General features: G+C 41.4%; 66 protein-coding genes and 5 tRNA genes (1 of these 71 cut by a window edge). 11 read left to right on the forward strand and 60 right to left on the reverse strand.

Translation table 11 applies throughout. The annotated features are described in order from the left end of the window. From D464_RS0110370 to D464_RS0110405, 8 genes are all read left to right on the forward strand, one after another. Positions 1-276, forward strand: a 276-nt coding sequence (locus D464_RS0110370; protein WP_018911342.1) for a transposase, incomplete at its 5' end; no start/stop codon positions are given. A gap of 107 nt (positions 277-383) precedes the next feature. Beyond that, positions 384-581: a hypothetical protein gene (locus D464_RS13675; protein WP_024985871.1), complete on the forward strand. Its 198-nt coding sequence runs from the start codon at positions 384-386 to the stop codon at positions 579-581. A 577-nt stretch (positions 582-1,158) separates the two neighbouring features. Beyond that, positions 1,159-2,481: a radical SAM/SPASM domain-containing protein gene (locus D464_RS0110380; RefSeq protein WP_018911343.1), complete on the forward strand. Its 1,323-nt coding sequence runs from the start codon at positions 1,159-1,161 to the stop codon at positions 2,479-2,481. Positions 2,482-2,514: 33 nt separating this feature from the next. Then, a complete protein-coding gene (locus D464_RS0110385; RefSeq protein ID WP_018911344.1) occupies positions 2,515-2,715 on the forward strand; it encodes a hypothetical protein in 201 nt (66 codons plus the stop codon). Between the two features lie 14 nt (positions 2,716-2,729). After that, positions 2,730-3,071 (forward strand): hypothetical protein, encoded by a 342-nt coding sequence (locus D464_RS0110390; RefSeq protein WP_018911345.1) that lies wholly within the window; start codon positions 2,730-2,732, stop codon positions 3,069-3,071. A 140-nt stretch (positions 3,072-3,211) separates the two neighbouring features. Then, positions 3,212-3,889 (forward strand): hypothetical protein, encoded by a 678-nt coding sequence (locus D464_RS0110395; protein WP_018911346.1) that lies wholly within the window; start codon positions 3,212-3,214, stop codon positions 3,887-3,889. A gap of 457 nt (positions 3,890-4,346) precedes the next feature. Then, positions 4,347-5,012: a hypothetical protein gene (locus D464_RS0110400; RefSeq protein ID WP_018911347.1), complete on the forward strand. Its 666-nt coding sequence runs from the start codon at positions 4,347-4,349 to the stop codon at positions 5,010-5,012. A 10-nt stretch (positions 5,013-5,022) separates the two neighbouring features. Continuing rightward, positions 5,023-5,541 carry a hypothetical protein gene (locus D464_RS0110405; RefSeq protein WP_018911348.1) on the forward strand — a complete coding sequence of 173 codons (519 nt, stop codon included), beginning with the start codon at positions 5,023-5,025 and terminating at the stop codon, positions 5,539-5,541. Positions 5,542-5,622: 81 nt separating this feature from the next. Here the strand turns inward: D464_RS0110405 and rplQ are convergent, their stop codons facing one another. The 35 genes from rplQ to D464_RS0110580 form a co-directional block, all read right to left on the reverse strand. Beyond that, on the reverse strand, positions 5,623-6,105 hold the full coding sequence (gene rplQ / locus D464_RS0110410) for a 50S ribosomal protein L17 (RefSeq protein ID WP_018911349.1): 483 nt from the start codon (positions 6,103-6,105) through the stop codon (positions 5,623-5,625). A 58-nt stretch (positions 6,106-6,163) separates the two neighbouring features. After that, the gene (locus tag D464_RS0110415) at positions 6,164-7,162 is read right to left on the reverse strand and encodes a DNA-directed RNA polymerase subunit alpha (protein WP_004383889.1); all 999 of its coding nucleotides are present in this window, start codon (positions 7,160-7,162) and stop codon (positions 6,164-6,166) included. A gap of 13 nt (positions 7,163-7,175) precedes the next feature. After that, entirely contained in the window at positions 7,176-7,784 is a 609-nt protein-coding gene (rpsD, locus tag D464_RS0110420; protein WP_004361630.1) for a 30S ribosomal protein S4, read from the reverse strand. 37 nt (positions 7,785-7,821) lie between these two features. After that, positions 7,822-8,211 (reverse strand): 30S ribosomal protein S11, encoded by a 390-nt coding sequence (gene rpsK, locus D464_RS0110425; RefSeq protein ID WP_007368862.1) that lies wholly within the window; start codon positions 8,209-8,211, stop codon positions 7,822-7,824. Positions 8,212-8,231: 20 nt separating this feature from the next. Then, entirely contained in the window at positions 8,232-8,612 is a 381-nt protein-coding gene (rpsM, locus tag D464_RS0110430; RefSeq protein ID WP_004361628.1) for a 30S ribosomal protein S13, read from the reverse strand. A gap of 98 nt (positions 8,613-8,710) precedes the next feature. Further along, a complete protein-coding gene (gene rpmJ / locus D464_RS0110435; protein WP_004352823.1) occupies positions 8,711-8,827 on the reverse strand; it encodes a 50S ribosomal protein L36 in 117 nt (38 codons plus the stop codon). A 13-nt stretch (positions 8,828-8,840) separates the two neighbouring features. Further along, positions 8,841-9,059 (reverse strand): translation initiation factor IF-1, encoded by a 219-nt coding sequence (gene infA / locus D464_RS0110440; RefSeq protein ID WP_004352768.1) that lies wholly within the window; start codon positions 9,057-9,059, stop codon positions 8,841-8,843. 7 nt (positions 9,060-9,066) lie between these two features. Continuing rightward, positions 9,067-9,867 carry a type I methionyl aminopeptidase gene (map, locus tag D464_RS0110445; RefSeq protein ID WP_018911350.1) on the reverse strand — a complete coding sequence of 267 codons (801 nt, stop codon included), beginning with the start codon at positions 9,865-9,867 and terminating at the stop codon, positions 9,067-9,069. A gap of 16 nt (positions 9,868-9,883) precedes the next feature. After that, positions 9,884-11,224, reverse strand: coding sequence for a preprotein translocase subunit SecY (secY, locus tag D464_RS0110450; RefSeq protein ID WP_018911351.1), 1,341 nt, complete (start codon positions 11,222-11,224; stop codon positions 9,884-9,886). A gap of 4 nt (positions 11,225-11,228) precedes the next feature. Beyond that, positions 11,229-11,675, reverse strand: a complete 447-nt coding sequence (gene rplO / locus D464_RS0110455; protein ID WP_018911352.1) for a 50S ribosomal protein L15 — start codon at positions 11,673-11,675, stop codon at positions 11,229-11,231. Positions 11,676-11,701: 26 nt separating this feature from the next. Further along, complete coding sequence (gene rpmD / locus D464_RS0110460) at positions 11,702-11,878, reverse strand: 50S ribosomal protein L30 (protein WP_004383894.1); 177 nt, start codon at positions 11,876-11,878, stop codon at positions 11,702-11,704. 18 nt (positions 11,879-11,896) lie between these two features. Next, on the reverse strand, positions 11,897-12,409 hold the full coding sequence (rpsE, locus tag D464_RS0110465; RefSeq protein ID WP_018911353.1) for a 30S ribosomal protein S5: 513 nt from the start codon (positions 12,407-12,409) through the stop codon (positions 11,897-11,899). Positions 12,410-12,415: 6 nt separating this feature from the next. After that, entirely contained in the window at positions 12,416-12,760 is a 345-nt protein-coding gene (gene rplR / locus D464_RS0110470; RefSeq protein WP_018911354.1) for a 50S ribosomal protein L18, read from the reverse strand. 21 nt (positions 12,761-12,781) lie between these two features. Next, complete coding sequence (rplF, locus tag D464_RS0110475; RefSeq protein ID WP_004383895.1) at positions 12,782-13,348, reverse strand: 50S ribosomal protein L6; 567 nt, start codon at positions 13,346-13,348, stop codon at positions 12,782-12,784. A 14-nt stretch (positions 13,349-13,362) separates the two neighbouring features. Next, complete coding sequence (gene rpsH / locus D464_RS0110480; protein WP_004361620.1) at positions 13,363-13,758, reverse strand: 30S ribosomal protein S8; 396 nt, start codon at positions 13,756-13,758, stop codon at positions 13,363-13,365. A 125-nt stretch (positions 13,759-13,883) separates the two neighbouring features. After that, a complete protein-coding gene (gene rpsN / locus D464_RS0110485; protein WP_004361619.1) occupies positions 13,884-14,186 on the reverse strand; it encodes a 30S ribosomal protein S14 in 303 nt (100 codons plus the stop codon). 5 nt (positions 14,187-14,191) lie between these two features. After that, on the reverse strand, positions 14,192-14,746 hold the full coding sequence (rplE, locus tag D464_RS0110490) for a 50S ribosomal protein L5 (RefSeq protein WP_004383896.1): 555 nt from the start codon (positions 14,744-14,746) through the stop codon (positions 14,192-14,194). Then, positions 14,746-15,063, reverse strand: a complete 318-nt coding sequence (rplX, locus tag D464_RS0110495; RefSeq protein WP_004383897.1) for a 50S ribosomal protein L24 — start codon at positions 15,061-15,063, stop codon at positions 14,746-14,748. Before rplX ends, rplE begins: the two co-directional genes overlap by 1 nt. Before the next feature lie 20 nt (positions 15,064-15,083). Then, positions 15,084-15,449 carry a 50S ribosomal protein L14 gene (gene rplN / locus D464_RS0110500; RefSeq protein ID WP_004352833.1) on the reverse strand — a complete coding sequence of 122 codons (366 nt, stop codon included), beginning with the start codon at positions 15,447-15,449 and terminating at the stop codon, positions 15,084-15,086. Between the two features lie 2 nt (positions 15,450-15,451). Further along, positions 15,452-15,718, reverse strand: coding sequence for a 30S ribosomal protein S17 (gene rpsQ, locus D464_RS0110505; RefSeq protein WP_004361615.1), 267 nt, complete (start codon positions 15,716-15,718; stop codon positions 15,452-15,454). A gap of 2 nt (positions 15,719-15,720) precedes the next feature. Then, the gene (gene rpmC, locus D464_RS0110510; protein WP_018911355.1) at positions 15,721-15,915 is read right to left on the reverse strand and encodes a 50S ribosomal protein L29; all 195 of its coding nucleotides are present in this window, start codon (positions 15,913-15,915) and stop codon (positions 15,721-15,723) included. A 5-nt stretch (positions 15,916-15,920) separates the two neighbouring features. Next, positions 15,921-16,349: a 50S ribosomal protein L16 gene (gene rplP, locus D464_RS0110515; protein ID WP_004361613.1), complete on the reverse strand. Its 429-nt coding sequence runs from the start codon at positions 16,347-16,349 to the stop codon at positions 15,921-15,923. Between the two features lie 14 nt (positions 16,350-16,363). Next, positions 16,364-17,092 carry a 30S ribosomal protein S3 gene (gene rpsC / locus D464_RS0110520; protein WP_004352815.1) on the reverse strand — a complete coding sequence of 243 codons (729 nt, stop codon included), beginning with the start codon at positions 17,090-17,092 and terminating at the stop codon, positions 16,364-16,366. An 8-nt stretch (positions 17,093-17,100) separates the two neighbouring features. Continuing rightward, entirely contained in the window at positions 17,101-17,514 is a 414-nt protein-coding gene (gene rplV / locus D464_RS0110525) for a 50S ribosomal protein L22 (protein ID WP_004383898.1), read from the reverse strand. A 36-nt stretch (positions 17,515-17,550) separates the two neighbouring features. Continuing rightward, positions 17,551-17,820, reverse strand: a complete 270-nt coding sequence (rpsS, locus tag D464_RS0110530) for a 30S ribosomal protein S19 (RefSeq protein ID WP_004361611.1) — start codon at positions 17,818-17,820, stop codon at positions 17,551-17,553. Positions 17,821-17,842: 22 nt separating this feature from the next. Then, the gene (gene rplB / locus D464_RS0110535; RefSeq protein WP_018911356.1) at positions 17,843-18,670 is read right to left on the reverse strand and encodes a 50S ribosomal protein L2; all 828 of its coding nucleotides are present in this window, start codon (positions 18,668-18,670) and stop codon (positions 17,843-17,845) included. Positions 18,671-18,677: 7 nt separating this feature from the next. Further along, positions 18,678-19,022: a 50S ribosomal protein L23 gene (rplW, locus tag D464_RS0110540; RefSeq protein WP_009012400.1), complete on the reverse strand. Its 345-nt coding sequence runs from the start codon at positions 19,020-19,022 to the stop codon at positions 18,678-18,680. 22 nt (positions 19,023-19,044) lie between these two features. After that, complete coding sequence (gene rplD, locus D464_RS0110545; protein WP_018911357.1) at positions 19,045-19,674, reverse strand: 50S ribosomal protein L4; 630 nt, start codon at positions 19,672-19,674, stop codon at positions 19,045-19,047. Then, positions 19,674-20,288 carry a 50S ribosomal protein L3 gene (gene rplC, locus D464_RS0110550; protein ID WP_009435213.1) on the reverse strand — a complete coding sequence of 205 codons (615 nt, stop codon included), beginning with the start codon at positions 20,286-20,288 and terminating at the stop codon, positions 19,674-19,676. Before rplC ends, rplD begins: the two co-directional genes overlap by 1 nt. Positions 20,289-20,359: 71 nt before the next feature. Beyond that, entirely contained in the window at positions 20,360-20,665 is a 306-nt protein-coding gene (gene rpsJ / locus D464_RS0110555; protein WP_004352787.1) for a 30S ribosomal protein S10, read from the reverse strand. Between the two features lie 84 nt (positions 20,666-20,749). Then, complete coding sequence (fusA, locus tag D464_RS0110560) at positions 20,750-22,867, reverse strand: elongation factor G (protein ID WP_018911358.1); 2,118 nt, start codon at positions 22,865-22,867, stop codon at positions 20,750-20,752. 28 nt (positions 22,868-22,895) lie between these two features. Next, positions 22,896-23,372: a 30S ribosomal protein S7 gene (gene rpsG / locus D464_RS0110565; protein WP_008821977.1), complete on the reverse strand. Its 477-nt coding sequence runs from the start codon at positions 23,370-23,372 to the stop codon at positions 22,896-22,898. A 219-nt stretch (positions 23,373-23,591) separates the two neighbouring features. Then, a complete protein-coding gene (rpsL, locus tag D464_RS0110570; RefSeq protein ID WP_004335835.1) occupies positions 23,592-23,975 on the reverse strand; it encodes a 30S ribosomal protein S12 in 384 nt (127 codons plus the stop codon). 214 nt (positions 23,976-24,189) lie between these two features. Further along, on the reverse strand, positions 24,190-24,576 hold the full coding sequence (locus D464_RS0110575; protein WP_018911359.1) for a DUF1634 domain-containing protein: 387 nt from the start codon (positions 24,574-24,576) through the stop codon (positions 24,190-24,192). 1 nt (position 24,577) lies between these two features. Continuing rightward, a complete protein-coding gene (locus tag D464_RS0110580) occupies positions 24,578-25,414 on the reverse strand; it encodes a sulfite exporter TauE/SafE family protein (RefSeq protein ID WP_018911360.1) in 837 nt (278 codons plus the stop codon). A 228-nt stretch (positions 25,415-25,642) separates the two neighbouring features. Between D464_RS0110580 and D464_RS0110585 the strand changes: the two genes are divergently transcribed. Continuing rightward, complete coding sequence (locus tag D464_RS0110585; protein ID WP_018911361.1) at positions 25,643-27,715, forward strand: LTA synthase family protein; 2,073 nt, start codon at positions 25,643-25,645, stop codon at positions 27,713-27,715. 110 nt (positions 27,716-27,825) lie between these two features. On the opposite strand, the gene D464_RS0110590 is transcribed toward D464_RS0110585, so the two are convergent. The 20 genes from D464_RS0110590 to D464_RS0110685 form a co-directional block, all read right to left on the reverse strand. After that, the gene (locus tag D464_RS0110590) at positions 27,826-28,158 is read right to left on the reverse strand and encodes a DUF3467 domain-containing protein (RefSeq protein ID WP_018911362.1); all 333 of its coding nucleotides are present in this window, start codon (positions 28,156-28,158) and stop codon (positions 27,826-27,828) included. 116 nt (positions 28,159-28,274) lie between these two features. After that, entirely contained in the window at positions 28,275-29,657 is a 1,383-nt protein-coding gene (locus tag D464_RS0110595; protein ID WP_018911363.1) for an MFS transporter, read from the reverse strand. 567 nt (positions 29,658-30,224) lie between these two features. After that, positions 30,225-34,598 carry a DNA-directed RNA polymerase subunit beta' gene (gene rpoC, locus D464_RS0110600; RefSeq protein ID WP_018911365.1) on the reverse strand — a complete coding sequence of 1,458 codons (4,374 nt, stop codon included), beginning with the start codon at positions 34,596-34,598 and terminating at the stop codon, positions 30,225-30,227. Between the two features lie 28 nt (positions 34,599-34,626). Further along, positions 34,627-38,436, reverse strand: a complete 3,810-nt coding sequence (gene rpoB / locus D464_RS0110605; protein WP_018911366.1) for a DNA-directed RNA polymerase subunit beta — start codon at positions 38,434-38,436, stop codon at positions 34,627-34,629. Between the two features lie 154 nt (positions 38,437-38,590). Then, entirely contained in the window at positions 38,591-38,968 is a 378-nt protein-coding gene (gene rplL, locus D464_RS0110610; protein WP_004383919.1) for a 50S ribosomal protein L7/L12, read from the reverse strand. A 62-nt stretch (positions 38,969-39,030) separates the two neighbouring features. Then, positions 39,031-39,549 carry a 50S ribosomal protein L10 gene (gene rplJ, locus D464_RS0110615; RefSeq protein ID WP_009435193.1) on the reverse strand — a complete coding sequence of 173 codons (519 nt, stop codon included), beginning with the start codon at positions 39,547-39,549 and terminating at the stop codon, positions 39,031-39,033. A gap of 18 nt (positions 39,550-39,567) precedes the next feature. Then, complete coding sequence (gene rplA / locus D464_RS0110620; RefSeq protein ID WP_004383921.1) at positions 39,568-40,260, reverse strand: 50S ribosomal protein L1; 693 nt, start codon at positions 40,258-40,260, stop codon at positions 39,568-39,570. Between the two features lie 20 nt (positions 40,261-40,280). Then, positions 40,281-40,721, reverse strand: coding sequence for a 50S ribosomal protein L11 (gene rplK, locus D464_RS0110625; RefSeq protein ID WP_004383922.1), 441 nt, complete (start codon positions 40,719-40,721; stop codon positions 40,281-40,283). 57 nt (positions 40,722-40,778) lie between these two features. After that, positions 40,779-41,324, reverse strand: a complete 546-nt coding sequence (gene nusG / locus D464_RS0110630) for a transcription termination/antitermination protein NusG (RefSeq protein WP_004383923.1) — start codon at positions 41,322-41,324, stop codon at positions 40,779-40,781. Between the two features lie 11 nt (positions 41,325-41,335). Beyond that, complete coding sequence (secE, locus tag D464_RS0110635; RefSeq protein ID WP_009435163.1) at positions 41,336-41,527, reverse strand: preprotein translocase subunit SecE; 192 nt, start codon at positions 41,525-41,527, stop codon at positions 41,336-41,338. A gap of 17 nt (positions 41,528-41,544) precedes the next feature. After that, a tRNA-Trp gene (locus tag D464_RS0110640) sits at positions 41,545-41,617 on the reverse strand. Between the two features lie 55 nt (positions 41,618-41,672). After that, positions 41,673-42,869 carry an elongation factor Tu gene (gene tuf, locus D464_RS0110645; RefSeq protein ID WP_004383925.1) on the reverse strand — a complete coding sequence of 399 codons (1,197 nt, stop codon included), beginning with the start codon at positions 42,867-42,869 and terminating at the stop codon, positions 41,673-41,675. 69 nt (positions 42,870-42,938) lie between these two features. Next, a tRNA-Thr gene (locus D464_RS0110650) sits at positions 42,939-43,010 on the reverse strand. A 10-nt stretch (positions 43,011-43,020) separates the two neighbouring features. Continuing rightward, positions 43,021-43,093: transfer RNA gene (locus D464_RS0110655), tRNA-Gly, on the reverse strand. A 14-nt stretch (positions 43,094-43,107) separates the two neighbouring features. Next, positions 43,108-43,189: transfer RNA gene (locus D464_RS0110660), tRNA-Tyr, on the reverse strand. A 30-nt stretch (positions 43,190-43,219) separates the two neighbouring features. Next, positions 43,220-43,293, reverse strand: a tRNA-Thr gene (locus tag D464_RS0110665). Positions 43,294-43,380: 87 nt separating this feature from the next. Beyond that, positions 43,381-43,680, reverse strand: a complete 300-nt coding sequence (hpf, locus tag D464_RS0110670; protein ID WP_024985866.1) for a ribosome hibernation-promoting factor, HPF/YfiA family — start codon at positions 43,678-43,680, stop codon at positions 43,381-43,383. Positions 43,681-43,702: 22 nt separating this feature from the next. Next, entirely contained in the window at positions 43,703-44,581 is an 879-nt protein-coding gene (locus D464_RS0110675) for a tyrosine recombinase XerC (protein ID WP_036908924.1), read from the reverse strand. 76 nt (positions 44,582-44,657) lie between these two features. After that, positions 44,658-44,849, reverse strand: coding sequence for a 30S ribosomal protein S21 (rpsU, locus tag D464_RS0110680; RefSeq protein WP_004383928.1), 192 nt, complete (start codon positions 44,847-44,849; stop codon positions 44,658-44,660). A gap of 720 nt (positions 44,850-45,569) precedes the next feature. Further along, the gene (locus tag D464_RS0110685; protein ID WP_018911369.1) at positions 45,570-47,354 is read right to left on the reverse strand and encodes an aminopeptidase P family protein; all 1,785 of its coding nucleotides are present in this window, start codon (positions 47,352-47,354) and stop codon (positions 45,570-45,572) included. Between the two features lie 267 nt (positions 47,355-47,621). On the opposite strand from D464_RS0110685, the gene D464_RS0110690 reads away from it, so the two are divergent. Next, positions 47,622-48,614, forward strand: a complete 993-nt coding sequence (locus D464_RS0110690; protein WP_004383930.1) for a malate dehydrogenase — start codon at positions 47,622-47,624, stop codon at positions 48,612-48,614. Positions 48,615-48,731: 117 nt separating this feature from the next. Here D464_RS0110690 and D464_RS0110695 read toward each other — a convergent pair whose 3' ends face one another. The 5 genes from D464_RS0110695 to gltX all read right to left on the reverse strand — a co-directional run bounded on the left by D464_RS0110695 (position 48,732) and on the right by gltX (position 55,868). After that, positions 48,732-49,976, reverse strand: a complete 1,245-nt coding sequence (locus D464_RS0110695) for a hypothetical protein (RefSeq protein ID WP_026284688.1) — start codon at positions 49,974-49,976, stop codon at positions 48,732-48,734. 137 nt (positions 49,977-50,113) lie between these two features. Continuing rightward, positions 50,114-52,288 (reverse strand): TonB-dependent receptor, encoded by a 2,175-nt coding sequence (locus tag D464_RS0110700; RefSeq protein WP_024985865.1) that lies wholly within the window; start codon positions 52,286-52,288, stop codon positions 50,114-50,116. 417 nt (positions 52,289-52,705) lie between these two features. Next, positions 52,706-53,794 carry a tryptophan--tRNA ligase gene (trpS, locus tag D464_RS0110705; RefSeq protein WP_018911372.1) on the reverse strand — a complete coding sequence of 363 codons (1,089 nt, stop codon included), beginning with the start codon at positions 53,792-53,794 and terminating at the stop codon, positions 52,706-52,708. A 47-nt stretch (positions 53,795-53,841) separates the two neighbouring features. Then, the gene (locus D464_RS0110710; RefSeq protein ID WP_018911373.1) at positions 53,842-54,333 is read right to left on the reverse strand and encodes a hypothetical protein; all 492 of its coding nucleotides are present in this window, start codon (positions 54,331-54,333) and stop codon (positions 53,842-53,844) included. A 17-nt stretch (positions 54,334-54,350) separates the two neighbouring features. Further along, positions 54,351-55,868, reverse strand: a complete 1,518-nt coding sequence (gene gltX, locus D464_RS0110715; RefSeq protein ID WP_018911374.1) for a glutamate--tRNA ligase — start codon at positions 55,866-55,868, stop codon at positions 54,351-54,353. A gap of 108 nt (positions 55,869-55,976) precedes the next feature. Between gltX and D464_RS0110720 the strand changes: the two genes are divergently transcribed. Then, positions 55,977-56,734: the 5' portion of an HD family phosphohydrolase gene (locus D464_RS0110720; RefSeq protein WP_018911375.1), read on the forward strand. The gene runs 1,294 nt beyond the window's last position; only the first 758 of its 2,052 coding nucleotides appear in the window; its start codon is at positions 55,977-55,979; the stop codon falls past the right edge of the window.

A 56,734-nucleotide genomic window follows, 5' to 3' on the forward strand; every position in this document is an offset into this window, starting at 1 on the left:
GTTGACGGAATACAGCTTATAACCAAATTGAAAAGTAACATGAAAGGATGTTTAATGAGTGTTTCAGACAGACTTTTACTCAGAAAAAGAGCCATTATAGAAACGGTGAATGATGAACTTAAGAACATTGCACAAGTAGAGCACTCCAGACATAGATGCTTTGACAATTTCATCGTCAACTTATTAGGAGCCATTGCCGCCTATTGTCTGTTTCCAAAGAAGCCTTGTATTAATAATGTACAAAGGACTATGGACACACAGCTTGCATTGTTCTGAATTCGTCGAACTCACGTTAATTTAAATCATCAAACTTATGATCAGAGGTTATATAAATTTCAGATGCAATGACTGCAACAACACTTTCCATGCAATAAATATTGAGTATGGAACAACTGCTATGTCAGTTTCAATGCCCTGTCCAAACTGTAACAGCCGCCACACTTATCCACCTAACTGGCATATTCTCGGCTTTTATCCTTTGGGCAACAACCGTGAGATTTATAAAAGAATCTGGGAAAGGATGGACAAAGAGGACAGCAAGTGTGATAGCCAATAGCTTAAAATGTGATAGCTTCCATTAGCTAAAACAGTAAACAAACTTTCTACTGAACATATTTTACCAAGCAAATATATCGTAATTATATTCTTTAGAGTAGTATCAATATATACTTTTCATTGTGTTTTATTTACTTTATTTCATTATTATTTTGCTATTTCCAATAAATTCCCTACATTTGTGCCATGTTTGGTGGGCGCTTTACAAACCACTCACCATTCATTGCACAAAACTTGCAAACGAGGTTATTCGACCCGGTTAAATCTGGAAAATTCAACTAAGGAGTCGTCATTAATCGAGTTTAGGCAGGTTCTGTGCCCCTATCGTATATGGGGGCATGGACTGTCTTTACTTTATTTTGACTCCAAGGTGTTTTCCAGAACCGAACCGGATAAATAAAGATAAAGCGGGCCGTGTCCCCTTTCTTCTTTTATCCTCTCTGCATCATTACTAACATTTTAATACTTTTAAATTATGGAAATTAACTATCGAGTTGAGAAAAAAGAAGACAAAAGATTGTTTTTTGGCTGCTTTGCAAGATGTTGTAAAAGAGTAAATGCGGGAGCACAGGGTATTCTGTAAATTTCTTCAAACAACAAACTATGGAGAAAAGAAAAAACATAAGCCCACTAAAGGTTTATAGTTTTCATGAACAATTACACATAGAGCCTATTTTAGGGCTCTATGTGATAGTTTCACCTCTTACTGCTAATTGGATTATACTTGAGAGTGATGAACAATTAAACTTTTTCAAACTCTTACAAACCAACAACCTCGAGACAGCCTTAAAGGCTTTTAAAGGTAAGCAAGAGAATGCACATAGTGTAATAGTCCAAATAGAGGCTAAGCAGTTTGAGAAGAAAGATGTAAAACCTGCAAACTATGGTGGGGTTATGCAATTTCATTTAACCAACGCATGCAACATGAAGTGCCCTCACTGTTATATGTATGCTGGAAAGAAGAAAGAAAAGGAGTTAACTACAGAAGAAATCTATAAAGTAATAGATCAATTTAAAGAAAGTGGAGGTGAGCAAATAACATTTACAGGAGGAGAGGTTTGTATGAGGACAGATCTTCTTGATATCATCAAACACACGCATAGTTCAGGACTAAATATAGAAGTTCTGACCAACGGAACTTTATGGAAAGAAGAAGACATTAAAGCTGTTAGTCCATATCTATCACGTGTTCAGATAAGTATTGATGGAGTTTCCGAGGAAGAAAACTCTAAAATCAGGGGTAAAGGCAACTTCGAAAAGGCACTCAATACTGTTGATACATTTCTATCTTACGGTGTGCCAACAGATATTGGTATCACCCCTTGGTTTGATCAAACTTTAAAAAATAAGATACAAGGGTATGCAACCTTTGGGAAGGAACTTATAGAAAAATATAAAGATAAGCCATTCGGAATCCGTTTCACAACAAGTCTATTAGATGGTAGAGATATAAAATTTTCTTCAGAAGAAAAACAAGAGTATGAGACTATTACAGAATCCATATATAAATCTTGTATGGGTGAGGACGTTTTAGACTTAGCTTTCATTGATTTTCATGCACACTTTTTGTTAGAAGATAATTGTGAATTTGGCAACCTGACTATAGAATCAAACGGAAACATATATTTCTGTCCTTCATTATCTATGCTCCCTACTTCTTTGAATATAAGGAGAAATTCTTTTGAAGAGATACTTTCTCTCTCAAAAGAAGCAAGTAGAATTTCATGCGTAGATAACTTGATACCTTGCAGAAACTGCGAATTACGATACATCTGTGGTGGAGGATGCAGAATACAATATTTTAAAGATTTCCAGCAAGAGGAAGCTTTCAAGATAGTCAATCATCCACGCAGAAAATGTACAGCAGAATATAAACAGAGTATATACAAGCAAATGATAAGAACAAACGAGGCTCTATTTCAATAATAGAGTTATTATTAATAATAAAAATAAACAACTATGGGAAAAATTAAAGGAATGGAATACTCAGACACAAGGTATAATGAGTATGACGAGAAAGAGTACTTTATTGATGATTGGGATGATTGGTTTACTGCAGAAGAGGTGTATGATAGAAAGAAGGAAATTAAATATTGGAATGAGGATTACACCAATGAAGTGAGTGAAAATAATGGTGAAGGTTTGGACTGGAGTGACTAATAAAAAAATATATCATGCCTAATAAAAATACTTTTTTACAATGTGCAATCAAAGATATAGACCATAAAGAACATTTTTGGTTTATTGACACGTACTCAACACCTGAAGTAATAGTAGAACATTTATTCAATAATAGTAATAAAGATGTCAGCACAGATGAACTTACAAAGACTAACTACGATGCAAAAGAAGAAAAAAACTTTACTATCGTCTTTCACTCTATATCACTAAATTGCTTGTGCGCATGGATATCCTGTCCATTAAGCGAAGAGCACCAAACTACACAGGAAATAATTAACCTTTTGAGAAAAAAAGTTAGTGATAAAAAAATAGAAGTGTATATAACACGAACATAATATATTTCCTTTTATATCATAAGTTAGCGTATGGCATAAAGGGAAATAATACTTTTATACGAATAGAAACATTACATTATAATAACCCACATCATTTTATTATACGAATAATATGATATTTATTGCTTTAAACAGCTATTATGGAACAAAATAACAATTATATTACAACAATTGATCAAGCAAAAAATCTAATAGAAAATCTACAAAGTTCGACAGATTATATCGGTCAACAAATTCTCTCTGCCCAATTGCAAGTTCTGACACAGATATCATCACCAGAACTGGTGACAAGTACTTTTGATATAATGCTTACAAATATCAAAGAGGTTCTATCCTCTTCTGAATCAGAATCATTTAAAGAGGTCTTTCGTAAAAATAGTATTTTACTTATACAAAACTATATCTTCTTTATGAAAGCAAAAATAGTCTTCATTCGTTCAGCTTTAGAGAAAGAAAATGAATATCTTACGAGAGAGAAGTTTGCCTTAATGAGAGATGTAACAAAAGGATTAGGCAAGTGTATTGAAGGAACCTTAGCAATGGTAGGGGAAAAACATGTAGGAACTATCAAAATAGATATTTCTGAGATATCCAAGTATATAGAAGAAAAAGGGATTATAGATCGTTTTTTTGACTGGCTCAACAGAAAAGAAATACAAGAACAGAATTGCAAAAAGAGTAGAGCTTTACAACATGAATTTAATAAAACAATGGGTAAACTCCCCATTAAATTATATAATTATCATAAATTCATTGGTAACAGTACAATAATTGCAGGAATAATAACAAGTTATAAAAAAGAAATATTTGACGAGTGAGATCCCTATAAGGCTACAAGAGAGGGCAAAGTAAGAAGTGTTTATTCCAATCTTAAAAAAGGCTTTACAGAAATATTACCTATCAACTTTGGAGCAACAATATTTATATACATACTTATTTTAATTATACCTGGATTACTTTGGTGTATATGGAAAATATTTGGAGGAAATGTAGAAATTTTTGAAAGCTGGTTAAGTTGGGAAATTAGCAAAGCATCTATATATGCAATAATTTATTTAGTTAGTAGCAGCATTCTAATCATATTTAAAATAATTGGAGATTATTTCCTAAAATATAAACCTCTCGCAGCTGAACATAATAAAATTAAGAAAGAAGTACAAGAAAAATATAAAAAGCTCTATAATGCATTCGGAGCAGAACTTGAGACTTTGTAAGATGAATATCAACATTTAGCAAAAGACCTCACCTTTCAATGATACCGATTTAAGGAACAGAATGAAGAAAACAATAAAACGCAAAATCAATAAGATAGAGTCTTTACTTCTGACCTATTACGAGAACCCACAATTAATAACATGTGACGAGAAGATGGAAACTCTCATCTTTAATCGTCGAATGCTCCTTAACCAACTATTCAAGCCAACAGATGAAAACTATCGGCTATTAAAGGAATTCAACGAAACACTTAAAGAAGCAGTAATAAAAAAATATCAACAAAGCAGAGAGTTGTATTACAATACAAAGAAAATGTTGGCAGATAGCGGGAGTAGTTTGCAGTTTGAGGGCGTAGAGTGTAAAATCTTCTTAGGGAAAGACAGACAATACTCGAAAAGTAATCCTTTTCAAGGAGAAAAATCAGAAATGATATGGGAGATTCTCAATGATGAAGGTTATAACGACATCTATTGCAAATATGGTTGCTGTATGAGTTTTGACGGATATCATGGAGAGGAAGACGACAAGAGTGAAATGGAACTCATGGGAATGCAAGATGCTGATGATTGTTGGAATGAAGGGTTAGACCGAGAATGGAGTTACGACTTACACCTTCATCAGCACTTTCACAACCTATACGACCATACAAGTTTCAGTATCTTCGATTTCATTTATGTTAGGGACTTCTACACAGAGTTTGAACTAAAATTTCATCAGAATACTTAAACAAGAATAAATGGAAAGAAAAGAGTTATGCATAATCTCCGACTCAGACATCCCAGCAGGCTCTGGAGGTATCAACGGAGAAGGCTATACATACGGACAATTACGCCATCAACCCATTATCACAGAGATATTACAACGTATCACCCACCCTATTGCACGCCAAATGGCAGAGGGCTGTAATGAACGTAACCGTAAAGATGGATTTACAATGTACAAGGTAGATGGTGAATACTGCTTTGAAGGACTACGAGTAGGACCGAAAGTAAAAATCCCTTCTAAAGAAGAATTGTTGGCTCTATTAGGATATCAACCAATCAACACAGCCAATATCCGGAACATCACATATACCCTCATACGCGAAGAATTAGCTCGGTTATACGGAACATCTGTACAAGAAGCTGCAGACATCATTGGCAACCAACTTGACTGTGCCCCACACGAAGACATCTCTGGCTATATCTTTATGGTACCTAACTGGGCACATAAATGGTTTCGTCACAATGGCTATGTAGCAAGAATGCTAAAGTAGAAAGCTTAATCTACAACAAAAAAAACTCCCGATACATTAAGTACCGGGAGTTTTCTATTATAGAGATAAAATCTATTCGGATTATTCAGCCTTTGCTTCTTCAGCAACGTTCTCAGCAGCCTCTGCAGGTGCATCAGCCTTCTTTGTAGAACGACGACTACGACGAGTCTTCTTAGCATCAGCCTTTGGAGTCTTAGCCATATTCTCGTTGTAGTCAACAAGCTCAATAAATGCAATCTGAGCAGCGTCACCCTGACGGGTACCGAGCTTGATAACGCGTGTATAACCGCCTGGACGATCACCTACCTTTACTGAAATCTCCTTAAAGAGCTCAGTAACTGCCTCCTTGTTCTGAAGATAACGGAAAACAACACGACGTGAATTGGTTGTATCGTTCTTAGAACGTGTGATCAGCGGCTCAACATACTTCTTAAGAGCCTTTGCCTTAGCAAGAGTCGTAGTGATTCTTTTGTGCTGAATCAAAGCAACTGCCAGGTTTGAAAGCAACGCAGCGCGATGGTCAGCAGTACGACCCAAATGGTTAAATTTCTTATTATGTCTCATTTTGTTTTTAACTTGTTGTGGATAAACCCGTCAACTTGTCTTTAGACAAACTCGTCAACTATTCTTTATCCAATTTATACTTTGTAATGTCGGTTCCAAACGACAGATTCAGACTCTCGAGCAAATCATCAAGCTCAGAAAGCGATTTCTTACCAAAGTTACGGAACTTAAGAAGATCCGTCTTGTTGTACTGTACGAGGTCGCCTAATGTCTCTACATCAGCTGCCTTCAAGCAGTTGAGTGCACGAACACTCAAGTTGAGACTTGCGTCTGTCAACTTGGTCTTCAAGAGCTGGCGCATGTGCAGAACCTCCTCATCAAACTCCTGGTTGCCCTCCTGATCTGGATTCTCGAGAGTAATCTTCTCATCAGAGAACAACATGAAGTGATAAATAAGAATCTTCGCAGCCTCTTTCAGTGCATCCTTTGGGTGGATGGAACCATCGGTCGTAACTTCAACAACCAATTTGTCATAGTCGGTCTTTTGCTCAACACGATATGGCTCAACGGCATATTTTACGTTACGGATTGGGGTGTAGATGGAATCGATTGGGAGTACGTTTACATCAGTGCAGAATTCACGATTTTCCTCAGCAGGAACGTAACCACGTCCCTTATTGATGGTCAAATCAATCTGCATAGAAGCCTTGGAGTCTAAATGACAAATCACCAAATCAGGGTTTAACACTTCAAATCCAGTCAGATACTTACCGATATCACCTGCTTTGAATTCGGTGGAATTCTCTACGGTGATACTAACTTTCTCATTCTCGAATTCTTCTACTACTTGCTTGAATCGAACTTGCTTGAGATTCAAGATGATGTTGGTAACATCTTCCTTTACACCAGGAACTGAAGAGAACTCATGCTCAACACCAGCTATACGGATGGTGTTGATTGCAAAGCCTTCCAGCGATGAAAGGAGGATGCGGCGAAGAGCGTTACCAATGGTAACACCAAAGCCAGGCTCAAGAGGACGGAATTCGAACTTGCCGAAATGGTCATTGGCCTCCAGCATCACTACTTTATCAGGTTTTTGAAATGCTAATATCGCCATTAATTTAATGATTTTATTGTTTAGAGTACAACTCAACGATTAACTGCTCCTTAATATTCTCAGGGATGTCAGCACGGTCTGGACGATGAAGGAACTTACCGCACTTAGCGTTATCATCCCACTCAAGCCATGGGTACTTGCTGTGGTTGAAGCCAGCCAAAGCTGCCTCAATAACCTCAAGTGACTTAGCCTTCTCGCGAACGCCAACCACGTCACCAGCCTTTACCTGATATGAAGCAATATTTACGACATTACCGTTAACAACAATGTGCTTGTGGCTAACGAGCTGACGAGCAGCTGCACGAGTAGGAGCGATACCAAGACGGAACACTACATTGTCCAGACGGCTCTCAAGGCTCTGAAGAAGAACCTCACCAGTAATACCCTCTGCCTTAGCAGCCTTATCGAACAGATTACGGAACTGACGCTCCAAAACGCCATAAGTGTATTTAGCTTTCTGCTTCTCTGCAAGCTGAGCACCATACTCAGAAACCTTGCGACGACGGTTATTACCATGCTGCCCTGGAGGGAAGTTTCTCTTAGCTAATACCTTATCTGCGCCGAAAATTGGTTCACCGAAACGGCGTGCGATTCGTGATTTTGGACCTATGTATCTTGCCATAATTAATATGAATTCTTTTAATTGTTATAAGATGTGATTATACACGACGACGCTTTGGAGGACGGCAACCGTTGTGTGGTAATGGAGTAACGTCAACGATTTCAGTTACCTGAATACCTGCTGCGTTCACCGCACGGATAGCGCTCTCACGACCGTTACCTGGACCCTTAACGTATGCCTTAACCTTACGAAGACCGAGATCGAAAGCTACCTTTGAGCAATCTTCTGCTGCCATCTGAGCAGCGTAAGGAGTATTCTTCTTTGATCCACGGAATCCCATCTTACCAGCCGAAGACCAAGAGATAACCTGCCCCTCGTTGTTAGCCAAAGATACAATGATGTTATTAAATGAGCTGTGCACGTGGAGCTGTCCCAACGCATCAACTCTTACATTTCTTTTCTTAGATGTTGCTGATTTCTTTGCCATAATTAATTTCCTCCTTAGAATTACTTAGTAGCCTTCTTCTTATTAGCAACAGTCTTCTTCTTTCCCTTACGGGTACGAGCATTGTTCTTAGTACTCTGACCGCGAACAGGAAGACCATTACGATGTCTAACACCACGATAGCAACCTATATCCATGAGGCGCTTGATGTTCATCTGGATCTCAGAACGGAGATCACCTTCAACTTTGAATTCAGCACCGATAATTTCACGGATCTTGGCTGCCTGATCATCAGACCACTCGCTGACCTTCAGGTCACGGCTAATACCAGCCTTATCCAATATCTTTGCTGAACTACTTCGACCAATACCATAGATATAGGTCAATGCGATTTCGCCACGCTTATTCTGGGGCAAATCTACTCCAACAATTCTTATTGCCATTGTTTGATAATTAAATAAATAAATGTCATTTAGCGCTAAAAAGCATGCAAAGGTAAGCATAAATTACGAGAAGACTTACCTCTTTACGCTTTTTTAACTTAACCCTGACGCATTTTGAACTTAGGGTTTTTCTTGTTGATAACGAACAGACGACCCTTACGACGTACGATCTTACAGTCGGCTGTACGCTTCTTTAATGATGCTCTTGTCTTCATATCTCTATGTTGTTTATTTATATCTGAAAACGATTCGACCTTTAGTCAGATCGTATGGACTCATCTCAACCTTGACCTTATCACCAGGAAGAATCTTGATGTAGTGCATTCTCATCTTACCGGAAATATGAGCGGTGATATCAACACCATTCTCTAATTCCACTCGAAACATCGCATTCGAAAGTGCTTCGAGAATTGTCCCGTCCTGCTCTATTGCAGTTTGCTTTGCCATATACTAATTAAAAATTTTGTCCTTCTAAATGTTCAACTTCCTCAAAAGAAGATAAAATATCAGCCTTACCAGCTCTAATCGCAATTGTGTGCTCAAAATGAGCTGCTGGGCGACGGTCACGTGTAACAATACTCCAACGATCAGGTAATAATCCGATTTCTCGTTTACCCATAGTAACCATCGGCTCTATAGCAATACACATTCCTGCCTTGAGTAACACTCCACTTCCCCGCTTACCATAATTAGGAACTGATGGTTCCTCATGCATCTCACGTCCAATACCATGTCCCGTTAATTCACGAACAATACCATAACCTTGTACCTGGCAATAATCCTGAATAACTTGACCAATATCACCTACGTGATGTCCTGCTTGTGCTACCTCAATACCCTTATAAAGGGATTCCTTCGTTGTCCGAAGCAATTTTTTGACTTCTTCACTAACTTCTCCAACACAAAAAGTATAACAACTATCTCCGTTGAAACCATTTAGTAAAGTCCCACAATCAATAGAAATGATGTCTCCATCCTTCAAAACAACATCCTCACTTGGTACACCATGTACAACAACATCATTGACTGATGCACAGATACTACATGGAAAAGGAGGTCCATAATAACTTGGAAAACCTTTGAATGTAGGTATAGCACCATTATCACGGATAAACTCTTCAGCTATTTTATCTAACTGCAGAGTTGTAACACCAGGCTTAACATGACGACCAACTTCTACTAGTGTTTTACCAACCAGCAAGTTAGCCTCACGCATGAGTTCAATTTCATCTTCAGTCTTTAGAAATATACTCATTTCTTAAGATAAAGATTTAATAGGCTGCAACACCACCATTGCCACGTGTATGTCCAGAATTGAGAAGTCCATCATAGTGACGCATCATTAAGTGTGACTCAATCTGCTGGAGCGTATCAATAACAACACCAACAAGAATCAACAATGAAGTACCACCAAAGAACTGTCCAAATGCATCCTGAACATTCAAGAAACCCACCAAAGCTGGCATAACTGCAATGAAAGCAATAAATAAAGATCCTGGTCCTGTAATACGTGACATAACAGAATCTATATAATCAGCGGTATCTTTACCAGGCTTTACACCTGGAATAAATCCGTTGTTACGCTTCATATCCTCAGCCATCTGAGTTGGATTCAAAGTAATGGCAGTATAGAAGTAGGTGAACAAAATAATAAGAACCACATAAACCAAGTTATATGCTAAGCTCTTCGTATTCATCAGAGACTGAAGCACAGAACTTGTGTTATCTGTAGAATACTGTACAATTGCCAAAGGAATGAACATTAACGCCTGCGCAAAAATAATTGGCATTACGTTAGCAGCGAACAGCTTCAATGGAATATACTGACGAGCCCCACCATATTGTTTATTTCCGACAACACGCTTAGCATACTGCACGGGAACCTTACGTGTACCTTGCACAAGAAGAATAGATGCACAAACAACAGCATAAAGGATGATGAGTTCAACAATGAACATAACAAGACCACCACTCGTAATCGCTGTAAAACGACTACTTACTTCTTGGATGAAAGCTTGTGGCAGACGTGCAATGATACCAATCATAATGATTAGAGAGATACCATTTCCGACACCCTTATCCGTAATACGCTCACCTAGCCATAAAATGAACATTGATCCTGCAGCTAAAATAATAGTTGCAGGAATCATAAATGTAGCCCAATCAACACCTGTAGCAAGTGCTCCAGAGGCCTGCATCTTTAAGTTCATCAGGTAAGACGGTGCCTGAAACAATAGAATAACTACCGTCAGGACACGCGTATACCAATTAATCTTCTTATGACCACTCTCGCCTTCACGCTGCATCTTTTGGAAATAAGGAACAGCAACAGCAAGGAGCTGCATAACAATAGAAGCTGAGATATATGGCATTATTCCTAATGCGAAGATTGACGCATGGGAGAATGCACCACCGGAGAACATATCCAAAAGCGACATAAGACCGCCAGCTGTCTGCGACTGCAATTTCTCTAATAAGGCTGGATTGATACCTGGGAGTACTACAAACGAGCCGAATCGATAAATAGCTGTAAACAGAATCGTTATTAGAAGTCTCTGACGTAGGTCTTCAACTTTCCAACAGTTCTTCAGTGTCTCAATAAACTTTTTCATTAACTTAGATTATAGTTGTGTTACCACCCACTGCCTTAATAGCTTCTTCAGCAGTCTTAGAGAAAGCATTTGCTGAAACTTCCAACTTAGCCTTCAACTCACCATTACCAAGAACCTTAACAAGTTCCTTTCCATTGGTGAGACCAGCAGCTTTAAGCTCCTCTACACCAATCTTAGTAAGGTTGTTCTGCTCTGCAAGAGCCTGAAGAGTTGAAAGATTTACAGCGAAATATTCCTTGTGGTTGATATTCTTGAAACCAGCCTTCGGTACACGACGCTGGAGAGGCATCTGACCACCCTCAAAGCCAATCTTCTTTTTATAACCAGAACGTGACTTCGCACCCTTGTGACCACGAGTAGAAGTACCACCGAGTCCAGAACCTGGACCACGACCAATACGACGACGTGAATGTGTAGAGCCAACAGCTGGTTTCAAATTATTTAATTTCATAATTACTGTTTTCTTTAAAAGATTACTTAATCAATTACTGATACCAGATGATGAACCTTACGAATCATACCACGGCAGCTTGGAGTGTCCTCAACCTCAATAACCTGAGAAATCTTACGAAGCCCCAAAGCACGTAAAGTCTCTTTCTGGTCTTTAGGAGCACCAATCTGGCTCTTAATCTGCTTAATCTTAATTGTTGCCATAATTAAATACCTCCTAAATTAACCGTTAAACACTTTATCCATACTGATACCACGCTCACCAGCAACTGTATATGCGTCACGCATATCAGCGAGGGCAGCAATAGTAGCTTTCACAAGGTTATGTGGGTTAGAAGAACCCTTTGACTTTGCAATCACGTCAGTAACACCTGCGCTCTCAAGAACAGCACGCATAGCACCACCGGCCTTCAAACCAGTACCGGCTGCAGCTGGCTTAAGGAGAACATGAGCACCGCTAAAGCGAGCCTCTGCCTCATGAGGAACAGTACCTTTCAAAACAGGAACCTTAACAAGATTCTTCTTTGCTGAGTCTGTACCCTTCTGGATAGCAGCAGTAACCTCACCAGCCTTACCAAGACCCCAGCCAATAACGCCCTTACCGTCACCTACAACGACGATAGCTGCGAATGTGAAAGTACGACCACCCTTTGTAACTTTTGTTACACGGTTGATAGCAACCAAGCGATCTTTCAGTTCTACGTCACTATTTACTTTTACTCTATTCATTGCCATAATCGTTTAGAATTTAAGTCCTCCCTCACGTGCAGCATCAGCCAAAGCCTGTACACGTCCGTGATAGAGATAACCGTTACGGTCAAAAACAACCTGCTCTACGCCAGCAGCCTTAGCATGCTCAGCAACGAGTGCACCTACCTTCTTAGCCTGATCAATCTTAGCCATCTTCTCAAGACCAAGTGAAGAAGCAGAAGTGAGGGTTGTTCCTGTCAGATCGTTAATAACCTGTGCATAAATCTGCTTATTACTGCGGAAAACGCTTAAACGTGGGCGATCTGCAGTACCATTCACACTCTTACGAATGCGGAACTTTATCTTAATTCTTCTTTGTTCTTTCTTTGTTGTCATAATCGTAATGATGTATAAAAGTTACTTAGCTGCAGCTGTCTTACCAGACTTTCTGCGAATAACCTCACCCTGGAACAGGACACCCTTACCCTTGTAAGGCTCAGGCTTACGGAAAGAACGAATCTTTGCACAGATGAGACCAAGCAGTTGCTTGTCAGCTGATTCAAGAGTGATGATTGGATTTTGGTTACGCTCACTCTTTGTCTCAACCTTAACTTCAGAAGGAAGCTGAATAAAGATTGGGTGAGTATAACCAAGAGAGAACTCTACCAAGTTGCCCTGGTTAGAAACACGATAACCTACACCAACGAGCTCCAATGTCTTCTTGTAACCTTCGCTTACACCAACAACCATATTGTTGACAAGTGAACGATAAAGACCATGGAAAGCTTGCTTCTGCTTGTAGTTTACTGGGCTATTCTCATCAATTTCGAATGTTACCTGACCATCCTCAATGATAGTCTTAATAGAAGAATCAACCTTCTGAGAGAGTTCACCTTTAGGACCCTTTACCGTAACAACACCACCATTGAGAGATACTGTAACACCAGCAGGAACACTAATTGGCAATTTTCCTATTCTTGACATATTCAATCCTCCAATTAATAAACATAGCAAAGAACCTCACCACCGATCTTCTCAGCAGCAGCCTCTTTGTCTGTCATTACACCTTTAGACGTGGAAAGAATCGCAATTCCAAGTCCGTTAATTACTCTCGGCATGTCTTTGTAACCAGTATACTGGCGTAGACCTGGGGTAGAAACACGCTTCAATTTCTTGATAGCACTCTGCTTTGTTACAGGGTCGTACTTCAATGCGACCTTGATTGAACCTTGGGGACCATCCTCGATGAACTTGTAGTTCAAGATGTAACCCTTCTCGAAGAGAATCTTTGTAATAGACTTCTTCAAGTTAGACGCAGGAACCTCAACAACACGGTGATGAGCCATGATTGCATTTCTGAGTCTTGTCAGATAATCTGCTATTGGATCTGTCATAAAATATAAATGTTTAATTAATCGGGACTACCCCGACAATATTAAAAAATCGCTTGAAAGCGGATAATGAGCTGCAAAGATACAAAATCTTTTTCACAATTCACTATCCGCATCGATATATTTGTTTACCAGCTTGCCTTCTTTACTCCTGGAATGAGTCCCTGAGATGCCATCTCGCGGAACTGAATACGAGAGAGGCCGAACTGACGAATGTACCCCTTTGGACGTCCTGTAATCTTACAACGATTGTGCAGACGAATAGGATTAGCATTCTTTGGAATAGACTGCAACTTACGAGCAGCCTCATAAGCCTCTTCAGGATCATTTGAAGTAGCGATAATCTTTTTCAGAGCTGCGCGTTTCTCAGCATAACGAGCTACAAGCTTTGCACGCTTTACCTCGCGAGCTTTCATTGATTCTTTTGCCATATCAATTAATCGTTTTTAGCATTCTTGAATGGAAGTCCGAAGCCCTTCAGCAAAGCATATCCTTCTTCATCAGTCTTAGCAGATGTTACGAAGGTGATGTTCATACCCTGGATACGGTCAACCTGATCGATATTAATCTCTGGGAAAATAATCTGCTCGGTGATACCGAGAGTATAATTTCCACGACCATCGAACTTGCTCTCGATACCCTTGAAGTCACGGATACGTGGCAAAGATACGCGAACGAGTTTCTCGAGGAACTCATACATACGCTCACGACGCAGAGTTACCATTACGCCGATAGGCATCTTCTTACGCAATTTGAAGTTTGCAATATCCTTCTTAGAATAAGTTGCAACAGCCTTCTGACCTGTAATAGAAGAAATCTCGTTAACAGCAACCTCAATAAGCTTCTTATCCTGAGTTGCATCACCAAGACCTTGATTGATAACAATCTTCTTCAAAACAGGCACCTGCATAGCTGAAGAATAGTTGAACTGCTTCTGCAAAGCAGGAACAATCTGCTCCTTATACTGTTTCTTTAACTGAGCTGTATTCATTACTTAATTTCCTCCCCTGACTTTTTAGCGATACGCTTAACAGTCTTGCCTTCACGCTCAATCTTGATACGTGTAGCCTTACCGCTCTTCGGATCGATGAGACTTAAATTTGAGATATGAATTGCAGCCTCCTGCTTAATGATACCACCCTGTGGGTTAGCAGCAGAAGGTTTTGTGCTTTTAGAAACCATATTCAAGCCCTCTACAATAGCACGCTCCTTATCTGCGATGACCTTAAGCACCTTTCCAGTCTTGCCCTTATCTGCACCAGCAAGAACAATGACCTGATCGTCTTTCTTTATATGGAATTTTGCCATTTTATTATTCTATTTAATAATTAAAGAACCTCAGGTGCCAAAGAAACGACTTTCATGTTCACTGCACGCAGCTCACGAGCAACAGGACCGAAGATACGGCTACCACGAATTTCGCCTGCGTTGTTCAGCAATACACATGCATTATCATCGAAGCGGATGTATGAACCATCAGCACGACGAATCTCCTTCTTTGTGCGAACGATCAAAGCCTTTGATACTGCACCCTTTTTCAATTCACTTGATGGGATGACGTTTTGTACAGCAACTACGATAACGTCACCAACACTTGCGTAACGACGACCAGTACCACCAAGTACACGAATGCACTTAGCTTCACGAGCACCGCTGTTATCACATACTGTAAGTTTTGATTCTGTCTGTATCATAATTACTTAGCTTTTTCTACAATTTGAACTAATCTCCATCTCTTTGTCTTAGAAAGAGGACGAGTCTCCATAATGAGTACTGTATCACCTACATTTGCCTCATTCTTCTCGTCATGAGCATGGTATTTCTTTGTCTTCTGGACAAACTTACCATAAATAGGGTGCTTCTCTTTGAACTTAGCTGCAATAACGATGGTTTTATCCATTTTGTTGCTGATAACGACACCCTGTCTTACTTTTCTTAAATTTCTTGTTTCCATCTGGACCATTGTTATTTATTAAGTTCTCTCTGAGAAAGTTCTGTTTTCATACGTGCAATATCACGACGAGCGGTCTTAATCTGAGATGGATTCTCAAGTGGAGTAATCTGATGATTCAGCTTCATCTTAGCAAGAGCTGTCTCAGCATTTTCAATCTTCTCAACCAAATCCTTGGTCTCGAGTTCTTTTACTTCTTTAATCTTCATCTTTCTTAAGCGTTTTTATCGAAATCACGTCTAACAATAAACTTTGTCTTTACAGGCAGCTTCTGTGCAGCGAGACGAAGAGCCTCCTTTGCAATATCAAAGCTTACGCCCTCTACTTCAAAGAGAACACGACCTGGAGTAACTGGTGCAACCCATCCTGCTGGATCACCCTTACCTTTACCCATACGAACATCGGCAGGCTTACGAGTGATTGGCTTATCAGGGAAGATGCGAATCCAGACTTGGCCCTGACGGTTCATATAGCGGTTTACTGCTATACGAGCGGCCTCAATCTGACGGCTGTCGATCCACTTAGCCTCAAGTGTCTTGATGCCGAATGAGCCGAAAGCCAGCTGTGTACCTCTGTGGGCGTTGCCTTTATTGCCACGTCCGTCTTGAGGTCTTCTATATTTTACTCTTTTTGGCTGTAACATGATAGCTTCTTCTTTTAACGGTTATTGTTTCTTCTACGATTACCTCTTCCAGAACGGCCACCATTGTTAGAACGGCCATTGCTCTTCTCTTGAGTAAAGTTAGGTGTAAGATCAACCTTGTTGTAAACTTCACCACGGCAAATCCATACCTTGATACCCAACAGACCCACCTTAGTAAGGGCTTCTGTCTGACAATAATCGATGTCTGCACGGAATGTATGCAGAGGAGTACGACCCTCTTTGAACATTTCCTTACGAGCCATTTCGGCACCATTCAGACGACCTGTAATTTGAACTTTGATACCCTCAGCACCAGCACGCATAGTGTTAGCAACTGCCATCTTGATAGCACGACGATAAGCAATCTTACCCTCTACCTGGCGAGCAATATTGTTACCAACGATGTTTGCATCAAGTTCAGGTTTCTTAACCTCGAAGATATTAATCTGAATCTCCTTCTTGAAAAGGTTCTTCAACTCTTCTTTAAGCTTATCAACATCCTGACCACCTTTACCGATAACGATACCCGGACGAGCGGTGCAAATAGTAATGGTGACGAGCTTCAATGTGCGCTCAATGACAATACGGGAAACGCTTGCTTTTTCCAAACGCTTGTTCAGGTAAGTACGAATCTTGCGATCCTCTACGAGATTATCCCCGAAATTCTTGCCACCGAACCAATTTGACTCCCAACCGCGGATGATACCAAGACGGTTGCTAATTGGATTAACTTTCTGTCCCATTCTACTATTTATTTATCATCATTATTAGCGTCATTCTTTGAATCAACGAAAAGAGTGACGTGGTTAGAACGTTTGCGGATTCTGTAGCCACGACCCTGTGGTGCAGGACGCATGCGCTTCATTGTAACACCTTCATCTACGAAGATCTTAGAGATAAAAAGTTCACCGTCTTCAGCCTTGCGGTCATTCTTTGTCTCCCAGTTGTTAATAGCAGAACGCAGAAGTTTCTCAACATTCTGGGCAGCTGCCTTCTTGGAGAATCTCAGTACGCCAAGGGCACGATTGACTTCCATACCACGAACCATATCTACAACATAGCGCATCTTACGTGGAGAAGAAGGACAGTCCTTGAGCTTTGCAAAATACTGGCTTCTCAAAGCTTCTTTACGAGCTTCAGCCTTTATATGTTTTCTTGCTCCCATTATATTTTTCTATTTTCTAAATGGATTATGACCTGCTTACCTCTTATTATTACCAGAGTGACCTCCGAAACGGCGTGTAGGGCTGAACTCACCGAGCTTATGACCTACCATGTTCTCAGTAATGTAAACAGGGATAAATTTATTTCCGTTATGAACTGCAACAGTGTGACCCACAAAATCAGGGGAAATCATTGATGCTCTAGCCCATGTCTTTACTACATTCTGCTTACCACTCTCATTCATAGCAAGAATCTTCTTCTCGAGTGATACGTTGATGTATGGACCTTTTTTTAATGAACGACTCATAATTTACTCTTAATTACTTTGATTACTTCTTGTTAGCTCTCTCAATAATGTACTTGTTTGAAAGCTTCTTAGGTGCACGAGTCTTAAGACCCTTAGCGTACAAGCCCTTACGTGAACGTGGATGACCACCAGACTGGCGACCTTCACCACCACCCATTGGGTGATCAACAGGGTTCATAACAACACCACGGTTGTGAGGACGACGACCCAGCCAACGAGAGCGACCAGCCTTACCAGACTGCTCAAGAGCGTGGTCAGAGTTACCTACACTACCTACAGTTGCCTTACAAGCTGACAAGATCTGGCGTGTTTCACCAGAAGGGAGCTTGATAACACAATAACTGCCTTCACGAGAAGTAAGCTGAGCAAAATTACCAGCCGAACGAACGAGCAATGCACCCTGACCTGGACGTAACTCAATATTATGAATTACAGTACCAACAGGAATGTTAGCCAAAGGAAGGGCGTTACCAACCTCAGGTGCTGCCTCAGCACCTGACATTAGTGTTGCACCAACCTGCAGTCCGTTAGGAGCAATAATGTAACGTTTTTCACCATCAGCATAGTATAACAGCGCAATACGAGCTGATCTGTTAGGATCATACTCGATTGTTTTCACTACAGCTGGAACACCATCTTTCTCTCGCTTGAAGTCGATAAGACGATACTTCTTCTTGTGACCACCGCCTATATAGCGGACAGTCATCTTACCGGTGTTGTTTCGACCACCGGTAGAATGTTTACCGTAAACGAGAGACTTCTCTGGCACGGATGCAGTAATATCCTCGAACGTGCCAATAACCTTGTGTCTTTGTCCCGGTGTAACCGGGTTTAATTTACGTACTGCCATTTTTTATTTAAATATTGCTATAAAAATCGATTGAATCGCCATTCTTCAAAGTGACGATAGCCTTCTTGAATGCGTTCTTCTGTCCTTTCACAAGACCTGCCTTGGTATAACGTGCTTGACGCTTACCTGCGTAACGAACGGTATTCACATCTACTACTGTAACGTTGTACAAAGCCTCAACTTCTTTCTTAATCTCAAGCTTGTTGGCCTCAGGCTTAACGATGAAACCATACTTTGGCTGTGCCAAAATAGTTCTCTTCTCACCCTTGTGCTTTACAACCTTATCCTCAGAAGACTTGTCTGTCAACTTGGTCATCTTTTCAGTGACCACTGGTTTAATGATAAATCCCATAATTCTTCTTGTCTCCTAGTTATTACTTGGTTAAGATTTCGTCAATAACCTTCAGAGAGTTTTCTGTAATAACTACTACATCAGCATTCAAAACTTTGTATGAATTTACCTGTGAAGCAGTCATAACCTCAGTCTTCTGCAGATTACGAGCTGACAAATATACGTTTTTCTCTACTTCTGGCAAAACGAGAAGGACTTTCTTGCTATCAACTTTAAGATTTTTCACAATATTTACGAAATCTTTAGTCTTTGGAGCATCAAGATTGAAATTTTCTACTACAACAATAGCATTATCCTGTGCCTTATAAGCCAATGCAGACTTACGAGCAAGAACCTTTACCTTCTTATTCAGCTTGAAGCTGTAATCGCGTGGCTTAGGACCGAATACACGACCACCACCTACGAGGACTGGAGAATTGATATCACCACGACGAGCACCGCCGCCGCCCTTCTGACGACCCAACTTACGAGTAGAACCAGCGTGCTCACTTCTTTCCTTTGACTTAGCTGTACCCTGACGCTGATCAGCGAGATACTGCTTAACTGCGAGATAGAGGACGTGATCGTTAGGCTCAATTCCGAAGATATTCTCGTTAAGAGTTACCTTACGGCCGGTCTCCTGACCTTTGATATCTAATACGTTAATATCCATTACTTCTTAATTATTACGGTTGAACCATTACATCCAGCAACACTACCCTTAACAAGGATAAGATTGTGCTCTGGAATAACCTTTAACACCTGAAGGTTCTGAGTAGTTACTCTGTCGCCTCCCATCTGACCTCCCATGCGCATGCCCTTGAAGACCTTAGCTGGGTAAGAACAAGCACCAATAGAACCCGGCTTACGAGCGCGGTCATCCTGACCATGAGTAGACTGACCTACACCACCGAATCCGTGACGCTTTACAACACCTTGGAAACCTTTACCCTTAGATGTACCTACAACGTCTACAAACTTAACATCATTGAACAATTCAACAGTAATAGTGTCACCGAGGTTATATTCCTCGTCAAACTTGAACTCGGCCAAGTGCTTCTTTGGTGTTGTGCCGGCTTTCTTAAAGTGTCCCTGCTGTGGCTTAGAAGTTCTCTTCTCTTTAGCCTCGCCGAAACCTAACTGAACAGCCTTGTAACCATCCTTTTCTACGGTTTTAACCTGGGTTACAACACAAGGACCAGCTTCGATAACAGTGCACGGTACATTCTTACCGTCGGCACTGAAAACGGATGTCATTCCGATTTTCTTTCCTAATAATCCTGGCATTTCAATTAATGATTTTAAAATGAATGTAAATGCTTTTTGTATTAATTTGTTTCTTATTTGTCAACAGATGACTACACCTTGATTTCAACCTCAACACCTGAAGGCAACTCAAGCTTCATCAAAGCATCAACAGTCTTTGCTGTAGAGCTGTAAATATCGATGAGACGCTTGAAATCTGAGAGCTGGAACTGCTCACGTGACTTCTTGTTAACGAATGTTGAGCGGTTTACAGTGTAAATACGCTTGTGTGTTGGCAATGGAATAGGACCACTAACAATAGCACCTGTTGCCTTTACAGCCTTCACAATCTTCTCTGCTGACTTGTCAACCAACTGGTGGTCGTAAGACTTCAGCTTAATACGAATCTTCTGACTCATGTGTAATTTATTTTTACTATTATATACATAAAGGTTGCTCCTCATAAGAGTCATTCGCTATGAGAGAGCACTTCCTTATATTATTTACTTAACGAGATCTGAATTACCCTTCAACTCATCAAGAATCTCCTTTGCAAGAGAGCTTGATACTGGTGAGTGGTGATCATACTCCATAGAAGAAGTAGCACGACCTGATGTAATTGTACGGAGAGCGGTTACGTAACCGAACATCTCAGACAATGGAACCATAGCCTTAACGATACGTGCACCACTACGAGCCTCATCCATACCCTGTACAAGACCACGACGCTTGTTCAAGTCACCGATAACATCACCCATGTTCTCTTCTGGAGTAACAACCTCTACTTTCATGATAGGCTCCATAAGAACAGGACCAGCCTTAGGACAAAGCACCTTAAATGCCTGATGTGCTACAAGCTCGAATGACAACTGGTCAGAGTCAACTGGGTGGAAAGAACCATCAGTCAAAGTAACCTTAAGACCAGTCATTGGGAAGCCACCGAGTACACCATTATTCAAGCAGTCCTTGAATCCTTTCTCAACTGAAGGGATGAACTCCTTAGGTACGTTACCACCCTTAACAACATTGATGAACTGTAAATCACCCTCGGTGTAATCTTCGTCCTTAGGCTCGATTGTAACATCGATACAAGCGAACTTACCACGACCACCAGACTGTTTCTTATAAGTCTCACGACTCTGAGCAGCCTTAGTAATAGCCTCCTTGTAGTTAACTTGTGGTTTACCTTGATTACACTCTACCTTAAACTCACGTTTCAAACGGTCAATAATGATATCCAAGTGAAGCTCACCCATACCAGAGATAATTGTCTGACCACTCTGCTCGTCAGTACGAACGGTGAATGTTGGATCCTCTTCTGCAAGTTTCGCAAGACCATTATCAAGTTTAGCAACATCTGCCTGACTCTTTGGCTCTACAGCAATAGAGATTACGGTATCAGGGAAAGTCATAGACTCCAATACGATTGGGGCATTCTCATCACAGAGAGTATCACCTGTACGAATATCCTTGAAACCTACACCAGCACCGATATCACCAGCATCAATTGACTCCATAGGGATTTCCTTATTAGAGTTCATCTGGAACAAACGGCTGATACGCTCCTTCTTGCCAGAACGTGGGTTGTAAACATAAGAACCTGCAACAACCTTACCTGAATAGACACGGAAGAATACCAAGCGACCCATAAATGGATCAGTAGCAATCTTAAATGCCAATGCAGCTGTTGGGTCATTCTCGCTAGGTTTACGATCCTCTTCCTCCTCAGTATCAGGATTCGTACCTACAATAGCTGGTGTATCCAATGGAGAAGGCAAGAATGCACAAACATAATCAAGAAGTGGCTGAACACCCTTATTCTTGTAAGAAGAACCGAGGAGCATTGGGCAACATTCCATTGCAATACAGCCTTTACGTATTGCAGCGATAATCTTATCCTCTGGGATATCCTGACCTTCAAGATACATCTCCATCAGCTCATCGTCAAAGTTAGCTGCACCCTCTAGCAACTTATCACGCCACTCAGCAGCCTCATCAACGAGATCAGCAGGAATCTCCTCGACATCGTATTCTGCCCCCATAGTCTCATCGTGCCACAAGATAGCTTTCATCTTGATAAGGTCAACAACACCTTTGAAGTTTTCCTCAGCACCTATAGGAATCTGAATAGCGATAGGATTTGCACCAAGAATATATTTCATCTGCTGCACTGTCTCATAGAAGTCTGCACCAGAGCGATCCATCTTGTTTACATAACCAATACGTGGGACATTGTACTTATCAGCCTGACGCCATACAGTCTCAGACTGAGGCTGTACACCATCAGCAGCAGAATAAGTAGCAACAGCACCATCAAGAACACGGAGTGAACGCTCTACCTCAGCAGTAAAGTCAACGTGTCCCGGAGTATCAATCAAGTTAATCTTATAAGACTTTCCAAGGTAGTTCCAGTTACATGTTGTAGCAGCAGATGTAATTGTGATACCACGCTCCTGCTCCTGTGCCATCCAGTCCATAGTAGCAGCACCATCATGTACCTCACCAATCTTGTGAGTCTTACCTGTATAAAATAGAATACGTTCAGATGTGGTCGTCTTACCGGCGTCAATGTGTGCCATAATACCGATATTACGAGTCAAATGTAAATCGTGATTTGCCATTTCCTTTTACCTTATTATAATAACTTGATTAGAATCTGAAGTGAGCAAATGCACGATTAGCCTCAGCCATGCGGTGCATATCTTCCTTACGCTTATAAGCACCACCCTGGTTATTGAAAGCATCCATAATCTCAGATGCAAGCTTATCAGCCATACTCTTACCACCACGCTTACGTGCAAAGGCAATCATATTCTTCATTGAAACACTCTCCTTACGATCAGGGCGAATCTCTGTTGGTACCTGGAATGTAGCACCACCAATACGGCGGCTCTTTACCTCTACCTGCGGAGTGATGTTATCAAGAGCCTGCTTCCACACCTCAAGTGGAGACTTCTCCTCATCCTTCATCTTACCGCCTACAATATCAAGGGCTGCGTAGAAGATTTCGTATGAGGTATTCTTCTTACCATCATACATCAAGTGATTTACGAACTTTGACACCTTCTGATCATTGAACTTTGGATCTGGAAGGATTACACGCTTCTTTGGTTTTGCTTTTCTCATTTTTAATTTTAAACTTTAATTCTGCGGAGGCTGTCGTCTTTCGTTCTTCAACACCCTCTCTTGGGCATTTACTCAACCTTTGTGATTACAAATCTCCAGCAAAACTGTTTGTTTTTAGTTTCTTCTTTTAAAGTGCCTTGGAGCATCGACCATCACCGGCCGTTGCACCTCGGCTTTATGGATTGAAGTTTCTTTTGCTGCCTTTAGGCAACACAGATATTACTTCTTAGCTGCCTTTGGACGCTTAGCACCGTACTTAGAACGACGCTGTGTGCGATTGGCAACACCTGCGGTATCAAGAGTACCACGAACGATGTGATAACGTACACCAGGAAGGTCCTTAACACGACCACCACGAACGAGAACAATACTGTGCTCCTGCAAGTTGTGACCCTCTCCTGGGATGTAAGAGTTTACTTCCTTCTGGTTGGTCAAACGAACACGGGCAACCTTACGCATTGCCGAATTAGGCTTCTTAGGAGTTGTAGTGTAAACACGAACACAAACGCCACGACGCTGTGGACAATTGTCCAAAGCTGGAGACTTGCTCTTGTCTACAATGTCCTTTCTGCCTTTTCTTACTAATTGTGAAATAGTAGGCATGATTTTTCTTTTTTGTTGTTATATATTTATTTTGTTTATTTTCAATCCATTACACATGCAGACGAATGCTTCTTAAAGAATGCTATCCGCTCTGTGATTTCGGAGTGCAAAGGTACAAAGTTTCCTTTAAATGACCTAATAATAAGAAAAGGAATAAATTAGGAGAGCAACTCTATTAACAATAAATAACCTTTTACTTATTATTTAACATCGATTATCCAACACCTACAAGGGAGTTCATGATAATAACAAAAAGAACTATACCTGTTATGACTACATAAAGCCAGTCGCGCTGAATACTAAAATCAACCAACGAGAGCATGACACGCATTACTGGTGTAAGCATAAGGACAATAACTCCCAATTGTACCCAACCTACAGCTGAGAACGATAGAACCGACTTAAAGATTCCCTCAAACGTGGTATAACTAATATCTCCCTTACGGAATACACTATAATCGGGCAAGGTTGAATCAGAAGAAGTAACAAGATACCAAATACCTCCTATCAAGGCAATGAGACATGCTGTAAAGACTCCAATGCGCAAAGTATTGCCAATCAGAGCATTCATATTATTCTTTGAGTTTGAACTACTTTCCATTTCAGAACTTTCCTATTATACCATTATATATCATATTTAAAGCAGCCAACAAAATAGCCACAGCAAAAATCTTTCTCAATAGCCTTACATCTAAACGCTTCAGTAACTTTGCACCACTCATAGCACCGGCTAACACACCAACCATTATCGGAAAGGCAATACCTGGTTCAATATATCCACGCTGAAGATAAACAACAGCAGACGTTACTGCTGTAACACCAATCATAAAATTACTTGTAGTTGTACTTACCTTAAACGGGACTTTCATGCATCCATCCATTGCCAATACTTTTAATGCGCCACTACCAATACCTAATAGTCCAGATAAAGCACCAGCAAGAACCATTACAGAGAAACCTCCTGTTACATTGGTCAACTCATACTTCTGCTGTTTACCATCTTTAGTAGGATAAGAACCGAACAGTTTTAGTTTCATAGCCAACCGACTCCCTTTCACATCCACATAATCGATCTTCTGGCGAAACTGCAATGCTATAGTAAGGAGTAAGACCGCACCGAATACAATAGCTATGGCATTCGTCGGCATCCATAAAGCTACTGCGGCACCCAAGACAGCACCTATACTCGTTGCTATTTCAAGAAACATACCCAAACGAATGTTTGTCATACCTTCTTTTACATACGCACTCGCCGACCCCGAAGATGTCGCAATAGAAGCTACTAAAGCTGCCCCAATGGCATAATGAAAGTCAATGCCAAAACATAAGGTAAGAAGAGGAATAACAATAACACCTCCACCTAATCCAGTCAAGGAACCCAGCAAACCTGCACAATAGGCACCTAACAATAAAAGAATAGTAAATACAATAATACTCATTGAGATTTAATTTTGAATGCAAAAGTAAGCAAATACTTCGAAAGTAGATAGCCTCTTTTTTAAAATTAAGTTGAACCTTATCTAAAAACAAAGAAATACCATTGACAAATAGAAGCACATTTATCATTCTAAGGATCTAACATTCTCAAACACGCGAGCGCAATTACTGCCTAAAATATGTCTGGACCTCATCTATAATTATTAACTTTGCCGAAAAATAAGCAAACGATGGACAAAAGAACAAATGTAATTACCAAGAATCCTATTAATTTCATTGGAACACGATTTTTAAAACTGTATCTACTCATTGGATTCATCCTAAGAATTATCTTAATGTGGAATGTCCCCGAAGATTCTTCTTTCTCTTTCTGGGAGATAATCAGATTCTTAAGTGTTGGCTTCGTAACAGATATTTGTATGGCAATTTTGCTTGCCTTACCATTACAGATTATAAACCTTGGGCTAAATGAAGCTAAATATCATCGCGTCACAGGATGGATTATTGAACTTCTACTAGCTATCGCCTTTGCCTACGTATTATTCTTCCATACCATCTTCCACGAATACGGAGGCGGCGCACCAAAGATTGCACGAATATTTCTCGGATGGAAACTATTTAGTTTCTCCTTACGCTTTTTCATTCCAAGAACAAGAGAAACATGGCGTAAGGTTTCCCTCTATACAACTTGGGCTGTATATGTTTTCTTATTACTTTGCGTCACAGCAGGAGAATACATCTTCTGGGGAGAGTTTGGCGTAAGATATAATTTCATTGCAGTAGACTATCTCGTCTACACTCACGAAGTTATTGGGAACATCATGGAATCCTATTCTATTGTTCCGTTGATTGGCATTACATTACTCTTAACAGCTGCAATTATCTTCCTTCAATCGCGACATTACAAGCTAAAGGTTACTCATCTTTACAATGCGAAGAAGTTTCTTATACACCTTTCTATATATATGGTCTTAGCAATAAGCTCATATTTTATCTTACAAGGCACCCATGCTCTACAAAGTAACAATCAATACGTTACTCAACTTGAACAAAACGGAGCCTGCGACTTTGTCATTGCTTTCCAAAGTAACAAGTTAGAGTATGATAAGTTCTATACCATGTTACCCAAACAACAATGTGTGTCTCTGTATCGTCAACTAAGTGGACTTAATAATGAGGGAAAGAAGACGATTGGAGAGTCCCTTGCGCCACAACGCCCTAACATCGTCTTAATAACAGTAGAAAGCCTAAGTGCTGATTTCCTTACGCGATATGGAAATAAAGAGAACCTTACCCCACAACTTGACAAGCTCATGCAAGGGAGTATTGTCTTTGACAGTCTATACGCAGCAGGAAACAGAACTGTTAGAGGATTAGAAGCATTATCTCTTTGCATTCCACCGAGTGCAGGAGAAAGCATCATCAAGCGAAAGGCTAACCGAATGGAGAACTTATCAATAGGTCGTATCCTTGCCCACTTGGGGTACAAATCGCAATTCATCTATGGCGGAGATAGTTATTTCGATAACATGGGCGACTTCTTCAGTCATAATGGCTACGAAGTAATAGACCGAAAGGACATACCGAACAATCAAGTAACATTCGCAAACATTTGGGGTGTCTGTGATGAAGATATCTTCAACAAGAGCTTACAAGTATTCGATAAGAACTATCAGTCGAAGCATCCTTTCTTCGCACAGATTATGACCACGAGCAACCATCGCCCTTACACCTATCCCAGTGGCAGAATTAAAGTAGACGGTGACCCTAACACAAGAGAAGCCGCCGTGAAATATACAGACTACGCAATCGGTAAATTCATTAATGACGCCCGAAAGAAAGCATGGTTCCAGAATACCGTATTCATAGTTATTGCTGATCACTGTGCATCCAGTGCCGGGAAAACATCACTTCCTATAGACCGCTACCATATTCCATGCCTCGTCTATGCGCCAGCTATTCTCCAACCAAGAAAGATTGAAACTATATGCTCGCAGATTGATGTCATGCCTACCCTACTTTCTCTCCTCAAGTTACGTTGCACAGTAAGTTTCACAGGACAAGACATCCTCGCACCAACCTATCATCCCCGTGCATTCATGGCAACTTACCAAGACCTTGGGTATCTTGAAAGTAACCGACTAACTGTTTTATCTCCAGTCCGCAATATACGACAATACATCGTTCGTCCATTACACGATGGTACATTTGAAGAGCAACCTACAAAGCAGATGAATCAAGAACTCGTCCGCAAAGCGCAGGCTTACTACCAATACACAAACTTATACGTGAAAGCACAATAGCTTAATCAAAGTAGTGAACTTGTAACATGCCTACAAGCCCCTCTGAAACAGAAAGTCGCCCCCAACAATATGGAGGCGACTTTCAAGTATTTTAATCTTAAAGGAATTACTTATGCTTCAACCTTACCATTGCCGAATGGAGCGATGGTGCGTGGTCCCTGCTCTTTTGGTTCGTGGCGGTCAATCTTACCAAACTCTTTCTCGTAGCGTACTACATTATCCTGCAAAGCTGCAAGAAGACGAAGAGCATGCTCTGGAGCGATGATAACACGGCTCGTAACTGTAGCCTTTGGAACACCAGGAAGAAGTGTAGCAAAGTCGAGCACGAACTCTGAACTAGAGTGAGAGATTATCTGGAAGTTTGTATAAACACCACTAGCGATTTCTGGTGAGAGATCAATCTGCAACTGCTGTCCCTCTTGATTCTGATTGTTATTGTCCATTTTTATTAAAAGATTTAGATAAATAATCTGTTTGTATTGCTTGAATAATCCGAACAAGGCGAAGCGTTATCTACGACCTCTTTGCCCCATGCGGTCTAGCTTATGCAAAGGAAATACTAATTGGCAATTATTTTGCCTGCCTCGGGCTCCATCTTTCCATATCCAATCAGCGCTATAAGTCCCACGATAGCGATCAATACAAATGATAGCTGATAATGTGCAAGCGAATGAGGATTGGCAGAGGTGGATGCTACAAATCTCAATGCCAATGCACCTAGACCGATACCCAATCCGGAGGCGAGCTGAAGGGTAGTGCTGTAAAGCGTATTGGCTGAAGACATCATTTGTTGGGGTACGTCCATGTATGCCACCGTGTGAAGAGTGCTTAACTGTACCGAGCGGAAACAGCCCATCAAAAAGAGGCATATGATGATGGCGAAGACGGGTGAAGAGGCCTTGAACAGTGCGCAGGCAGCTGTTGACAGCGAAAGCAACAGTGCGTTAAGGAACAGGATATACTTGATGCGCCAATGATGCATCATCCATACGGTGAAAGGTTTGGTGGTGAGATTGCCCAGCATTAGCGAGAGTAGTAGCAAGCCGGAATGAAAGGCATTGAAATGTAGACCGTCTTGAAACAGTAACGGCAGCAGGAACGGGGCTGCACCGATAACCATCATCGACAGTGTGCCATAGATAATCGTTACCGAATAAGTGGGCACGCGCATTACGGAATAGTCTATCAGCGGCAATGAGGCGTGCAGCGAATGGCGTATACCGAAAGCAAAGAGTAGTATACAGAGAAACAGCAGAATGAGGGGGCGCACGAAACTGGAAGCGTTGTTTCCCAACAGTTCAAGGCTGTACATCATGCCCGAAAGCGACAAGGCACTCAACAAGAAGTCAGATATGTCTAATTTACCCCGCTGTCTGTCTCCCGGCTGTTTAGGAATATATCTTATTGCCAGGACAAAGACGAGTAGCCCTACCGGAACATTCAGGAAGAATATCCAGTGCCACGAGAAGTAAGTGGCAAGAAATCCGCCTATGGGAGGACCGACAACGGGTGCAATAAGCCCTGGAGTGGTTATCCATGCGATGGCATTCACCAAATCGCGCTTGTCGCAGTTTTTTAATACAGCCAATCGCCCTACGGGCACCATTAGTGATCCGGCCATGCCTTGTATGAAACGTACAAAGGCAAACTGCGTCAGACTGTTACAGAGAGAGCACAGGACGGACGTGCCGATAAATCCTAGAACTGCATAGGCGAACACCGAACGCGTGCCATACCTGTCGGCAATCCAACCGCTTACAGGGATAAATACCGCCAGCGAAATCATATAGGACGTAATCCCGATGCTCATCCTGCCACTTTCCACACCGAAGTCTAAGGCCATTAATGGCAGAGCTGTCACCAAGGCGGTCGAGTCAATGTATTCCATGAAGAAAGCCACAGCTACGAGAGCTATGACAATCCGTGAGATATACTTTTTCATTTCCTTGCCTCTTTGTAAATTGCAATGCAAAGGTAATACATTCATTGCACTTACCAAAATCTTAACGCAATAGTTTTACACCAACACACGGAACCAATCACAAACCAATAGGTCAAAATAAAGATTCAACCTTGTCTCCGCATCATTTATACCTATTATAATTACATTTCTAACCTATTCCAATTTAAATTAACCCTGTTCGCACTCTTTGTCTAATAGGTTTCTGCATTCTTTCTCACCAGTTCCCCATTTCTTTCTCATGCTTCTTGCGTCTTTTTTATCCGTATCTTTTATCAGGCTATCCTGATCAAATTTCAATTTCAGCGTAGTGAAAAAACAATTTCAGCATAGTGAAAGAACAATTTCAGCGTAGTGAAAATATTCTTTCACTATGCTGAAATTATAATTTAGTACGTATAAAAAAGCAGGGGAAACTTCTGCCGTAACTCCTATTGCCGATTTTTTTGCATACAGTTTACCAGTGCGAAACAACCCTTAACTAAGAAAAAGGGATTCACAGCATAATGCCATGAATCCCTCTTATATTGATGTAATGAATGTTCTGATTTAATCCTGCGTAGCTTCTGCTACTTCCTGATTAGCATAATCAATAACATTCTTCTTATTCGCTTCCATACGCTCGTGCTCTTCTTGAGAACCTACGATAATCTTCTGCCACTGGCGAAGACCAGTACCGGCAGGGATGAGGTGACCGCAAATTACGTTCTCCTTCATTCCCTCAAGTCTATCGCTCTTACCACGAATAGCAGCTTCGTTGAGAACCTTTGTGGTTTCCTGGAACGATGCAGCACTCATGAAGCTCTTTGTACCAAGGGCAGCACGCGTGATACCCTGTAGGATCTGAGTTGCCGTTGCTTGTACAGCATCACGAACCTGTACAACCTTGAGGTCGCGACGCTTCAAGCTTGAGTTCTCATCGCGTAACTTGCGTACAGATAGAATCTGACCTTTATAACAGTTCTCTGAGTCGCCCGGATCGGTAACAACCTTCTTACCCCAGATACGATCATTCTCTTCCGTAAAGTCGAGCTTATCAACCAATTCCTGCTCCAAGAATGTTGTATCTCCTGGGTCATCAATACGTACCTTACGCATCATCTGACGAACGATAATCTCAAAGTGCTTGTCATTGATCTTCACACCTTGAAGACGGTAAACATCCTGTACCTCATTTACAATATACTCCTGAACGGCTGTTGGTCCCATGATAGAAAGGATATCAGCTGGAGTGATAATACCATCTGACAATGGGGTACCAGCACGAACAGCATCATGCTCCTGTACCAGAATTTGCTTTGACAAGCTAACAAGATACTTGCGCTGCTCACCTGTCTTAGATGTTACGATGATCTCGCGATTACCACGCTTTACCTTACCCATTGTAACCTCACCATCGATTTCAGATACAACGGCTGGGTTAGATGGATTACGAGCCTCGAAGAGCTCAGTAACACGTGGAAGACCACCCGTAATATCACCGGCACCGCCAACAGAGCGTGGAATCTTAACGAGTGTCATACCCGTCTTGATTTCTGCACCGTCTTGGAGGATTTGCTCCAAGTGACCACCTACAGGGAGGTTATAAGTTCCGAGGATATCATTAGGTGAGTATTGTCCATCGGCACCTTTCTCTGCTCCGACCTTAACAACATCTACAGTTGGTACCTTTGCTTTATCACGTGAGTCTGTGATAATGCGCTCCGTCAAACCTGTTGCATCATCGGTCTCTGCCTTATAGGTTACACCTTCAACAACATCGTGTAGGCGAAGCACACCAGCATACTCACTAACGATAACAGCATTGAATGGATCCCACTTACAAATTAAATCGCCTTTCTGTACCTTATCGCCTGCCTTGAAGTAGAGAGAACTACCATAAGGAACGTTTTCAGTAAGTAATACGATACCTGTATTAGGATCAACAAAGCGGATTTCAGCCAATCGACTGACTACCATTTGGCACTCCTTGTCGTCATCATCAACGAATGGTACGGTACGAAGCTCGTCAAACTCGATCTTAGCTTCATTCTTAGCCGTGATAGTTGCGTTAGCTGCAGCGTTACCAGCGACACCACCGGCGTGGAACGTACGAAGTGTAAGCTGCGTACCAGGCTCACCAATAGCTTGGGCGGCAATAACACCGACAGCCTCACCCATCTGTACCATACGAGCGGTAGCGAGGTTACGACCGTAACACTTCTTACATACACCCTTCTTGCTCTCACAAGTAAGTACTGAGCGAATCTCAACCATCTCAATAGGAGAATCCTCGATAGCCTGTGCCTTTGCCTCAGTAATTTCTTCACCAGCTGCAACGATGATTTCACCAGTTGTTGGATTGATAACATCGTGAACTGACACACGACCTAAGATGCGTTCATATAGAGTTGCAATCGTCTCATCGCCACTCTTCAAGGCGCGACACTCAAGACCGCGGAGTGAACCACAATCCTCCTCACTAATGATAACATCATGAGAAACGTCAACAAGACGACGTGTCAAGTATCCAGCATCGGCTGTCTTCATAGCAGTATCAGCCAAACCCTTACGAGCACCGTGAGAAGCAATAAAGTACTCCAACACTGACATACCCTCCTTAAAGTTAGAGATGATAGGGTTCTCAATAATCTGTGCACCTTCAGCACCAGCCTTCTGCGGCTTAGCCATAAGACCACGCATACCAGCAAGCTGAGCAATCTGGTCAGAAGAACCACGGGCACCAGAGTCAAGCATCATATATACAGCGTTGAATCCCTGGTCGGCCTCAGTCATGTGCTTCATTACACTTGCCTTAAGGTTGTTGTTAACGTGCGTCCAGGCATCAATCACCTGGTTGTAACGCTCCTTATCTGTGATGAAACCCATTTCGTAGTTAGCCTTCACTTGATCCACCTCATCTTGACCCTTACCGACAATATCTGTCTTCTCTTCTGGAACGATGATATCGTCCAAGTTGAAAGATAGACCTGCTACGTATGCCATGTGATAACCGAGGTTCTTGATACCATCAAGGAACTCACAAGCACGTGCCATACCAACAGCTTTAATAACATCAGCAATAAGACCACGGAGGGACTTCTTTGAGATAATACCATTGAAGAAACCTATCTCGGTTGGGATAATCTGGTTGACGATAACACGACCAACAGAGGTTTCAACCATTCGCTTCTGTATCTTACCGTCTACAAGGTCGTCAACAACAACCTTTACTTGAGCATGAAGGTCGCACTTCTTCTCATTGTAAGCAATGATAGCCTCTTCCGAACCATAGAATGATAGACCTTCACCCTTAGCACCCGGACGAATCTTAGTAATATAGTAGAGACCAAGCACCATATCCTGTGAAGGAACGGTGATAGGTGCACCATTTGCAGGGTTAAGGATATTGTGGCTCTGAAGCATCAAAATCTGTGTCTCTAAGACTGCCTCATTACTCAATGGGAGGTGGACTGCCATCTGGTCACCATCGAAGTCGGCATTGAACGCTGTACATGCCAATGGGTGCAACTGAATAGCCTTACCCTCTATGAGCTTAGGCTGGAATGCCTGAATACCCAAACGGTGAAGTGTCGGCGCACGGTTCAACATGACAGGGTGTCCCTTCATCACATTCTCGAGGATATCCCAGATTACTGGCTCACGACGATCTACTATCTTCTTAGCACTCTTTACAGTCTTCACAATACCGCGCTCAATGAGCTTACGAATGATGAATGGTTTGTAAAGCTCTGCTGCCATCAACTTAGGAAGACCACACTCACCCATCTTCAACTCAGGACCAACAACGATTACGGAACGCGCAGAATAGTCGACACGCTTACCGAGGAGGTTCTGACGGAAACGTCCTTGCTTACCCTTCAATGAGTCAGAAAGTGACTTCAAAGGACGATTGCTCTCACTCTTTACAGCAGAAGACTTACGGCTGTTGTCGAAGAGAGAGTCAACAGCTTCCTGGAGCATACGCTTCTCGTTACGAAGAATTACCTCAGGAGCCTTAATCTCCATCAATCGCTTCAAACGATTGTTACGAATGATAACACGACGATAAAGATCGTTGAGGTCGGAAGTAGCGAAACGACCACCATCCAATGGTACCAATGGACGAAGTTCTGGTGGAGTAACAGGAATAATCTTCATGATCATCCACTCTGGCTTATTCACACCTATTGACTGACGGAAGCCTTCTACAACCTGCAAACGCTTCAATGCTTCTGTCTTACGCTGCTGACTTGAGTCGGTTGTGGCACGATCACGTAATTCGCCAGCAAGACGATCAAGATCAATACCAGTAAGTAAGTCATAGACTGCCTCTGCACCCATCTTAGCAATAAACTTACTTGGATCAGAATCATCTAGACGTTCATTACCCTCTGGGAGTTTGTTATCGAGGATATCAAGATATTCATCTTCAGAAAGAAGGTCGAACTTATGAGAACCATTCAAGTCCTCATCCGTATCGGCATTCTTCATACCCTCTACGACACCCGGCTGGATGACAACATACTTCTCATAGTAAATAACAGCATCTAACTTCTTGGTTGGCATACCGAGGAGGTAACCAATCTTGTTAGGAAGACTACGGAAATACCAAATATGAGCAACTGGGACAACTAACTCAATATGACCAGCACGCTCACGACGAACCTTCTTCTCTGTTACCTCAACACCACAACGATCACAAACAATACCCTTATAACGGATACGCTTGTACTTACCACAAGCACACTCATAATCCTTTGTAGGACCAAAGATACGCTCGCAGAATAGACCATCACGTTCTGGTTTATAGGTACGATAGTTAATGGTCTCTGGCTTGGTTACCTCACCAAAAGAATTTTCAAGGATTTCTTCAGGTGAAGCCAGTCCGATAGTAATCTTGCTGAAATTACTCTTTACTTTATTATCTTTCTTAAAAGCCATGTTTTACTTCTATTATGGGGTGTACGTATTAATCAAGTTTGATGCTTAGTCCGAGACCACGCAATTCGTGTAACAACACGTTAAGTGACTCTGGTATACCTGGTGTTGGCATTGGTTCGCCCTTAACGATAGCCTCATAAGCCTTAGAACGACCGACAACATCATCAGACTTGATTGTCAAAATCTCCTGAAGAACATGAGATGCACCGAAAGCCTCAATAGCCCAAACCTCCATCTCTCCGAAACGCTGACCACCAAATTGTGCTTTACCACCAAGTGGTTGTTGGGTAATCAGTGAGTACGGACCGATACTACGAGCGTGCATCTTATCCTCTACCATGTGACCGAGCTTCAAGAAGTAAGTGATACCAACAGTTGCTGGTTGATCAAACTTCTCACCGGTCTCACCATCATAGATATATGTAGAGCAAAGGTTAGGTAAGCCAGCCTTATCTGTCCACTCCTTCAAGTCTGAAAGTTTAGCACCATCAAAAATTGGAGTAGCGAACTTAACACCTAACTTACGACCTGCTGCACCAAGGATGGCCTCGAATATCTGACCAAGGTTCATACGAGATGGCACACCCATTGGGTTCAATACCAAGTCTACAGGACGACCATCCTCAAGGAATGGCATATCCTCGGTACGTACAACCTTAGAAACAATACCCTTGTTACCGTGACGACCAGCAAGTTTATCACCAACTTGAATCTTACGTTTCTTTGCTATGTAAACCTTAGCCATCTGAAGTACACCTGATGGGAGCTCATCGCCAATGGTAATAGCAAACTTCTTACGCTTCAATTCAGCATCCATCTGCTTATACTTGCGGATGAAGTTCATAATTAACTTCTGGATCAAGAGGTTGGTATGTTCGTCATCTGTCCAACCATTCGATTGGATTCCCTCATAATCAAGGTTCTTCAGAGCAGCAGCTGTAAACTTACTACCCTTTGTGATGATTTCTGCATCAGAATAATCTTTAACCCCCTCTGATATCTTATCTTCCGTCAACTCAAGTAACTTATCAACCAAAAGGTCTTTCAAGTCATTTACCTTTGCCTCTTGCTCTTCATCAATCTTAGCAAGAGTTACCTTATCTTGACGCTTACTCTCACGCGTCTTAATAGCACGTGCAAAGAGTTTCTTATCGATAACGACACCACTCAATGAAGGGTTAGCCTTCAGGGAAGAATCCTTCACATCGCCAGCCTTATCACCAAAGATAGCACGAAGGAGCTTCTCTTCAGGAGAAGGATCGCTCTCACCCTTAGGTGAAATCTTACCAATCATAATATCGCCTGGTTCTACACGAGCACCAACACGAATAATACCATTATCATCAAGATCCTTTGTTGCTTCTTCACTTACGTTAGGGATATCTGACGTAAACTCTTCTACACCACGCTTCGTCTCACGTACCTCAAGAGAATACTCATCAACATGTACAGAAGTCAATACGTCTTCACGTACCATACGCTCAGAGATAACGACAGCATCCTCATAGTTATAACCCTTCCAAGGCATGTAAGCAACAAGGAGGTTACGACCTAAGGCTAACTCGCCATTCTCTGTAGCATATCCTTCGGTAAGAATATCACCTTTCTTTACACGCTGTCCCTTATCACAAATAGGACGGAGGTCTACTACCATATTCTGGTTAGTACGACGGAACTTTGGAATGCGATATTCTTTTAATGCTGGTTCGAAACTTACGAACTCTTCATCTTCTGTACGATCGTAAAGGATACGGATAGTTGTTGCATCAACATATTCGATTACACCTTCACCTTCAGCCATAATCATCGTACGTGAATCCTCACATACCTGTTTCTCAAGACCTGTACCAACAATCGGAGCATCGTTATGAAGCAATGGAACAGCCTGACGCATCATGTTACATCCCATCAACGCACGGTGACCATCATCGTGCTCCAAGAAAGGAATAAGACCAGCAGACACAGAGGCAATCTGTTGTGGAGAGACATCTATCAAGTCAACAGAGTCTGGACTAACAACAGGATAATCTGCATCCTGACGACACTTTACGGTGTCACGAACGAATGTACCATCATCATTCAATGGTGCATTACCCTGTCCGATAATCTTGTCTTCTTCTTCTTCTGCTGTCAAGAATACAACATCCTTGTTATCCATATCAACCTTAGAGTCATGTACACGACGATAAGGTGTCACGATGAAACCAAGATCATTAATCTTAGCATACATACAAAGAGAAGATATCAAACCAATGTTAGGTCCTTCAGGAGACTCAATTGGACAAAGACGACCATAGTGAGTATAGTGAACGTCACGAACCTCAAAACCTGCACGCTCTCGGGAAAGTCCACCAGGACCTAACGCAGAAAGACGACGCTTATGTGTTACCTCTGCCAATGGGTTAGTCTGATCCATAAACTGGCTCAGAGGATTAGTACCAAAGAAAGAATTTATAACACTTGAAATTGTCTTCGCATTGATCAAATCAGTTGGCTGGAACACTTCACTATCACGAACATTCATACGTTCACGGATAGTACGGTTCATACGTGCAAGACCAATTGAGAATTGATTAGCCAATTGCTCACCGATGGTACGTACACGACGATTTGACAAGTGGTCAATATCATCAACGGTTGCATTTGAGTTGACTAGACTGATGAGATATTTGATAATCTCAACGATATCGTCTTTTGTCAACACGCGTGTGTCCATATCCGTATTCAGATTCAACTTCTTGTTGATACGATAGCGACCAACTTCACCGAGGTCATAACGCTTATCAGAGAAGAACAGATTTTGGAAAACTTCACGTGCACTTGCATCATCTGCTGCATCAGCGTTACGAAGCTGACGATAGATATAATTTACAGCTTCTATCTCTGAGTGACTAGGATCCTTTGCAAGTGTGTTGAAAATGATAGAATACTTATTTGCAGCATCCTCATCCTTATGAAGCAAGATTGTTGACACAGAACTATCAAGAATCTCATCAACGTTCTCCTCTGTAATGATTGTCTCACGTTCAACAACGACCTTATTACGTTCGATAGATACAACTTCACCTGTATCCTCATCTACGAAGTCTTCAGTCCACGTCTTCATAACGTTACCAGCAATCTTACGACCAATAGCAGCCTTCATATTCTTCTTATTAACCTTAATCTCCTCACAAAGATCAAAGATCTGAAGAATGTCACGATCAGACTCATAACCTATAGCACGTAACATCGTAGTTACAGGTAACTTCTTCTTACGATCAATATAAGCATACATGACATTGTTAATGTCTGTTGCAAATTCTATCCAAGAACCTTTAAATGGGATGATACGCGCACTATATAAGACCGTACCATTCGCATGAACACCCTGACCAAAGAATACACCTGGAGAACGATGTAACTGAGAAACAACGACACGCTCAGCACCATTGATAACAAAAGTACCATTGCTAGTCATGTATGGAATTGTACCCAAGAATACATCCTGAATAAATGTACCAAAATCCTCATGATCTGGATCTGTACAATACAGCTTCATCTTAGCCTTTAAAGGTACGCTATAGGTTAAGCCACGCTCAAGACATTCTTCAATAGTATATCTTGGTGGGTCAACATAGTAATCCAGGAACTCAAGGACGAAATTATTACGCGTGTCTGTAATAGGGAAGTTCTCTGCGAACACCTTATACAAACCGTCATTCTTGCGTTCCTCAGGCGGAGTGTCCAGCTGCAAGAAGTCACGGAAAGACTTCAATTGCACATCGAGGAAATCCGGATATGGATATGGATTTTTAACGCTGGCGAAATTTACTCTGGGTTTATTATCTAATGCCATAAACTGAAATTAAATATTCGAATATTTAAAGTCCACGACGGACTAAAAGCGTGATTAAATATCTCACGGATGTGCCAAAAGACACAAAAAGGTTAGGACTCACCTACTTGGTAAATCCTAACCAAATTATATTAAATATAAGAATGAAGTAAAATTACTTCAATTCTACCTTAGCACCTTCAGCCTCGATAGTCTTCTTCAAGTTCTCAGCTTCAGCCTTAGCCATACCCTCCTTCAAAGTAGAAGGAGCACCATCAACGAGATCTTTAGCTTCCTTCAAACCGAGACCACAAGCCTCCTTAACAGCCTTAACTACCTTAAGCTTATTAGCACCAGCTTCAACGAGAACTACGTCAAACTCTGACTTTTCCTCAGCACCACCAGCTGCACCACCAGCAGCAGGACCAGCAACAGCAACAGCTGCAGCTGCAGGCTCAATACCATACTCGTCCTTGAGGACAGTTGCCAACTCATTTACTTCCTTAACAGTAAGGTTTACTAACTCTTCTGCAATAGCTTTTACGTCTGCCATTTTATTCTAACTTTTTAATTTTTTGTTCTAAAAATAATATATCTTTGACTTTATTAGATTTCTTACTCAGCACGCTCACCTAAAGTCTTAAGTACACCATGAATAGTGCCAGCGCCTGACTGGAGAGCAGAAACAACGTTCTTGGCAGGAGATTGTAGCAATGCAACAACATCAGCAATAACTTCGTTCTTACTCTTGAGAGCTGCAAGTTCTTCGAGCTTATCTGCACCAATAAATAGAGTTTCCTCTACATAAGCTGCCTTTAGAGCAGGAATAGCTTCTTTCTTATACTCTTTCAACAGTTTAGCTGGTACATTTGCAGTATGAGCAAACATAACTGCAGTATTACCTTTCAAAGAACCATACAGTGGTTCAAAATCTACATCTGAAGCTTCAAAAGCCTTGTGAAGAAGAGTATTCTTCACTACGACCATATTGATCTCGCTCTTAAAGCACTTACGGCGAAGTGAACTTGTAGCCTCAGCGTTCAAACCAGTTACATCAACTAGATAGAAATGAGGGAAGTTCTTCAACTTCTCACCGAGTTCAGCGATAATTGTATCTTTTACTTCTTTCTTCATTGTACAAAACTTTTAGAGTTATTCAGCTGATTTAGGATCAATCTTGACACCCTTACTCATTGTGCTAGAAATAAAGATACTCTTGATATATGTACCTTTAGCAGCAGCAGGCTTCAGCTTGATAACGGTAGAGATAAACTCTTTCGCATTACCATAAATCTGCTCAGCAGTCATACTAACCTTGCCAATTGATGTGTGGATAATACCAGCCTTATCAACCTTAAAGTCAATCTTACCCTGCTTTACTTCCTTCACTGCCTTAGCAACATCCATTGTCACAGTACCACTCTTTGGGTTTGGCATCAATCCACGAGGACCAAGTACACGACCTAAAGGACCTAACTTACCCATGCATGATGGCATAGTGATGATGACATCAACATCAGTCCATCCACCCTTTATCTTCTCAACATATTCGTCGAGACCAACGTAATCAGCACCAGCTTCCTTAGCGGCAGCTTCCTGATCAGGAGTACAGAGACAGAGAACACGTGTCACCTTACCTGTACCATTTGGTAATGACACAACGCCACGAACCATTTGGTTAGCTTTACGTGGGTCAACACCAAGGCGAACATCAACATCTACAGAAGCATCAAACTTAGTTGTAGTAATTTCCTTAACCAACTTAGCTGCTTCAGCTAATGTGTATGCTTTCCCTGCTTCAACCTTCTCAGCGACTGATTTCTGATTTTTTGTCAGTTTACTCATTTTTACTTTTGAAGTTTAAATTATTTACCAGGGAAGTCCCCTTTTACAGTGATACCCATACTACGAGCAGTACCAGCAATCAGTTTCATCGCACTTTCTACTGTGAAGCAGTTAAGATCAGGCATCTTATCTTCTGCAATCGCCTTTATCTGCTCCCAAGTTACGGATGCAACCTTCTTGCGGTTTGGCTCACCAGATCCGCCTTTTACTTTAGCAGCCTCCATAAGCTGTACAGCAGCAGGAGGAGTCTTGATAATAAAGCTAAAAGACTTATCGTTGTAGTAAGTAATTACGACTGGAAGAACTTTACCAGCCTTGTCCTGGGTACGGGCGTTGAACTCCTTGCAGAATCCCATAATATTGATACCCTTAGAACCCAATGCAGGACCTACAGGGGGGGATGGATTTGCAGCGCCACCTTTAATCTGTAATTTGATTAATCCAGCTACTTCTTTAGCCATTTTCTTGTTAATATTAAAAATTAAACTATAAAAGACAAAATAGTATCCGTAACAATACTACTCTTCTTTTGCGACTTGCATAAAACTTAACTCCAATGGGTTTTGGCGACCAAAGATCATAACCATTACTTTCAACTTATGCTTCTCAGCATTCATCTCCTCGATGACACCATGGAAACCACTGAAAGGACCATCAGTAACCTTAACAGTCTCACCAACCTCATACGGAACATCCTGAACTTCATCAAGTTCTGTTTCTTCCACGTTACCAAGTAAACGATTAATATCTGCTTGGCGAACTGGAGAAGGCTCAGACATACCTCCGAGGAACCCCAATACATTAGGCATGAAACGTAACGTAGAAGCTACGTCTGGAGTCATGTTGGCTTGAACAAGCACGTAGCCAGGAAGACTTAGTTTCTCTTTGACAACGCGTTTGCCATTACGCAAAGTTGCGTGTTTCTCCATTGGCAATAAAACCTCGAAAACACGCTCAGCAAGCTTATCGTTCTGTCGTAGTTGAGCATCGATATATTCTTTTACCTTTGCCTCTTTACCACTGACAGCCCGAAGAACATACCATTTCTTTTCTGTATCAGCCATTTTCTAATGAATTAACTCGGATATACAAAATCCATCACATGTTGGAAAACAAAATCCATAGCAAACACTACCAATGCAATGACAAGGGAAGCAGATAAAACAACCATTGCACTATGTGTAAGCTGAGCACGCGATGGCCATGTAGTCTTATGCGCAAGTTCGTCGTAGCAAGCCTTGCAATAATTAACTATCTTCTTAAACATAAAATCTTCTCTTTTCGCACGGGTTGAAGGGCTCGAACCCTCGACACCTGGTTTTGGAGACCAGTGCTCTACCAACTGAGCTAAACCCGTAAATAAATTCCCGAGCCCGAAGACTCGGGAACTATTTATGATGTAAATCTACGACTTACTTAATATCATCGAGGATTGCTGTAATCTGACCAGAACCTACTGTACGACCACCCTCACGGATAGCAAAACGAAGACCCTCGTTCAAAGCAACCTTGTAGATCAACTCTACTTCGATTTCAACGTTATCACCAGGCATTACCATCTCAACACCCTCTGGCAACTTGATTTCACCAGTACAATCCATTGTACGGAGGTAGAACTGTGGACGATACTTGTTACCGAATGGTGTGTGACGACCACCCTCTTCTTTCTTCAATACATAGATAGATGCCTTGAAGTGATCGTGAGGAGTAATAGCTCCTGGGTGTACAACAACCATACCACGCTTAACTTCAGCCTTATCAATACCACGGAGAAGAAGACCTACGTTATCACCAGCCTGACCTTGTGCGAGGTTCTTACGGAACATCTCAACACCAGTGATTACAGACTTCTTGTCCTCACCAAGACCGAGCAACTGAACCTCATCGCCTACCTTACATACACCAGTCTCAATACGACCAGTAGCAACAGTACCACGACCTGTGATAGAGAATACATCCTCAACAGGCATCAAGAAAGGCTTATCAACCTCACGCTCTGGCTCTTGAATCCAAGTATCAACAGTGTCCATGAGCTGCATTACAGAGTCAACCCACTTCTCTACACCGTTCAAAGCACCAAGTGCAGAACCACGGATAATTGGAGTATCCTCTTCATAACCATACTGCTCAAGGATTTCGCGAACCTCCATTTCAACGAGGTCAAGCATCTCCTCGTCGTCAACCATATCACACTTATTCAAGAAAACAACCAAACGAGGTACGTTTACCTGACGAGCGAGCAATACGTGCTCACGAGTCTGTGGCATAGGACCATCAGTAGCAGCTACAACCAAGATAGCACCATCCATCTGTGCAGCACCAGTAACCATGTTCTTTACATAGTCAGCGTGACCTGGACAGTCTACGTGTGCATAGTGACGTTTAGCTGTTTCGTACTCAATATGAGCAGAGTTAATGGTGATACCACGCTCTTTCTCTTCAGGAGCATTATCAATCTGATCGAAAGACTTAACATCCTCAGAACCAAAGCCCTTCTCATGAAGAACCTTTGAGATTGCTGCAGTAAGAGTGGTCTTACCGTGGTCAACGTGACCAATAGTACCAATGTTTACATGCGGTTTGGTACGCACGAATTCTTCTTTAGCCATAGCTTTTCTTATTTAATATTAAATGAATAATCTGCGTTTTTGTTATACTCACTTAGAAAAATATAGTAGAGCTGTAACTGAGAGTTGAACTCAGGACCTCTTCCTTACCAAGGAAGTGCTCTACCACTGAGCTATTACAGCAAAACCATAGAGCGGAAAACGGGGCTCAAACCCGCGACCCCCAGCTTGGAAGGCTAGTGCTCTATCAACTGAGCTATTTCCGCAAATAACATTTGAGTGGGTAGTGATGGATTCGAACCACCGAAGCTAGAAGCAGCAGATTTACAGTCTGCCCCATTTGGCCACTCTGGAAACTACCCTTATATCAAATGCTTTCTCTTTTCAAGAAGAGCCTCTTGTCGGATTCGAACCAACGACCCCGAGATTACAAATCACGTGCTCTGGCCAACTGAGCTAAAGAGGCATACTTTGCAGCCAAAGGCTACTTGTAGTAAAACGGCTGCAAAGGTAATAATTTATTTTCAATCTCCAAAACTTTTAGAAGATATTTTCAACGTTTTCTTTGCTTTTCCTTGAACTTGGTAAGCTGAACCTTCATTGCATCTACACACTCATCAACTCCTTCTTCAAAAGTATCGAATGTCTTCTCTACAAAAAGCGTTGTACCTGGCACAACGACTGATATACTTGTAGTTTTATTTAATGCAGTAGCAGGTTTCTCTACCTTTAATTGCACCTCAACTTTCTGAATGTCTTCGTAAGACTTTTCTAATTTCTCGACCTTCTTAGTGATAAAGGCTTGTAACTTCTCGGTAGTGTCAAAGTGAATTGACTGAATCTTAATTTCCATAGGTACCTCCATTTTTAAAAGGTTACGCCCTTGGATGGGCATTATTATAGACTTTCTTTAACTGCTCAAAGGTTGTATGAGTATATATCTCTGTTGTTGATAAACTCTCATGCCCAAGCAGTTTTTTTACACTTTCCAACCCTGCATCATGATTGAGCATTGCTGTAGCAAACGTATGGCGGAGCACATGTGGAGAACGTTTCTTCAGTGTTGACACCTTAGAAAGGTTTATTTTTACCATCCGCCTCACCTGTCCATCTGTCACCCTTTTTCCTTTCTCCGTTCGGAAGAAAGCAACGGATTCGCTCTCTGTCTCTATATCTCGTTGCTGCTGATAGGCAGTGAGCGTTTTTAATAATTCGTCTCCAAAGGGTATGATGCGTTGTTTGTCTCTCTTTCCCGTGACTTTTATTTCACAGTTAATATAGTCAACATCCTTGTCATTCAGACCTATTAACTCAGAAATACGAACTCCTGTTTCATAGAAAGTTACAATAATTGTACGTGCAAGTACATCTTTATAACTATCTGTCCACATTCTCTCATCTAAAAGTTGGTCCATTTCTGACTCCTTGAGGAATTGTGGAAGAGGTCTCTTTCTCTTTGGTCCTTGAATCCCATGAACGGGATCTTTCACAACAAGATTACGTCGGAGAGCATAGCGATAAAATGACCTTAGCGCACTAAGCCTTCTATTGACAGAAGAGGCTGCATTGCCTTTATCCATCATATATTCCATCCAACGCCTGACAATATCGGAATCTACAGACTCCCAAGAGAGCTGCTGATCAAGTCCTTGAAAAAATCGTTCAAACTCTTTTAAGTCGTCCCGATAATGCTTTACAGTTGCTGGAGAATAATTTCTCTCTAACTTCAAGTAATCCAAGAACAAATCTTTCATCGGCACATTGTCAAATCATTTATTGGCAACGAATTTACGGAATTAATTCTAAACTACCAAATTCCTTAAGAAGATTTTACTCTTCTGCGTTACGAAGCTGCTGTACATAAACGGCATGCTCCATCTTCAAGCGCTTCTTTACAGAAGGTTTGTCAAACTGCTGACGAGCACGTAGCTCTTTTACAACACCTGTTTTTTCAAACTTTCTCTTGAACTTCTTAAGAGCGCGCTCAATGTTCTCGCCGTCCTTTACTGGTACAATAATCATGCTTTTTGTTTTTATTAATTTAATTGTTATACATGTACAAAAGGGCTATAACACCACTTTAGTGGCTGCAAAGTTACACTTTATTCTCCTAACTTCCAAACATTTGTAGACTTTCTTAGTACATTTGTCTTTGGGTATAATCACCAAATCTACTTATTCATTATTGATTTTCAACTATAGAAACCCAAAACTCTAACAAGTTTCCCTGCCCTTTTAAGAACTTTACCAGCCTATTATCTTACAGGAAAGCCTGTATTGAAGAAATAATAAAACAACTCTTTAGGTTCATATAAAACACTAATTTACTTTTCATTTTAGTTGCTGTCACTTTTAATATTTTACATAACCAACTATTTATCAGTAAATTATACACACAAAGAGAATGACAGGAATGACAGGAAAATAATTTTCGTTATTATAACCAGACAAACATATATCATCATAAACAAAGGGAATGGAAAGGCTACGAGAAACTATTCAGTGCATAACGAGACTCTGACTTATTAGTGACAGACAAGAGTCTATACTTCAAGAGACGCCCTTCTTGATATAAAAAGGGCGTCTCTTGCACTCAAAGGAAGGCTCTTGTCAAACATTATTTATAACGACCTCACACGCAGCAGAACTATACTATACCTGTTAAAAGCCATTGACGATCCTTATAAGCTCTCGAGAACTACACTTTAAGAATGTATAATATGAAGTTATTTTTTATAACTTTTAGATAGAACGAGTTGCCTCTTCTAACCATTTTCGCTCATGTCCTGCCAAATATGGAGACAGACTCTCAAAGACACGACGATGATAGTTATTAATCCACAGACGCTCTTCCTCCGTCAACAGGTCTAACACTATGGGCGTTGTATCAATGGGGGCAAGAGTAAGTGTCTCGAACTTCAAGAAATCACCAAAGTCTGTTGTCTCTGCTGGAACAATAAGTAAAGTATTCTCTATGCGCACACCGAACTTCCCTTCAAGATAGAGTCCTGGTTCGTTTGTAACGGTCATACCAGCTTGTAAAGGAGCCGGTCTCCATTCCATACGAATCTGATGTGGTCCCTCATGAACATTCAAGTAACTTCCAACCCCATGTCCTGTACCATGGAGATAATTGTAACCTTCACGCCACATGGGTTCTCGTGCAATGGCGTCAATCTGTGAACCGCATGCACCAGAGGGGAACCGACACAAGTCAAGTTGGATATGCCCCTTGAGAACTAACGTATAGACTCGGCGTTGCTCGTCCGTCAGTTCTCCCAAAGCAATGGTTCTTGTGATGTCGGTTGTACCATCTTCATATTGCGCCCCACTATCAATAAGGACAAAGCCATGGGATTCTATAGGTATATCCGTCTCTGGAGTTGCCTCATAATGCACAATTGCTCCATGCGCTTCATAGCCTACAATCGTATCAAATGATATTCCTTTAAAGTGTTGCTGTTCGGCGCGAAGAGCCTCCAAGCGGTCTGCTAATGTTATTTCAGTTTGTCCACCAGCCTCAACAGCACCTTTAATCCATGCTAAAAACTTAACCATCGCAACACCATCGCGCAACATGACTGCACGGAAACCATCTTGCTCCACCTTATTCTTTATGGCTTTCATCATCGGAATTGGAGATGTCCCCACATGTATTTTATCACTATCTACGGCTGTTGACAAGGTATAATTAGTAGAATGGACATCTATCAAAAGTGACTTTCCTGTATATTTCTTCAATCCATTCTCTACTGATTCGTATTCTTCCACATCAATATTCTCTGTAGAAAGATACTCACTGACATCCTCCGACAACTTTTCTCTATTAATATATAAGGTGGCATTATTAGAGGAAATCAGAAGATAAGACACAAACACGGGATTACAATGAACATCACTTCCACGCAGATTCAACACCCAAGCAATCTCATCCAAAGCGGTAACTAAGAGTCCGTCTGCACCTTGTTTAACTAAACTTTCACGTATTCGACACAGTTTACTCTCTGTCGTCTCACCAGCATACTTCAATGGATGAAGACATACTTTATTATTAGGAATGACAGGTCGGTCAGTCCATAGTACATCCATCGGATCATCTGTACAACGCACCAACATGTTCCCTTTTGTCGCCAAACTTTGTTTCAAATCAGCAACATCAGCATACGTATTGACACTTCCATCTACTCCTACGATGGGGTTTTCGTATTCCGCCAACTCACTTGCTAACCATTCACTAATTGAAGGTGTACCCGCCATACGCTCTTTCATCAACTGATATTCACTCCCCGCAAGTTCCTTTGCAGCTGCAATGAAATAACGAGAATCCGTCCATAAGGCAGCATGCTGTAATGTGACAACTGCCGTCCCTGCTGATCCGCTGAAACCTGATATCCATTCGCGAGTCTTCCAATGATCGGCTACATATTCACTATTATGTGGGTCACTACTGGGGAAAATGAAAGCAGTAAGCGCATTCTCCTTCATCCATCTACGAAGTGCAACAAGGCGTTCATTGATTGTTTGCATAATATTTATAGGGTTAGAGGTTAAAAAACAATCATAGAAAAGACTATCTCTTCCGTTTCGACCGCTAAGTTAATCAATAATTCCAAAACATACAAATCAAGAATAAAAAGAAATATCTATAAATGCAAAACCTATCTTACAAAGGCTTACTATTTTATAATTAATAACACAAATAATTATTCCTTTTTCTTCTCACATACTCTTTTTTTATTAACTTTGCGGTATCGAACAAAAGGGAAAATATACTTTTAAAATAAAATATTTATTATGAATTACTTAACAAACGAGAAACTTGTTATCGTCGGTGCAGGCGGTATGATTGGTTCAAACATGGTTCAGACCGCTCTTACACTCGGTCTTACTCCTAACATCTGTCTATATGATATCTATGAGCCAGGCGTTCATGGTGTATTCGATGAGATGGAGCAGTGTGCTTTCCCTGGTGCTAACCTTTCTTACACCGTTGACCCTGCAGAGGCTTTCACTGGTGCTAAGTACATCATCTCTTCTGGTGGTGCTCCTCGTAAAGAGGGTATGACACGTGAGGACTTGTTGAAGGGTAACTGCAAAATCGCAGCTGACTTCGGTGAGAACATCAAGAAGTACTGCCCAGACGTAAAGCACGTTGTTGTTATCTTCAATCCTGCTGACGTTACTGCATTGACAGCTCTTATCCACTCTGGTTTGAAGCCAAATCAGTTGACATCACTCGCTGCCCTCGATTCTACTCGTCTACAGCAGGCTTTGGCTCATGAGTTCGGTGTACAGCAGGATAAGGTTACTGGTGCACACACATACGGTGGTCACGGTGAGCAGATGGCTGTATTTGCTTCTCAGGTTAAGGTTGATGGCAAGCCATTGTCAGAGATGGGTCTTTCTGCAGAGCGTTGGGAAGAGATTAAGCATCACACCGTACAGGGCGGTTCAAACATCATCAAGCTTCGTGGCCGTAGCTCATTCCAAAGCCCAGCTTACAACGCTGTTAAGATGATTGAGGCTGCTATGGGTGGGGAGAAGTTCACCTTGCCTGCAGGTTGCTACGTTAACGATGAGAAGCTCGGCTTCAAGAACGTTATGATGGCTATGCCTACAACTATCGACGCTACTGGTGTTCACTACACTGAGCCAACAGGTACTCCAGAGGAGATGGCTTCTCTTCAGGCTTCTTACGAGCACCTCTGCAAGATGCGTGAGGAAATCATTAGCCTCGACATCGTACCAGCTGTTGCTGAATGGAAGAAAGACAATGCGAATTTGTAAGCAAGTTGACGAGTTGACAAATGAAACATGTTGACGAGTAAAAGTAACTATTATAAATAGTAAATGATAAAAGGCAACCAATATCTATTGGTTGCCTTTCTTTTTATCTATATCTTACTACTTCTCAAAACTATGGAAGAAGCTCGGGTTGCCCTTTACATTTATAATAGGACCAGCGACTTCCTTTGTATCTGGATTATATGTATAGAAACCAGTAGCTTTCTTGTTGGCACTACCAAAAACTATCAAGTTCTTGTGCTTTGCGACAGCAATACCTTGAGGATTGGAAACCTCCATACCTTTTATAACCGCCACAGTTTTCTGCTTCAGGTCAATGACAACCGGAACATTGGTAAGACTAACATAAGGTTTCTTCAGTCCGTTAGGATCAAGACCAAAAGAGTTAGCATAGGCATAAGCCTGTCCATCGCCACCGTAGAGTATCGTTGCCAAGAACTCTGCATGCTTGGTCGCCAGACCGGCAACTTCTGTCTTGTCAAGGCGGATACAGTAATTAGGATCGATATCCGTCGAACCGTTCTTTATACGCACAATACCACCGTTGAGTCCTGGAATGAAACCAAACGAACCGATACAATTGATGTAAATATCTTTATTCTCATCCATAAAGATAGAGCCCGGATCAATTGGACGTGTAGCAAAACACATTCCCAAAGACTGATTAACGATGTGTTTCTCCACCTTATCCGTCTTCACATCAATCATAGCAAACTCTATGTTGTTACGTGTTGGCATATATTGTGCGTTCATTTGATTCAATCCAACAAAGAGTTTCCCATCACGAATAATCATCGCAGCTGGTGCAACTTTTGTATCTGACTGTTTCAGATTATTGAGGTCGATATCAGTAATCTTTGTCATGGTTGTAGGGTTGAATGCCATCACTATACCAAGACCTTGCAGGCTAACATACGCTTTTTCCTTACTTACCTCAACAATATTACATGCTGATGCACCCGCGGGAATAGCCAATGCACCCTCTTTCTTCCATGTGCCATCTCCCAAAATTCGATAACGACTAACCTCCGCCTTCGTATTTCCCATATAATCAGGGAAGGTATAAATATTGCCCGACTCTGTTACAATTGGCGTAGAACCAAAACCGCAAGGAATACCGTTCTTATTGTCGTATGTTCCTGGTAAGAAACTTGGCAATGCTTGCAAATAAACATTACCACTATTACCATCAGGATTGGTGATACCCGTTGCAAAGACAACACCGTGGAACTCCTTTTCACCTGGAGTAGGCTTAGGAGCTGGCATTGGGTCATCATTACTGCTACACGCACTAAACAAAGCTGCTAAGACAACAGCAGAAAGAATTGATTTAAGCTTTTTCATTGTTTCATTATTTATTGTAGAAATATTATATAAACCATGCCTTTAAGAGGTATTAAGCAATAACTAAAAAACTGACGAGCTTTTTCTTGTATGTTCGAGAGCTTCAGAAAACTTACCCCTCCAGGCTTTCTATTATTTTATTTGAATAGATATCTAACCTTAAGCCCTATGTATCTGCCGGGTAAGGGGCGATTAAATTCAGATACAACACGCCGATCTGTTAAGTTCTTCACCTTGAACGTCAATGTCCATTGGTCATTCTTAAAGCTATGTTCAATGGCTGCATCCATTGTCAAAGCAGATGGAATCTTCTTATCTTGATATCTACTTACCTCGAAATCATAGAAATACTTATGCACGTATGAGGCATCAAAGAGCAGGCGTGTGTTCTGTTCTTTACCACCAAAGAGGTTCTCTTTATGAAGTTCAGCACCAAAGTTTGCCAATAGATAAGGTACGTTTGGAATACGCTTGTTATACGTTGGGTTCTCAACCGCTGTACCTGGTGTTAGCTTTCGCACGTCACGAAGATCTTGATAGGTTGCATTGGCATAAAGATAAAGTAGTGGACAAACATCTCCTTTTGCATCAAGTTCTATTCCTCTCGTACGCACACTACCGAAGTTACGATAACGTGCCATGGTAGGAATCATATCTGGGGTAAACCTTATCATATCTTTTAATTGATTATAAAAAACATTCAATTCTATCTCAACCAACCCACCTCTTTGCTGCAAATGACGATAGAGCATACCCACATTCACACCAGAAGTACGCTCTGGCTTCAATGCAGGTGATGCCAAAATAGAATATCCGTTACCAATGAGTTCTTCACTGGTTGGAATTCTAACCTCTGAATTGAACGAGGCTTTCAACATCAAGTCATTCGTAAACTTATAGCGCATTGCATCACTGAAACCTACGTATGACTTGGACACCTTGACGGGTTCTGGAGAGCTCACAGAATATACGTCAATACTACGGGAGCGTGAAGAGAAAAGGAAGTTCTTGAATGTAAAAGCATTTTGGAATTTCCCATTAAAGAGCGTCAAATCGTATGACCAACCTATGGTAAGCGTCTTCATCTTACTTGGGAAGTTTGAGCGGAACCCCAAGGCTTTATCCATTAGGGAATCAGAAGGATGTAATGAGTTTTGATCAAAATAGATATTCAAATTGAGTCCATGGTGCTCATCAATGGTATAGCCCATATTTAACTTTGAAGTCAACTCATTAGATCGATTCCTTCCATCAGATGGAAAGTTATTCTGCTCACCACCAAACGGAGAGACTGGAGGCAACTTGTTCCCATCCCAATCATAACGATTCATAGCCTTATCACGCAATCCATACTTGCCAATAACGTACCCTATTTCAAAATCGAAGTCGAGTCCGTCTACAAAAAAGTTCTTACGTTTCAGCGTCAAAGCCGTTACTCCACTGATAGAATGGTTATACGCCTCACGCACATCAAGGTCTATACCTTGTATCTCTTGCCGTGTCTTGAGGAAGATAAGCTCCCACTTCATCTCATCAAACCACCATTTAGTAGCTTTGAGGGACATGCCAGCCATGATCTTATTGAACTGGTCGTGATCTCTCTTCACCTCTCTTCCATCAAGGTTAGCCAATTTCATCTTGTAATCGTTCTTTGCAAATGAAAAAGCACCGCCTATTCCAAACTGCAATCCACTCTTACGATCAGTCCGCTTAAACACCGTTGAGACTTGATGTGTATTGAAAGAACCCACTTCATAGGTAAAGTCAAAATAGACAGGAGGGTATTCCTTGGTCACAACATTCACTGCTCCGCCCAATGCCGAGCCACCGAATTTGTAAGGGACAATACCTTTGTAGACTTCTATACGCTCTATCATATTCGTCGGAATATCATTCAATGCAACGAAGTTACTCAATTGAGACATCGGTGTTTCATCAACATACATACCCATGCGCTTGCCTTCCAAGCCTCGAAGTGATATACGTGAAGCACTGCCCAAACCACCAGTATTACGAATCGTAACACCAACCGTACGAGCAAGAACATCATTGATATTAGATGCTGTACCCTGTAATTGTCGCTGTCCAATGACAGATACAGGCATTGCTGACTCCTTCAACTTTCGAATTTCACTGCGTGCTGTCACAGTAACTTCTTTCATCTCTAAGGTTGTATCACGCTTAACAACGTCCTGCGCATAGCATGTAAGCAGGCTAAGGCTCGAAAGCAATATTAAACAAAATGCTTTCTTATACAACAAATAAACATTAGAAGCTACTTCTCCTATAGGTTTCCTTCTCCGTCTCTCCATGTGGATTATAGATTAAGGACTTATTGGTAACGTTGATTTAAGTCCTTACTGTTAAACTAAAATGTAATCAAAATAACGTTGCAAAGATAGAGAATAACAAAATATAAGACAATACCTAAAAGTAAGTAAATAGGTTGACAAAGGGACAGTTAAACAAGTTGACAAGCTGAATGATAGAATATCTCAAAATAAAGAGAGGCTTACCTTCATTTCAAAAGAGCATCCCTTCAATATGAGAAAAGCCTTTCTTCATATCAAGGAAACGCCTTATTCAAATAGAGGTAGCAGTCTACTCATATACTATAAACTAAATTTCTGTTACATAAAAAGGAACGTATTAAAGGATAAACACACCTTTAATACGTTCCTTTCTTTAATTATATTGCTCTCGAAAGAGAACTATATCTTTCTTATTCTTTACTTCTTCCTGAACTTCTCTGCCTGACTCTGAATCAAAGCTGTGTCTTCGAAGTAATTGATCTGCATAGCTGCACGAACTTCATCCATCGTCTTTGCAGCTACCTCACGAGCCTCAACGGATCCCTTTCTCAAGATGTTATAAATCTCTGGAATATCTTGCTCGTATTCATGGCGACGAGCACGAATGGGGTCAAGTATCTTATTGAGCACATTATTCAAGAGCTTCTTACACTTCATATCACCGATGCCACCAGCTGTATAAGCAGCTTTCAGTTCGTCAAGGTTATGGAACTCTGGCCAGAACTCCGCAAAATCTTCATCGGTTGAGAAAGCATCAAGGTAGGTAAACACAGCGTTACCCTCAACATGACCGGGGTCGGAGACATTCAAGTGAGTTGGGTCGGTGTACATTGTCTTCACCTTCTTCCATACAGTATCAGCATCATCTGACAGGTAGATACAATTACCCAAGCTCTTACTCATCTTCTCTTTTCCATCCGTTCCAGGCAAGCGACGAGCCGTTGCATTCTCTGGTAACATGATGTTTGGTTCGACTAATACGGGTGTATAAAGCTGATTGAAACGACGTACAATCTCGCGTGTCACCTCAATCATTGGCTCTTGATCTTCACCCGCAGGAACGGTAGTTGCCTTGAAAGCTGCTATATCGGCTGCCTGTGAAACAGGGTACGCAAAGAAGCCCATTGGGATGTTTGCTTCAAAGTTACGCATCTTGATTTCAGTCTTCACAGTAGGGTTACGCTGCACACGACTTACACTGATAAGATTCATAAAGAACATTGTCAATTCTGCCAATTCTGGTATCTGACTCTGAATATAGAGCGTACATTTCTCTGGACTAAGCCCTGCAGAAAGATAATCCAAAGCCACTTCAATGATGTTCTGGCGAATCTTCTCTGGGTTATCAGCATTATCCGTCAAGGCTTGCACATCAGCCATGAATACAAACATTCTATCATAGTCACCTTGGTTTTGTAGCTCCACACGACGGCGAAGTGAACCCACATAGTGACCAAGATGCAACTTACCTGTTGGGCGGTCACCAGTCAATATAATCTTTCCCATGTATCTTTTATTTGTATTTACGTTATTAATAGAGGCGCTGCAAAGCGTTATTGTCGATGTTCCTCTTCGACAGCTGCAGTATCAGCTTGCTGTTTCTCTTCCTTTGGCGCAGGGGTTGCTTCTTCCTCTGGCTCCTCTGGTTCTGGTGCTGTGACAACTGTATCAACAACAGGAGGAGCAGTGTTCTGGACTGGCGCTTCATAAGGAATCGTATCGACAGACAGGCTATCCGATGCAACTGCCGCTGGTGGTGTTGGACGGAAAGCGACATAAGCACCAAATCCTATTGCTAATACAACTAAACCAATCAAGATACCCCATAAGATGGCATGATTGTTCTTCGTGTTTGTATGAGCCGGTTGTGGAACTTGTGCATTAACTTGATTCTGTGGTTGATACTGCTGTCCTGCACTAATAAGAGGTAATGTTACCTCCATCGTTCCATGACAATGAGGGCACTGACATTCGATTGTCTGCCCCTCATTAGCTTCCACTATAAATTGTGTACCACAATTATCACATGTTATCTGATACTTCATCTATTCGATTTCTATCATTAACCAAGTACTTCTATAGCCTTGCGCATACGTTTCAAGGTTTCCGCTTTGCCAAGGAAAGCAGAAATATCAAACATGCCAGGTCCCTTACCAATGCCAACCAATGTTAATCGGAAAGCATTCATTATATCGCCAAGTTTATAGCCTTTATCCTCTACCCATTTCATAACGACAGGTTCCTGACCTTCGATAGAGAAGTCGTCTATACCTTCAAGCACCTCTGCCAATTCAGTCATCTGCTGTGCTGAATATTCCTTCCAACGCTTCTTAACCGTCTTCTCATCGTAACTTGTTGGAGCAATAAAGAAGAAAGAACAAAGTTCCCAAAGCTCTTTCACGAAACTAACACGATCCTTCATCATGTGAACAACCTGTCTTACTTGTTCCATACTAGCTTCAACACCATTATTAGCAACGATAGGTGCAAAGAGTTCTGCTATCTCGTCATCACTCTTACGGAGGATGTACTCATGATTGAACCATATACCCTTTTGATAATCAAATTTAGCTCCGCTCTTTGAACATTTCGTTATATCGAATGCTTTTACTAACTCATCAAGAGAGAAGAGTTCCTGTTCGGTTCCTGGATTCCAACCTAACAATGCTAAGAAGTTTACCACTGCCTCTGGGAAATATCCACTCTCACGATAACCCGAGCTAACCTCTCCTGTCTTAGGATCATGCCACTCTAATGGGAACACGGGGAAGCCTAAACGATCACCATCACGCTTGCTTAACTTTCCCTTTCCTTCTGGTTTCAATAACAATGGAAGGTGTGCGAAACGTGGCATACTATCCTCCCAACCAAAGGCACGATAGAGCAATACATGCAAAGGAGCACTTGGCAACCACTCTTCACCACGGATCACATGAGAGATTTCCATTAAGTGGTCATCAACGATGTTAGCAAGGTGGTAAGTAGGCAACTCGTCTGCACTCTTATACAAGACCTTATCATCAAGGATATCACTCTTAATGCAGACATCGCCACGAATCATATCACTGACATGAACCTCCTCACCAGGCTCTATCTTAAAGCGAACAACATACTGTTGACCATCGTCTATCAAGCTATCAACCTCTTCTTTCGGCATGGTCAAAGAGTTACGCATCTGAAGACGAGTATGTGCATCGTATTGGAAGTTCTGAATCTCCTTGCGCTTAGCATCTAACTCCTCAGGAGTATCAAAGGCAATGTATGCTTTACCAGCCTCTAACAACTGATTAACATACTTCTTATAGATATCACGACGCTCACTCTGTCGATAAGGACCATGCTCACCTCCAAAGCTAACGCCCTCATCAAACTCTATTCCTAACCATTTAAACGAATCAAGGATATATTCTTCAGCCCCTGGAACAAAGCGATTAGAGTCTGTATCCTCTATACGGAAGATGAGTTTACCGCCATGCTGACGTGCGAAAAGATAATTATACAATGCTGTACGTACACCACCAATATGCAATGCGCCCGTTGGACTAGGTGCAAAACGTACTCTTACATTTCTCTCTGCCATTGTCTTAAATATTATTTTTCCTGCAAAATTAATGCTTTTTTTTGAGTATACGCCATATTTTTAGTATTTTCGCAAGTGCTTAGAAGTTAATAGAAAGTATATAGAAATATGATAAGATTCAGAAATATCAAAAGCCACTATTGGCGTAATATGGCTTCAAGAACGGCTTTGGTCATCGTTGCTGTGGTGATGATAGTGCTTTTCTTACCACGAACGAGGGGTAAACTCTTCCATTATGATGAGGGGAAACCATGGATGTATGGACAATTAATTGCCAAATTCGACTTCCCTATCTTCAAGACCGATGAAGCATTAAAGGCGGAACGTGACTCCATGATGAAGCATTTCCAGCCGTATTATAACGTTAATCCTTCTATCGAAGCAAAGAAGATTGAACAATTCAAGACTGCTTACAAGAATGGTATTCCAGGCTTACCGCAATCGTATGTAGAAATCATTGCCCAACACTTGCATGATATTTATGAGGCTGGAGTGATCGATCCACAGCAATATTCTAAACTCGTGAAAGATAGCGATAATGTGATTCGTGTGGTCACTGGTAAACAAGCTGTGAGTGTTCCAATCAATAAGACCTTCTCAACGCTCGGGGCGTATGAGCATCTCTTTGTGAATCCTACTTTAGGTTCAAAGCGTGCTATCTTACAACAATGTAATCTAAACGAATACATTGAACCAAACCTTATTTATGATAAAGATCGCAGTGAGACAGAGATGAATGATATGCTCAGTCTCATTCCACAAGCATCTGGAATGGTATTGGAAGGACAGAGAATCATCGACCGAGGTGATATCGTTGATGCAAAGACTTACCGTGTGCTCAATTCATTCGAGCAGGCTATGGAGAA

The organism is Prevotella veroralis DSM 19559 = JCM 6290, from assembly GCF_000377625.1.
Lineage (GTDB): Bacteria > Bacteroidota > Bacteroidia > Bacteroidales > Bacteroidaceae > Prevotella > Prevotella veroralis.

What these genes read in the sequence shown, in the direction of transcription:
- D464_RS13675 (WP_024985871.1), top strand. Translation starts at nt 384, where the DNA reads ATGGAACAACTGCTATGTCAGTTTCAATGCCCTGTCCAAACTGTAACA.
- D464_RS0110380 (WP_018911343.1), top strand. Translation starts at nt 1,159, where the DNA reads ATGGAGAAAAGAAAAAACATAAGCCCACTAAAGGTTTATAGTTTTCAT.
- D464_RS0110385 (WP_018911344.1), top strand. Translation starts at nt 2,515, where the DNA reads ATGGGAAAAATTAAAGGAATGGAATACTCAGACACAAGGTATAATGAG.
- D464_RS0110390 (WP_018911345.1), top strand. Translation starts at nt 2,730, where the DNA reads ATGCCTAATAAAAATACTTTTTTACAATGTGCAATCAAAGATATAGAC.
- D464_RS0110395 (WP_018911346.1), top strand. Translation starts at nt 3,212, where the DNA reads ATGGAACAAAATAACAATTATATTACAACAATTGATCAAGCAAAAAAT.
- D464_RS0110400 (WP_018911347.1), top strand. Translation starts at nt 4,347, where the DNA reads ATGAAGAAAACAATAAAACGCAAAATCAATAAGATAGAGTCTTTACTT.
- D464_RS0110405 (WP_018911348.1), top strand. Translation starts at nt 5,023, where the DNA reads ATGGAAAGAAAAGAGTTATGCATAATCTCCGACTCAGACATCCCAGCA.
- rplQ (WP_018911349.1), bottom strand. Translation starts at nt 6,105, where the DNA reads ATGAGACATAATAAGAAATTTAACCATTTGGGTCGTACTGCTGACCAT.
- D464_RS0110415 (WP_004383889.1), bottom strand. Translation starts at nt 7,162, where the DNA reads ATGGCGATATTAGCATTTCAAAAACCTGATAAAGTAGTGATGCTGGAG.
- rpsD (WP_004361630.1), bottom strand. Translation starts at nt 7,784, where the DNA reads ATGGCAAGATACATAGGTCCAAAATCACGAATCGCACGCCGTTTCGGT.
- rpsK (WP_007368862.1), bottom strand. Translation starts at nt 8,211, where the DNA reads ATGGCAAAGAAATCAGCAACATCTAAGAAAAGAAATGTAAGAGTTGAT.
- rpsM (WP_004361628.1), bottom strand. Translation starts at nt 8,612, where the DNA reads ATGGCAATAAGAATTGTTGGAGTAGATTTGCCCCAGAATAAGCGTGGC.
- rpmJ (WP_004352823.1), bottom strand. Translation starts at nt 8,827, where the DNA reads ATGAAGACAAGAGCATCATTAAAGAAGCGTACAGCCGACTGTAAGATC.
- infA (WP_004352768.1), bottom strand. Translation starts at nt 9,059, where the DNA reads ATGGCAAAGCAAACTGCAATAGAGCAGGACGGGACAATTCTCGAAGCA.
- map (WP_018911350.1), bottom strand. Translation starts at nt 9,867, where the DNA reads ATGAGTATATTTCTAAAGACTGAAGATGAAATTGAACTCATGCGTGAG.
- secY (WP_018911351.1), bottom strand. Translation starts at nt 11,224, where the DNA reads ATGAAAAAGTTTATTGAGACACTGAAGAACTGTTGGAAAGTTGAAGAC.
- rplO (WP_018911352.1), bottom strand. Translation starts at nt 11,675, where the DNA reads ATGAAATTAAATAATTTGAAACCAGCTGTTGGCTCTACACATTCACGT.
- rpmD (WP_004383894.1), bottom strand. Translation starts at nt 11,878, where the DNA reads ATGGCAACAATTAAGATTAAGCAGATTAAGAGCCAGATTGGTGCTCCT.
- rpsE (WP_018911353.1), bottom strand. Translation starts at nt 12,409, where the DNA reads ATGGCAATGAATAGAGTAAAAGTAAATAGTGACGTAGAACTGAAAGAT.
- rplR (WP_018911354.1), bottom strand. Translation starts at nt 12,760, where the DNA reads ATGACAACAAAGAAAGAACAAAGAAGAATTAAGATAAAGTTCCGCATT.
- rplF (WP_004383895.1), bottom strand. Translation starts at nt 13,348, where the DNA reads ATGTCAAGAATAGGAAAATTGCCAATTAGTGTTCCTGCTGGTGTTACA.
- rpsH (WP_004361620.1), bottom strand. Translation starts at nt 13,758, where the DNA reads ATGACAGATCCAATAGCAGATTATCTGACAAGACTCAGAAATGCAATC.
- rpsN (WP_004361619.1), bottom strand. Translation starts at nt 14,186, where the DNA reads ATGGCAAAAGAATCAATGAAAGCTCGCGAGGTAAAGCGTGCAAAGCTT.
- rplE (WP_004383896.1), bottom strand. Translation starts at nt 14,746, where the DNA reads ATGAATACAGCTCAGTTAAAGAAACAGTATAAGGAGCAGATTGTTCCT.
- rplX (WP_004383897.1), bottom strand. Translation starts at nt 15,063, where the DNA reads ATGGCAAAATTCCATATAAAGAAAGACGATCAGGTCATTGTTCTTGCT.
- rplN (WP_004352833.1), bottom strand. Translation starts at nt 15,449, where the DNA reads ATGATACAGACAGAATCAAAACTTACAGTATGTGATAACAGCGGTGCT.
- rpsQ (WP_004361615.1), bottom strand. Translation starts at nt 15,718, where the DNA reads ATGGTCCAGATGGAAACAAGAAATTTAAGAAAAGTAAGACAGGGTGTC.
- rpmC (WP_018911355.1), bottom strand. Translation starts at nt 15,915, where the DNA reads ATGAAGATTAAAGAAGTAAAAGAACTCGAGACCAAGGATTTGGTTGAG.
- rplP (WP_004361613.1), bottom strand. Translation starts at nt 16,349, where the DNA reads ATGTTACAGCCAAAAAGAGTAAAATATAGAAGACCTCAAGACGGACGT.
- rpsC (WP_004352815.1), bottom strand. Translation starts at nt 17,092, where the DNA reads ATGGGACAGAAAGTTAATCCAATTAGCAACCGTCTTGGTATCATCCGC.
- rplV (WP_004383898.1), bottom strand. Translation starts at nt 17,514, where the DNA reads ATGGGAGCAAGAAAACATATAAAGGCTGAAGCTCGTAAAGAAGCTTTG.
- rpsS (WP_004361611.1), bottom strand. Translation starts at nt 17,820, where the DNA reads ATGAGTCGTTCATTAAAAAAAGGTCCATACATCAACGTATCACTCGAG.
- rplB (WP_018911356.1), bottom strand. Translation starts at nt 18,670, where the DNA reads ATGGCAGTACGTAAATTAAACCCGGTTACACCGGGACAAAGACACAAG.
- rplW (WP_009012400.1), bottom strand. Translation starts at nt 19,022, where the DNA reads ATGGGATTTATCATTAAACCAGTGGTCACTGAAAAGATGACCAAGTTG.
- rplD (WP_018911357.1), bottom strand. Translation starts at nt 19,674, where the DNA reads ATGGATATTAACGTATTAGATATCAAAGGTCAGGAGACCGGCCGTAAG.
- rplC (WP_009435213.1), bottom strand. Translation starts at nt 20,288, where the DNA reads ATGCCAGGATTATTAGGAAAGAAAATCGGAATGACATCCGTTTTCAGT.
- rpsJ (WP_004352787.1), bottom strand. Translation starts at nt 20,665, where the DNA reads ATGAGTCAGAAGATTCGTATTAAGCTGAAGTCTTACGACCACCAGTTG.
- fusA (WP_018911358.1), bottom strand. Translation starts at nt 22,867, where the DNA reads ATGGCAAATCACGATTTACATTTGACTCGTAATATCGGTATTATGGCA.
- rpsG (WP_008821977.1), bottom strand. Translation starts at nt 23,372, where the DNA reads ATGAGAAAAGCAAAACCAAAGAAGCGTGTAATCCTTCCAGATCCAAAG.
- rpsL (WP_004335835.1), bottom strand. Translation starts at nt 23,975, where the DNA reads ATGCCTACTATTTCACAATTAGTAAGAAAAGGCAGAAAGGACATTGTA.
- D464_RS0110575 (WP_018911359.1), bottom strand. Translation starts at nt 24,576, where the DNA reads ATGGAAAGTAGTTCAAACTCAAAGAATAATATGAATGCTCTGATTGGC.
- D464_RS0110580 (WP_018911360.1), bottom strand. Translation starts at nt 25,414, where the DNA reads ATGAGTATTATTGTATTTACTATTCTTTTATTGTTAGGTGCCTATTGT.
- D464_RS0110585 (WP_018911361.1), top strand. Translation starts at nt 25,643, where the DNA reads ATGGACAAAAGAACAAATGTAATTACCAAGAATCCTATTAATTTCATT.
- D464_RS0110590 (WP_018911362.1), bottom strand. Translation starts at nt 28,158, where the DNA reads ATGGACAATAACAATCAGAATCAAGAGGGACAGCAGTTGCAGATTGAT.
- D464_RS0110595 (WP_018911363.1), bottom strand. Translation starts at nt 29,657, where the DNA reads ATGAAAAAGTATATCTCACGGATTGTCATAGCTCTCGTAGCTGTGGCT.
- rpoC (WP_018911365.1), bottom strand. Translation starts at nt 34,598, where the DNA reads ATGGCTTTTAAGAAAGATAATAAAGTAAAGAGTAATTTCAGCAAGATT.
- rpoB (WP_018911366.1), bottom strand. Translation starts at nt 38,436, where the DNA reads ATGGCATTAGATAATAAACCCAGAGTAAATTTCGCCAGCGTTAAAAAT.
- rplL (WP_004383919.1), bottom strand. Translation starts at nt 38,968, where the DNA reads ATGGCAGACGTAAAAGCTATTGCAGAAGAGTTAGTAAACCTTACTGTT.
- rplJ (WP_009435193.1), bottom strand. Translation starts at nt 39,549, where the DNA reads ATGAAGAAAGAAGTAAAAGATACAATTATCGCTGAACTCGGTGAGAAG.
- rplA (WP_004383921.1), bottom strand. Translation starts at nt 40,260, where the DNA reads ATGAGTAAACTGACAAAAAATCAGAAATCAGTCGCTGAGAAGGTTGAA.
- rplK (WP_004383922.1), bottom strand. Translation starts at nt 40,721, where the DNA reads ATGGCTAAAGAAGTAGCTGGATTAATCAAATTACAGATTAAAGGTGGC.
- nusG (WP_004383923.1), bottom strand. Translation starts at nt 41,324, where the DNA reads ATGGCTGATACAGAAAAGAAATGGTATGTTCTTCGGGCTGTCAGTGGT.
- secE (WP_009435163.1), bottom strand. Translation starts at nt 41,527, where the DNA reads ATGTTTAAGAAGATAGTTAATTATTGCAAGGCTTGCTACGACGAACTT.
- tuf (WP_004383925.1), bottom strand. Translation starts at nt 42,869, where the DNA reads ATGGCTAAAGAAGAATTCGTGCGTACCAAACCGCATGTAAACATTGGT.
- hpf (WP_024985866.1), bottom strand. Translation starts at nt 43,680, where the DNA reads ATGGAAATTAAGATTCAGTCAATTCACTTTGACACTACCGAGAAGTTA.
- D464_RS0110675 (WP_036908924.1), bottom strand. Translation starts at nt 44,581, where the DNA reads ATGAAAGATTTGTTCTTGGATTACTTGAAGTTAGAGAGAAATTATTCT.
- rpsU (WP_004383928.1), bottom strand. Translation starts at nt 44,849, where the DNA reads ATGATTATTGTACCAGTAAAGGACGGCGAGAACATTGAGCGCGCTCTT.
- D464_RS0110685 (WP_018911369.1), bottom strand. Translation starts at nt 47,354, where the DNA reads ATGCAAACAATCAATGAACGCCTTGTTGCACTTCGTAGATGGATGAAG.
- D464_RS0110690 (WP_004383930.1), top strand. Translation starts at nt 47,622, where the DNA reads ATGAATTACTTAACAAACGAGAAACTTGTTATCGTCGGTGCAGGCGGT.
- D464_RS0110695 (WP_026284688.1), bottom strand. Translation starts at nt 49,976, where the DNA reads ATGAAAAAGCTTAAATCAATTCTTTCTGCTGTTGTCTTAGCAGCTTTG.
- D464_RS0110700 (WP_024985865.1), bottom strand. Translation starts at nt 52,288, where the DNA reads ATGGAGAGACGGAGAAGGAAACCTATAGGAGAAGTAGCTTCTAATGTT.
- trpS (WP_018911372.1), bottom strand. Translation starts at nt 53,794, where the DNA reads ATGGGAAAGATTATATTGACTGGTGACCGCCCAACAGGTAAGTTGCAT.
- D464_RS0110710 (WP_018911373.1), bottom strand. Translation starts at nt 54,333, where the DNA reads ATGAAGTATCAGATAACATGTGATAATTGTGGTACACAATTTATAGTG.
- gltX (WP_018911374.1), bottom strand. Translation starts at nt 55,868, where the DNA reads ATGGCAGAGAGAAATGTAAGAGTACGTTTTGCACCTAGTCCAACGGGC.